The organism is Ensifer sp. NPDC090286 (assembly GCF_044769565.1).
Taxonomy (GTDB): domain Bacteria; phylum Pseudomonadota; class Alphaproteobacteria; order Rhizobiales; family Rhizobiaceae; genus Ensifer.
Map to the genome: position 1 here is coordinate 279697 of NZ_JBIVYF010000005.1, position 57671 is coordinate 337367.

Genomic DNA, 57671 nt, shown 5'->3' on the forward strand with positions numbered 1-57671 from the left:
TGATGCCGGCCTTGATGACGTGGCTGTTGATGTCCTTCTCGCTGGAGCCGGAACTCGTGTGGGTGCGGACATCGGGCGTCGTGATGTAGTTGTATTCGAGCTTGGCGGAGAGGCCGCCGGCAAAGGCCTGCTCCACGCCGGCGCCGAGCAGATAGCCGCCCTTGAAGCCGACGTCGTTACGCACGTCGCCGCCCTTCTTGTAGCTGGTCATGGCATAGCCGGCCGTGCCGTAGACGAGCGTCTGGTCGAAGGTGAGACCCGCCTTCGCCTTGATCGCGCCGCGCCATTTCTCCTTGAGCTTGCCGCCATTGACCTTGTGCTCGGTGTCGCCGAGGTAGGAGCCTTCGATTTCCGCGCCGACGATGCCGGGGCCGGCCTGCATGTTGTAGCCGGCCTGGACGCCGAGTGCGACGCCGTTGCGGTCGGCGAACGGATTGGGGCTGCCGGTAAAGCCAAGCCCGCCATGGGCACCGACATAGGCGCCGCTCCAGCTGAAGGCTGGCGGGTCCTGATAGGTGGGGGCGGAGAAATCAGCCGCCTGGGATGACTGTGCGCCGCAGAGGGCGAGGAGGGTAAGACCCGACCAGATGGAAAGCTTGCTGGACTGCCGCATTTTGTTGCTCCGTGCATAGGAAACGCGCCTTGGTGGCGCTTGCGTCCTCCCATGCGCGCTTCACCTTCGGGGCGAGATGGCCATGTTTGGACGGTACAGCGCCTTAGTCGGCCTCACGGATTGCATCAACATTGCGCAACTTGCCTAAGTTGCTGATTTTGTTGTTAGTTGTCTGTTAACTATAAGCCCCACGGAGACATGGCCTAGCCGATCGGCAAGGTGATCCGGAAGCAGGCGCCGCCGGCGGGATCGTCGACAACGGAGATATGGCCCTTGTGGCGGCCGATGATTTCGCTGACGAGATGCAGGCCGAGGCCGGCGCCGTGGTCCCGCGGCTGCAGGCGATGGAAGGGCTCGAAGATCCGCGCGCGTTCCCGTTCCGGAATGCCCGGGCCTTCGTCGGTAACCTCGATCACGCCGCCGCGTTCGACCCGGATGGTGATCAGGCCGCCGGCATGTTCTATGGCGTTGCGCACGAGATTGGTGACCGCCCGTTCGATGGCGCCGGTATCGCCGCGCACGATGACGCGCTCGATGCCCGGTGCAAAGGAAAGCTCGCAACCGGCCGAAAGCGCCAGCGGAGCAAGGTCGGCCGTCACGTCGCGGCAGAGCGATACCAGGTCGAGCGTTGAGAAGTCCGTGCCGTCGCGATCGATGCGTTCGAGGTCGAGCAACTGTTCGGCAAGGCCGGCAATGCGATTGGAATCGATCAGCAGGCGGTTGCGGAGCGGGCCGGCCTCCATGCTTTCCAGGCGCGTGTGCAGGATCGCGACCGGGGTTCGAAGCTCGTGCGCGGCATCGAGGATGAAGCGCTGGCGGCGCTCGTATCCTTCATCGAGCCGCTGCAGCGCGTCGTTGAAGGCTTCGACGAGCGGCCGCACTTCACCGGGAATGCGATGATCGGGCAGCCGCGCGCCGCGGCGGTCGACATCGATCGTCTTGGCCTGGTCGACCACCTCGGCGAGGCCGGCAAAGGCGCGCCTCACGATGATCGGGATTGCGAAGGCCGGGATCAGCACCACGATCAGGACGATCGGCAGCAGCAGCAGATTGGCCAGTATGAACACCGCGAAGGACGCGCTCCAGAGCCGCCCGCCGCCGGCAAGCACCGTGTAGGTGCCGCTGTCCGTGGTTACCGAGCGCACGATCGACGAGAGCGTATAGGGCTCGACGCTGTCGCGCATATCGCCAAAGGCGATGCGGTCGAGGTGCTCGCCGATGCTGCGATAGGCGTCCGGCACCGGACCGCTGCGGATCATCTCGCCGCGTTCGTTCCGCGCGACGAACCAGAAATCGGCGGACTCGGCCCGCATGGCAAGCAGTTGCGGCGTCTCCACAAGCGTCAATCCACCGGCGGGATCTGGCCGGACCGCTCCGGCCGCGATCGATGCGGCATCGGCATCGAGGAACTTGCCGCCGAGATCGGCCCGCGTCAGCAAGGCCATGAAACCGGCGATGACCGCCATCAGCAGCAGCACCTGAAAGGTCAGGATCTGCCAGATCAGGCGTTTCTTCAGCGAGTTGGTGGAAACGTTTGTCATGGAATGGGTCTCAGAAGGTAGCCGACGCCGCGGATGCTGTGAATTTCGACGCCGGCACCGGTTTCAGAGAGCTTCCGGCGCAACCGCGAAACATGCGCGTCGAGAGAGTTGGACTGGATTTCGTCGTCATAGCCATAGACGGATTCCTCCAGTGTCGAGCGCTGCACCGTGCGCCCCTGCCGGCGCGCCAATGCCTCCAGCACCAGGAGCTCCCGCCGCGGCAGGTCCAGCACTCGGCCGTCGACGCGGGCCTGTCTGCCTTCGAAGTCGAAGATCAGTTGGCCGATGCGGGCGGTGATCGGCGCAATGTCCGGCGAACGCCGCATCAGTGCGCGGATGCGCGCCAGCAGTTCCTCCACGGCAAACGGTTTGGCGAGATAGTCGTCGGCGCCCATGTCGAGCCCCCGGACCCGTTCGTCGATCGCGCTGCGCGCCGTCAGCACGATCACCGGGATACCCGATCGCAGCGCGCGCACCCGCGGGATCAGCGACAGGCCGTCGCCGTCGGGCAGTTGCCGGTCGAGGATGATGCCGTCGTGAACCTGGTTGGCCAGCGCCGCCATTGCATGGTCGATCGACGGTGCGTGGTCGAGGATCATGTCATAGCGGCTGAGTGCGGCGCTGAGCGCGGCCGCCATTTCCAGCTCATCCTCGACAAGGAGCAGGCGCATTGAATATCTCCGAATCCGAAAGGCGTGTCTCGTTCACGTCTGGTGGACGAGGATTGCAACAACGTTGCGGCCTTTCCTGCCTTCTTAGCGGCGAGGGCGGGTGCCCGACAATGCGGCACGGCCAAGGCTTACCGTATTCGGATGGGACGGAGAGAATGCCCGCGCATTCGCGGGGCGGGCGATCGGAGAAGTGCCCGTAACGTAGCCTTGCGCGGCAGCGCCGTGTGGGCTGCCGCGCGAGGTGCAGATCGTCAAACAATGTGCCGCTGCGCAAGGGCACGCAGCGGCACGGACCGGCCATAAGCCGGTCGATGGTGGCGGTCAGGCGACCGCCATGATCCGCTGGAATGCGTCATAGGCCGCGAGCACCGTTTCCTTCTGCGCCTCGTGGCCGGCGATGAAGGCATCGCCGTAGATGGTCTCGTCGGGATATTCGGTGATCAGCGTCAGCGGTGCCGTGTGGCGGTCGTCGACCGAGATCATGCACGGGAAGCCGTTGATGATGCGGAAGCCGGTCTCGCCGGCATGGGTCTCGTAAAGTGCAATCTGGGCGTCGTTATAGGCGATGAGGCCCGGAACGGCGGCGAGCCGCTCGGTGACGTCTGCGATCAGCTGTTCGGCGCGCGCTTCCCATTCGGCGTGGTGGCGCATGATCAGGAAGAAGCCCTTGGGCAGGGTCCACATGGCAAAGCCGCGCGGCACATAGCCTGAAAGCGGTCGCGTCCATTCATGCGAGGGATAGCCGTGCAGGTTGACGTGCAGTTGCGCGCCGGTGAGGCGCTCGGCCTCCTTGCGGATCTCGCGCTCGTTGAGTGCGGCACCCGTGCGGTATTCGAGATCGTCGCCAAGAGCTGTGTAGCGGGCGGCGTGGTGCATGTGCAGCGGGTTGTCCACCCGCAGTCGCTGGTGCACGGCGTAGCCGTCGGGGTTTTCGAGCGGCGAAATGGTGAAGTGGCTGCCGGCGCGGGCGCCAAGCGTCTGGGCGGCGCGGAGCACGCCGACGATGCCGGTCGTCTCGTTCGGGTGCTGACCGCCGCTGATCATCACAGCGGCGTCGGTCCCCTTGTGGTAGCGGGCCTTAACCGGCCGGCCGGCACGCGACTTGGCCTCGAAGGGCTCGCCGTCGATCGCGGCGAGTTCGGCGTGAATCTGCGCTACCGCCAGCGGTGCCACGGCGGTATCAAGCGGCAGGGTTTCGCCGTCGACATCGGTCGCCTGCAGCGGCCGGGCCTTGACAACGACCGTTGGCTTGCCGACGCCGAAGACGATCTCCGGCACGATCTGGCCCGGCTTCAGGCCGCGGTCGCCGAGCGGGCGTCCGGATTTCTTCTGGAAGACTTCGAGCAGCGAGAAATAGAAGTCCTCGTGCAGCGCCTCGCGAAGGCTGATGACCTCTTCGCCGACCGGCAGGCGGAAGTCGGTGATCGGCAGGGTCGCGCGGATGTTGAGCTCTTCGAAATAGGGCTCGCTGTCGCCCCAGGCATGATCGGCAATCGCCTGCATCGTGCCGGCAAACAGCCGCTCGTAATCGGTTTCGAGGTGGCACTCGCGATGTTTGTCGCAGCCCTCGTCGAGGCGAATCCAGCCCGTCGGCGACAGCAGCGTTTCGCCGATGAAATCGGTGTGGATGCGGTTCGGGGCAAAGACCGCGTGGCTCTCCTTCCGTCCGTCACGGAAGGTCAGCGCGACATCATAGGTGAAGGCTTTGGCGCTACCGGCCGCAAAGTGGATCTCGGCATCGCCGAGGAGGGCTGCGAGCGGATAGGCTTCGAGCAGGAAGCGGTTCTGAGGCGCACCTTCATGCTGGGGATAGCGGACGATGACGTTCGCGAGGGCTGCGCGATCCACTTCTTCCAGGAAGAAATGCAGCAGCGGCTTGTAGGCGCTCCTGAGCGCCGCCTTGACGCCAAAGCTTGCGAGCTTCTGTTCGGCCGCCTTGCGGCTCGCGGCATCGTCGAACAACCAGGCTTCGAGCTTGGTGCCGCGGGCGGCTTCCTTGCCGTAGGTGGTCAGGAGCGTGTCGAGCGTGCGCTCGAAGGCGCCTTCGAAAATCGTCGTCATCGTGAGGTTCTACCGGTTGGGTCGAGGCTGTCGCGCAGCCAGTCGCCGAGAAGATTGAGGCCGAGAACGGTGAGCAGGATCGCAAGGCCCGGGAAGACGCTGACCCACCAGGCGTTCTGCAGATAGGTACGACCGTCGGCGAGCATGCCGCCCCAGCTCGGGATCAGCGGATCGACGCCGAGGCCGAGGAAGGTGAGGCTGCTTTCAAGCAGGATGTTGTTGGCGACGTTCAAGGTCATCAGCACGATCACCGGGCCGATCAGGTTGGGCAGCAGGTGCTGGAACAGGATTTTGTAGTCGCGCACGCCGATGGCGCGGGCCGACTGGATGAACTCGCGCTCGCGCAACGACAGCACCGAGCCGCGCACGAGGCGGGCATACTGCACCCATTGCGACACGATCAGCAGGATGATGGTGTTGCCGAGCCCGCCGCCGACGATGGCGATGAAGGTGATCGCGAGCAGGATAAAGGGGAGCGCGAGCTGAACGTCGGCAAAGCGCATGACGATCATGTCCCAGAAGCCGCGATAGTAGCCCGAGACGAGCCCCATGACCACGCCGACGACGACAGCGCCGGCAACCGAGGTCAGGCCGACGAGCAGCGAGATCTTGCCGCCGGCGACGACACGGGCGAGCACGTCACGGCCGAGCGGATCGGTTCCGAGCGGATGCGCCCAGTTGACGAAGGGCGGCGTCAGCCGCGCCATCAGGTCGATCTTGTCGACGCCACCGGGAAAGAGCAAGCCGGAGAAAAGAACGGCGAGGCAGATGCCGCCGGTGAGCAACGCACCGAGGATGAATTCGAGATTGCGGAAACGGGCGAAGCGGGAGTTTGCAGCCTTTGATGTCATCGGCTCACTCCGTCCGGATGCGCGGATCGACGAGGCCATAGGCGATGTCGACCAGAAGGTTGACGAACACGATCATCAGCGAAAGCACGGTGATGACCGCCTGAAGCACGGGATAGTCGCGCGAGGCGACCGCATCGAAGGCGAGCGTGCCCATGCCCGGCCAGTTGAAGACGAGTTCGACGACGACGATGCCGCCAAGCAGGCCGCCGAACTGCAGGCCGAAATAGGTGATCAGCGGGATGGCGCAGTTACGAAGCGCATGCTTGTAGAGCACCTTGCTTTCGCTGAGGCCCTTGGCGCGGGCAACCATGATGTATTGCGACTGCAGGGTTTCGAGCATCGCCGTGCGCACGAGGCGCACATTGGTCGCGGTCAGGATGATGCCCATGGTCAGCGCCGGCATGATGAAGCTCGCAAACCCGTCCATGCCGCTCGGCGGCAGCCATTTGAGGACGATCGAGAACAGCAGCACCAGCATGATCGCCAGCCAGAAATTCGGGAAGGACAGACCGATCAGCGAAAGAATGCGGATCGTCTGGTCGGCCCATTTGCCGCGGGCGACGGCGGCGCGGATGCCGAGCGGAATGGAAATCGCGATCGAGACGATCAGCGAGGCAAAGGCAAGCAGCATGGTTGCCGGCAGCGCCGAGGCGATCAGCTGCGAAACCGGTGTGCCGCCCATGAACGAGCGACCGAAGTCGAGCCTGAACATGCCTGTGATGAAGTCGTAGTACTGCGAAAGGAACGGCTGGTTGAGGCCGAGACCTTCGCGAATGCGCACGAGGTCTTCCTCGGTGACGCTGCCGGCACCCTGGGCCAGCATCAGCGCGGGGTCACCGGTGAACCGGATGGCATAGGAGACGGTCAGTGTCACGACGAACACCACGAAAACCGCCTGCAGAAAACGTTTGATCAGAAATCCGGCCAAGTGACCCGCCCTTTAGGAAAATGGTCCGCCGCCCCGAAGCGGCGGCGGACCGCACTGTTTTTACTCGACCGTCACATCCGTCAGCCGCAGGCGGCTGTCCGGCACCGGCACGAAATTCTTGACGCGCTTGCTCACGCCGAAGATGGCGTTGAGGTTGTAGAGCGGCATCTCGAGCGAGCGGTCGGCGGCGTAGTTGGCGATCTGCTTGAGGATCTCCTCGCGCTTCGCCTGATCGGTGATCGAACGTTGCGACTCGAGCAGCTTGTCGAGTTCCGCGTCCTTGTCGTAGGGGTTCCACTTTTCGCCGGAGTGGTACATCGAGTAGGCGGTGTTGTCGTAGTCGAGCGTCCAGCCGCCCCAGGACTGCTGGAACATTGCGCCGGTCTTACCCGCCGGGATGATGTCGTTCAACAGAACGTTGGTTTCATACGGCTTGATCGTGGCATTGATGCCGATCAGTTGCAGGTAGCTGGCGACCGCCTGCACGACCTCGTTGAAGGTCGCGTCGTTGCCGCGAACGTCGATCTGGACCGTTGCGCCCGGTGCAACACCGGCTTCCTTGAGAAGCGCCTTGGCTTGTTCCGGATCGTAAGGCAGCGGCTTCATCGCCGGGTCGAAGCCGAAGGAGAGCTTGCCCTGGAAACTGGCGATCGGATCCGCCTGGCCGGCGAGGATCGACTGGATGATGGTGTCGCGATCGACGCCGAGGATCAGCGCCTTGCGGACCTTCGGATCCTTGGTGATGCCGTCGCGGGTGTTGAAGCGCAGCGCATAGACCGTCGGGCCGGCGCTGGTGACGATCTCCAGGTTGCTGTCGTCCTGGATCGTCGGGATCATGCCGATCGGAATGGTTGGCGGGATGACGAGATCGACGCGGCCGGCCTGCAGTTCGGCAACGGCGGTCGCCGGCTCCGAGATGAAGCGGTAGTTGAGGTTGGAAAGCTTCGGCGCGCCGCCCCAATGGTCGGCGAAGGCTTCGAGCTTGATGCCGACCTTCGGCTCATAGGAGACAAACTTGAAGGGGCCGGTTCCGACCGGATGGGCGTTGAAGTAGTCCTCGCCCTTTTCCTGGATGTACTTCGGCGGAACGATCATCGCGCCGTAGCCGGCGAGCTTGGTGAGAAGCACCGGATCCGGGGTCTTGAGAACGAGGTCGACGGTCTTTTCGTCGACGATCTCGACCTTCTCGATCACGGCATAGTTGGACTTCTGCGGGCCCTTGGAACCTTCTTCGCCGAGCAGACGGTCGAAGGTGAACTTCACCGCTTCGGCGTTGAAGGGCTCGCCGTTGTGGAACTTGACGCCTTCGCGCAGCGTGAAGCGCAGGCGCTTGCCGCCGTCGAGCTCTTCCCAGGCGGTCGCAAGGCCGGGCACGAGCTTCAAATCCGGGCCGCGATAGGTCAGGCCGTCATAGATGTTGGTCGCAACCGACGCCCAGTTGACGAGGAAGGTGTCGACCGGGTCCCAGCTGCCCGGATCCTGCGGCGACGAGACCGTCATCGTGCCGGCGGCAAAAGCCGGGGCTGCGGTCATGAAACTGCCGGCCATCGCAAGGGCGATGAAAGCGGCGTGGATCCCCTTTTTGTTGATCATTTACTCACTCCTGTTTCGACAGCCTTCTTGAGAAGAGAAAGCGGCTTACGCACCCTTGGCCACAAAGTGGCCAGGGGCGATTTCTTTGCGCGGCAGCACCGCGGGTTCGTCGCCGACACGGCGGATCGGGCTCGGGATTTCGCCCTCCAGCATGGCGCGCTCGCGGCCCTTGCCGGGTTCGGCGACCGGAACGGCGGAAAGCAGCCGGCGCGTATAGGGATGGCCAGGCGTTTCGAACACCTGTTGGCGGCTGCCGAACTCCATCACTTGGCCGAGATAGAGCACGGCGACGCGGTGGCTCATGCGCTCGACCACTGCCATGTCATGGCTGATGAAGAGATAGGCGAGGCCTTCCTGCTCCTGCAGCTCCATGAACAGGTTGATGATCTGCGCCTGGATGGAGACGTCGAGGGCCGAAAGCGCCTCGTCGGCGATGATCAGCTTGGGGCGCGAGGCGAGCGCGCGGGCGATGCAGACGCGCTGACGCTGACCGCCGGAGAACTCGTGCGGATAACGCCTAGCATGCGCTGCCGTCAGGCCGACGCGCTCCAGCAGTTCATGCACCCGCTTTTCGATCTCCTTTTCGCCGAGGATCAGTCCGTGGGTGCGGATCGGTTCGGCAATCGAGAAGCCCACGGTCTTGCGCGGGTCGAGCGAAGCGAAGGGATCCTGGAAGATATATTGGATTTCCTGCTTCAGCCTTTGCCGCTCGGCATAGCTCATGGCCGAGACCGGCCGGCCACCGAAGAGGATCTCGCCGGAGGTTGCGCTCTGCAGCTGCTGGATCGTGCGGCCGATCGTCGACTTGCCGGAACCGCTCTCGCCGACGAGCGCCAGCGTCTCGCCCGGAAAGATCTCGAAGGTGACGTTCTCGATGGCGTGCACGCGATGCGTCGCCTTGCCGAACAGGTTCTTGCGTACGTCGAAGCGTGTGACGAGATCGCGCACCGAAAGGATCGGCGCCGCGTCGTAGCGGGCGGTGCGCTGGATATGGGTTTCGCCGACACGTTTCGGCTCGCCGTCCACCATCATGGTCAGCGGCAGGCGCTTCGGGAATTCCTCGCCGGTCATGCTGCCGAGCTTCGGCACGGCGGAAAGCAGCGTCTGGGTGTAGGGGTGCTTGGGAGCCGAAAAAATCTCGTCGACCGGACCTTCCTCGACCTTGCGGCCCTTCCACATGACGACGACGTCGTCGGCCATTTCGGCAACGACGCCCATGTCATGGGTGATGAAGATCACTGCCATGCCGAGTTCCTTCTGCAGGTCTCGGATGATCGTCAGGATCTGCGCCTGGATGGTGACGTCGAGCGCCGTCGTCGGCTCGTCGGCAATCAGAAGCTTCGGCCGGCAGGCGAGCGCCATGGCGATCATGACGCGCTGGCGCATGCCGCCGGAAAGCTGGTGCGGATAGCGGCTGATCAGCTCGGCGCTATCAGGCAGCCGCACCATGTCGAGCAGGCGGCGCGTCTCGACAAGGGCTTCGGCCTTCGTCATCTTCTCGTGCAGCATCAGCACTTCGGCGACCTGGTCGCCGATGGTGAAGACCGGGTTGAGCGAGGTCATCGGCTCCTGGAAGATCATTGCGATCTCCTTGCCGCGAATGGCGCGCATGGTCTTTTGCGGTGCAGCTGTCAGGTCGATCTCGCCGTCCTTGCCGCGAAACAGGATGCGCCCGGTCGGAAACTGGCCGCCCATCATGTCGGCGAGCCGCATGATCGACAGCGAGGTCACCGATTTGCCGGAGCCGGATTCGCCGACGATTGCCAATGTGCGCCCCGGTGTTACCGTGAAGCTCAGGTCTTCGACGACGGGATTGCCGTTGAAGGCGACGGAAAGCTTCTCAACGGCGAGCAATGGCGCAGGCTTTTCGACGGTCACGCGGTCTTCCTCGTTTAAAGTGTGGTCGCGGCGCGCGCGGACTGTTCATAGGCGCCCGACATGAAACGCAGGACGGCGGCGATTTCGGAGAGTGTCTCTTCGGAAGGGCGCGCCTTTGCAGTCGAGGAGACCAGCAGGCTTTCGCGGATCTTCGCGTAGCGGCTGCAGGCGTCCGACCCCTTGTCGGTGATGAGAATGGTCTTTTCCTTGCCTTCCTTGCCCGTCGTCACCAGGCCGGCGGCCTCGAGCTTGCGGATGGCATAGGTCGCGACATGGGTGTCCTCGATGTCGAGCACGAGACAGATGTCGGCGAGCTTCTTGCCGCGATCGCGATGGCGGATCGTGTGCAGGATCAGGATTTCGATCGGGGAAAGACCAGGAACGCCGGCGGCCGCCATGCAGCGCATCATCCAGCGGTGAAAGGCATGCGATGCGAGGATCAGCCCGTATTCGACTTCGGAGAGACCGGGAGAGCCGCCTTCGGCAAGGTGTGCGGAAGAGACGATCGGGCCGATGGCCGCGACCGGCTTTAGATGTTCGGGCAGGGCATTTTCGGCCCATTCCCGTCCTTCGAAGTTCTCCTCCGACTTCTTCGTCATTCAGCTCTTCCTCATCTTGACGATTTTATGTCATCATTTTATCGACATTTTGTCAACGAACTGCTTTGATGAATTTCCGGGCTTGCACAATGAAGCGGCTCGCGAATGAGAGGGATGGACAATGAGCGCACGCGAAACCGGCAGCTGGGACTTCTGGATCGACCGTGGCGGCACCTTCACCGATGTGATCGGTCGCGATCCGCAAGGGAGCCTGCATGCGCGCAAGGTGCTTTCGGAAAATCCGGAAGCCTATCGCGACGCAGCCGTCCAGGGCATCCGCCTGCATCTCGGCCTTGCGACCGGTGCGCCGATCCCGACCGGGCTCATCGGCGAAGTGCGCATGGGAACCACGGTTGCCACCAACGCGCTGCTCGAGCGCAAGGGCGAGCCCTTAGCGCTGGTGACGACCAAGGGTTTCCGCGACGCGCTGAAGATCGGCTACCAGGAGCGCAAGAAGATCTTCGCGACCGAAATCATCAAGCCGGAAGCGCTCTACCAGGATATCGTCGAACTCGACGAACGCGTGCTGGCCGACGGTTTGGTCGAGCAGCCGCTCGATGAGGCGAAGGCGCGTGTTGCCCTCGAAGACCTGAAGGGCAAGGGCTACAAGGCCGTCGCCATCGTCTTCATGCATGCCTACAAGTATCCGGAGCATGAGGCGACCGTCGCCCGGCTCGCCCGCGAACTCGGCTTCGAGCAGGTCTCGGTCAGCCACGAGGTTTCGCCGCTGATCAAGTATGTCGGCCGCGGCGACACCACCGTCATCGACGCCTATCTCTCCCCGGTTCTGCGCCGTTACGTCGCCCAGGTCTCCGGCGAACTGGATATCGCCCGCACCGGCGCGCGCGTCATGTTCATGATGTCGTCGGGCGGCCTGACGGCGGCGGAGATGTTCCAGGGCAAGGACGCGATCCTCTCCGGCCCGGCCGGCGGTGTCGTCGGCCTTGCCAAGACCGGTGAAGCCGCCGGCTTCGATCGCGTCATCGGCTTTGACATGGGTGGTACCTCGACCGACGTCGCCCATTTCGACGGCGAATACGAGCGCGCGTTCGAGACCGAAGTCGCCGGCGTGCGCGTGCGCGCGCCGATGATGCTGATCCACACGGTTGCTGCCGGCGGCGGCTCGATCCTGCATTTCGACGGCGAGCGTTTCCGCGTCGGCCCGGATTCTGCCGGTGCCAATCCGGGGCCCGCCTGCTACCGCAACGGCGGCCCGCTCGCGGTCACCGACGCCAATGTCATGCTCGGCAAGCTGATTCCGGACTTCTTCCCGGCGCTGTTCGGCCCGAACCAGGATCAGCGTCTCGATGTCGAGACCGTGCGCGACCGCTTCGCGGCCATGGCCGCCGAGATCGGCGACGGCCGCAGCCCGGAGGATGTGGCCGACGGCTTCATCCGCATCGCCGTTGCCAACATGGTCGAGGCGATCAAGAAGATTTCGGTGCAGCGCGGCTATGACGTGACCCGTTATGCACTGAGCTGCTTCGGCGGCGCCGGCGGCCAGCATGCCTGCCTCGTTGCCGACCAGCTCGGCATGAAGAGCATTCTCGTGCATCCGATGTCCGGCCTGCTTTCGGCCTATGGCATGGGGCTTGCCGATATTCGTTCGACCCGCCAGAAGGCGCTCGGCGTTGCGCTCGACGACCAGGCGCCGGCAGCGCTGAGCACGCTCGGCGCCGAGCTGGAAGTCGAATGCCTAGGCGAGCTCGAAGCGCAAGGGATCGCCCGCGAGGAGATCCGCACGCATCTGCGCGCCCATATCCGCTATGCCGGCACCGACACGGTGCTTGCGGTCGACGCGACTTTCCCCGCGCATGACGATATCGCCCGCCTGCGCGCCGAGTTCGAAGAACTGCACAAGCGTCGCTTCGGCTTCGTTGCCGACAACAAGGCGCTGGTCATCGATGCCGTCGAGGTCGAGACGGTTGGCGGCGGTGCCGCCCAGATGGAGCGCGAAGGCGCATCCGTCACCACGGGCATGCCCGACGTTTCACGCCGCACCCGCTTCTATTCACAGGGTCAGTTCCACGATGCGCCGGTTCTGCTGCGCGCCGAACTGAGCCCCGGCCAGCGGCTCGACGGTCCCGCCATCATCATCGAGCCGAACCAGACCGTCGTCGTCGAGGACGGCTGGCAGGCGGAGCTGACGGCCAAGGACCACATCGTGCTCCGCCGCGTGAAGGCGCTGCAGCAGCAGAGCGCGATCGGCACGCATGCCGATCCGGTCATGCTGGAGATCTTCAACAATCTCTTCATGTCGATCGCCGAGCAGATGGGCGTGACGCTGCAGAACACCGCCTATTCCGTCAACATCAAGGAACGGCTCGATTTCTCCTGCGCGGTTTTCGACAACCGTGGCAACCTCGTCGCCAATGCGCCGCATATGCCGGTGCATCTCGGCTCGATGGACGCCTCGGTCGCAACGGCGATCCGCGAGAACCCGGTGATCAAGCCCGGCGACGTGTTCCTGATCAACGCGCCCTATAACGGCGGTACGCACCTGCCTGACCTCACCGTCTGCACGCCGGTCTTCGACGATGCCGGCAAGGAGATCCGCTTCTGGGTCGCCAGCCGTGGCCACCATGCGGATATCGGCGGCATCTCGCCGGGCTCGATGTCGCCGCTTGCCACCAACATCGAGGAGGAAGGCGTCTATATCGACAACTTCAAGCTCATCGATGCCGGCCGTTTCTGCGAAGCGGAGCTCGAAACGCTTCTGAATGGTGCGCGTTATCCGGTGCGCAACATCCTGCAGAACGTCAACGACCTGAAGGCGCAAGTTGCGGCCAACGAAAAGGGCGTCGCCGAACTGAAGAAGATGATCGCCCAGTTCGGTGAGGATGTGGTCGAGGCCTATATGGGCCACGTCCAGGACAATGCCGCCGAAAGCGTGCGCCGCGTGCTGGACCAGTTGCCTGACGGCGAATTCTCCTACGAGATGGATCAGGGCTGCAGCATCGTGGTCAAGATCACCGTCGACCGCGACAAGCGCGAGGCGACGGTCGATTTCACCGGCACGTCCGAGCAGCGTGGCGACAACTTCAATGCGCCGGCGCCTGTCACCCGCGCGGCGGTTCTCTATGTCTTCCGCGTGCTGGTCGAGGCCGACATTCCGATGAATGCCGGTTGCCTGCGTCCGATCCACATCGTCATCCCCGAGGGCACGATGCTGACGCCGCGCTATCCGGCCGCCGTCGTCGCCGGCAACGTCGAGGTCAGCCAGGCCGTCACCAACTGCCTGTTCGGTGCGGTCCAGAGCCAGGCGGGCGCGCAAGGGACGATGAACAATCTGACCTTCGGCAACGACAATTATCAGTATTACGAGACGATCTGCTCCGGTGCGCCGGCCGGTCCCGGCTATAACGGTGCCGATGCGGTTCACACCCACATGACCAACTCGCGCCTCACCGATCCGGAAATCCTCGAAACCCGCTTCCCGGTGGTGCTCGAAGACTTCCACATTCGCCTCGGCTCTGGTGGTCGCGGCCAGTGGCACGCCGGCAACGGCACGAAGCGCACGATCCGGGCGCGCGAAACGCTCGATTTCGCGATCCTCTCCGGCCATCGCCGCGTCGCGCCCTTCGGCATCAAGGGCGGCAGCCCGGGTGAACTCGGCCGCAACATCGTTCGCCGCAATGACGGCCGGACGGAGGAGCTGTCGGGCTGCGCCCACACGGTGCTCGAGGCGGGCGAAGCCTTTACCGTGGTGACGCCGACCGGCGGCGGCTACGGCCGGTCATAAGCCGGAGAGACTGAAATCTCCCAAGACTGCTGCGGTGGTCTGCGGGCGGGCGAGCGATCGTCCGCCCGTTTTTCGTTCCGGGATATGCGCCATTTCTTTTGCTGCATATGCGAAAAGACGTGATCGCTTTTTTAACTCGAATTTAAATTCGAAATTACTAAGTGCTTATTGGTCAGTGCGCGCCCGACCTCCTCCCTCGACGGCGCTCGCAAACATCCGGTCCTCCTCCCGCCGGTTTGGCTGACCATGTCCCTCCCAACAGCGCGATCGCGACATCCAAGGAGTCACGGCAGTGACGTTCAAGAACCTCTCGATTTTGACCAAGGTCGGCCTCGTGGTCGTGGTCATGGGCATTTCCTCCATTCTGATTGCGCTCGCCGGAGCGCGTGGTCTTTCCTCGCTCGGTGCGACGATCGTCGATGTCGGCGCCCGTGAGGAAGCAGCGCGCGAGGCGATGGACCTGCGCGTCGACATCATTGCCGTCAGCCGCATGACCTACCAGCTTGCCGCCGCGCCTGAGAACGCAGCCGACTTTGGCGCGGAAACCGAGAAGCGTGCCGAAGAAATGCTCGGTCGCCTGACCAAGATCGAGGCCGTTGCCGACGATGCCGAAGACAAGCTGCTGAACGACATTCGCCTGACGCTCAACAGCTACTTCGACGAGATTCGCGCCATGGTCGCCGTTGCCGCCGAAAAGGGCGGAGATGCCGGTGCCGTCAAGGCCGCACTCGACAAGGCGCTCGAAGCCCAAAAGACGGTGACGGCAACGGTCAAGACCTACAGCACCTATTCCGGCGATGCGCTGGCGACGGCCCGTAAAGAGGCGCTCAACTCCTCGTCCGTGGCCATGACGATCCTTGCCGCGGCTGCTGCGCTCTGCGTTCTCTTCGGCGTCGGCGTCAGCCTCGTCGTTGCTCGCCGCGGCATCGTCATGCCGGTCCGTGAGCTGACTTCGACGATGAGTGAACTTGCCGACGGCAAACTCGATGGAGATGCGACGGACGTTTCCCGCCGGGACGAGATCGGCGAGATGGCCCGCGCCGTTGAAGTCTTCCGCAAGAACGGCATTGCCATGCGTGCGATGAAGGCGCAGGAGGCCGCTCTCCATGCTCGCAGCAGCGACCTGCAGTCCAACATCAGCGTTGTGGTCGCTTCGGCCGTTGCCGGCGATTTCACCGGCCGCATCAACAAGGACTACGAAAACGACGACCTCAACCGCTTTGCCTCGAGCGTCAACGAGCTGGTGTCGAGCGTCGATCAGACGGTCAACGAGGTTCGCCGCGTCATTGCAGCCCTTGCCGATGCGGACCTGACGCAGACCATGCGCGGCGAATTCCACGGCGCCTTTGCCGAGCTGCAGGTGAACGTCAACCAGACGATGGTGACGTTGCGCTCGACCATGCAGAACGTGCGCAGTGCTGCCAGCACGATCAACGACAACTCGGCCGAACTGAGCTCGGCTGCCAACGATCTGTCGAAGCGCACGGAACAGCAGGCGGCCGCGCTTGAAGAGACCGCTGCGGCACTCGATGAGATCACCTCGACCGTGCGCACCGCCTCCGAGCGGGCGAACGAGGCGCATGAGATGGTGCGCGCCACCAAGGAAAGCGCCGGCCGGTCCGGCGCGATCGTGCGCAGCGCGGTCGACGCGATGGGCCGCATCGAGGATTCGTCGAACCGCATCAACCAGATCATCTCGGTCATCGACGAGATCGCCTTCCAGACGAACCTGCTGGCGCTCAATGCAGGCGTCGAAGCGGCACGCGCCGGCGAGGCCGGCCGTGGTTTTGCCGTCGTCGCCCAGGAAGTGCGCGAACTCGCCCAGCGTTCGGCCAATGCCGCCAAGGAGATCAAGACGCTGATCCACAGCTCGGCATCGGAAGTCGAAACCGGCGTTTCGCTGGTGCGCTCCACCGGCGAGGCGCTGCTGGAGATCGAGACGCTGGTCAACAATGTCAGCGGCCACGTCAACACGATCGCAACTGCCGCCCGCGAGCAGGCGACTGCGCTGCAGGAGATCAACACCTCGGTCAACCACATGGACCAGATGACCCAGCAGAACGCGGCGATGGTCGAAGAGACCACGGCGGCCAGCGGCACGCTCGCCGAAGAAAGCCGCCAGCTGCGCACGATGCTGGCCAAGTTCAAGCTGGAAGGTGCTGCGGCACGCGAAAGCTGGAGCCGCGCGGCCTGATCGAGCGGCGCAATCGCCACGACTTGACTGACATTCTCGCTGCGGCGGCACTGTCGTTTTTGCACCCCGTGTTGACGGGGGCAGGGACGACGGTGCCGCCGCAGCCTATTGAAGCGAGGGGCAGTTTCCCCATCTTTTGCCCCTGAAAAACCAGGCACTCCTGCGCCTTCTTCCTGATTTTCTGGGAAGCATGCCCTTTAGCGGCTATTCTGGAGCCCACGCGTGTGAGTCGTTAATGTGCGGGACAACCGAATGACGCAGCAGTTCGACCTCTTTGCTTCGAGCGAGGCCACCTCCAAAAAGGCAGGCGGTGGCTCAGCGGTCAAAAGAGCATCGCTGAACGAGGAAGATATGGTCCGTCACCTTCAGGCGACGGGTCGTTACCGCCTGTTGCAGCGGCTCGTGCCGCGTTCCGTGGTGCCCGTCGCCCGTCCCGGCTTTCCGCTGCATGGCGTCATTCTCGATACCGAAACTACCGGGCTCAACCACCGCAAGGATGAGATCATCGAGATCGGGCTGGTCGCCTTTACCTTCGATGAGAAGGGGAACCTCGGCGATGTGACCGGTGTTTTCGGCGGCTTGCGCCAGCCGGCCAACCCGATTCCCGCAGAAATCACCCGCCTGACCGGCATCACCAACGAGATGGTTGCGGGAAAGTCGATCGACCTCGACGAGGTGCGGACGCTGATGGAAAAGGCGGACCTTGTGATCGCCCACAATGCCGGCTTCGACCGGCCCTTCTGCGAGGCCTTCTCGCCGGTTTTCGCAGGAAAGGCATGGGCCTGTTCCGTCTCCGAGGTCGATTGGTCCTCTCGCGGCTTCGAAGGCACGAAACTCGGCTACCTGATCGGGCAGGCCGGCTACTTCCACGACGGCCATCGGGCGGTCGACGACTGTTTTGCTCTGCTTGAAGTCCTTGCCAAGGACGGCGGCTCCGGCGAAACACCCTTTGCCGAGCTTTACCAGGCGAGCCTGCGATCGCGCGTCCGCATTTTTGCGGAAAACAGCCCGTTCGATATGAAGGATCACCTCAAAGCCCGCGGCTACCGGTGGTCTGACGGAAGCGACGGGCGCCCGAAAGCCTGGTGGGTCGAGGTCGCCGAAACCGCACTGGAAGGCGAACTCGGCTATCTCCGCTCGGAGATCTATCGCTGGAAGGAAGCCGATCCGCCGATCAAGCGCTTGACCGCTTTCGATCGCTTCCGCGCCTGACAGGCGAGCGAGCCGCTCCGGCGGACTGAGCGGCCCTTCAGCGGATATGGGCGTTGCTCGATAAGGGCATCCTTTTCCCACCGATCTTCGGATGGCCCGGTTTGCGATCGGCCGGCCGGCATTGGAGTGGGTTGTGCCGTGTCCGGCGTGAGATAACGGACCCGCCAGGCCCGATTACCCGTCATTCCGCATCTGGCAGGCAATGTCCGGTTTACCGTTAACCGCTGAATTCACGCACAAAAAGCGTGGACGCCCGGCCGAATCCGACTATACGTGCACAGACTTGACTTAGAAATTCAAGTTTTATGCCGTTGTTATAGTTGATGTTTCAATGCCGATGTTCGCAATGTCGCCCAGTTTTGAGACCGCTCCCAACCATGGGATGCCCCGCGATCGCCGACACTTTGTCGGGCTGCGGGCCTGCATCGGCGTAACCGCACGCGCTGCGACCGAAGGGCCGGTCACGCACCCGCTTTGCCGAAGCGAGCTGCTGCGCACGAGACCCGTCTGTCGGTCGAAATAGCCGCAACCGAACGCAATGTCTGGGGCTCGCCCTGCACCGTTTTTAAACGGGCAAGGCGCGTGCGTCGCGTTCTGAGCGGCGGCTGGGTTCGGCCGGCGACCGTGGCGGATACGGAATTCACGTTAATCGAAGTTACAGGGGTAAGAGAATGGCAAGGGGCAGGTTCAATTCGGTTTCGCGTCGGCGAGGCAAAGTCGTTCTGGCGGGCGTGTCGCTGCTGGCGATGTCCGCCGTGGCGGCGTCGGCGCAGGAGGCGCGCAAGACCAACCGGGTCGAAAGCCCGGCCCAGGCTGAACGCAGTTCGGGCGGCGCGACGCAACTGGCCCCCATCGTGGCCGTCGGGCAAACGGGCGGCCAGCCGCCTGAGACCGGCACCATCGGCCAGCCTTCGGCTCCCTATGCGGGCGGTCAGATGGCGACTGGCGCACGGCTCGGCGCGCTCGGCAACCGCCCTGTCAAGGAAACGCCGTTCAGCATCACCAGTTATACGGACAAGCTGATCCGCGATCAGCAGGCGCGAACGATCTCCGACATCACGCTCAACGATCCGTCCGTGCGCATGGACGCGCCGGCATTCAGCGAGCGCGACTCCTTCTTCATCCGCGGCTTCTCCGTCACCAACCTGGATACGGCCTTTGACGGCCTCTTCTACATCACCAATCCGCGCCGGAGCCCGCTTGAGGGTATCGAGCGGGTAGAGGTCCTGAAGGGGCCGAGCGCGCTGGTCAACGGTGGCGTCGGCCGCGTCGGCGGCACCATCAACCTCGTGCCCAAGCGCGCCACCGACGAGCCGCTGACGCGGCTGACGACGACCTATATGTCGGACTCGCAACTGTGGTCGCACCTCGATGTCGGCCGCCGTTTCGGACCCGAGGGCGAATGGGGCGTCCGTTTCAACGGATCCTATCGCGGCGGCGACACGGCGCTTGATCACAACGAGAACGAGATCGGCGTGCTGTCGCTCGGCCTCGACTATCGCGGCGAACGGGTACGCGCCTCGCTCGACATCAACCACTCCAAGCAGAACATCAATGCGCCGGCCTCGCTGTTCAACGCGGCAGCGCCGGGCATCAAGATCCCGGAAGCGCCGGACGGCCGCATCAACACGTCCAATCCGTTCGAATACCATGACAGCGAACACAACATGGTTGCCGGCCGTATCGAGTTCGACGTTCTCGACAACACCACCGTTTACGCGGCCGGTGGCATCAGCCGTTACCGCGAGGACTTCCTGAGCACCTCCTACACCATTCAAAATCCCAACGGCGATGCGCTGGCCGAATTCGGCTACAACCCGCAGGAGATCCAAGGTGTCTCGGGGGAAATCGGCCTTCGGTCTGAGTTCGATACGGGTCCCGTCGGTCACCAACTGAACGTTTCCGTGAGCCGGGCGCTCAACGAGAACAACCGCGGCTACTTCCATCCCGGTCGGCTCGGCTTCAGAAGCTATATGACGAATATCTACAACCCGATCTATGTGCCGAGCGATTGGGTCAATACGGGCGGACTTCCGCGCTCGAACGACCTACATGCATTTTCTGACCTGCTCGCGACCAGCGTTGCAATCTCCGATACGCTTTCGTTCGCCGAGGATCGGTTCCAGCTGACGGTCGGCGGGCGCTATCAGGAAATGCGTGTGCGGGGCTACAATACGCGTCCCGGTGCCGTGCCGCTTGGTCAGCAGACCTACTACTACGAAGAATCCCGGTTCAGTCCTGCCGTCGCCGCTCTCTTCAACGTTTCCGACAGCCTCTCTGTCTATGCCAACTATGTGGAAGCCCTGACCGAAGGGCCGTCAGCGCCGTCCACCGCTGTGAACAGCAACCAGATATTCCCTCCGGTCGTCAGCAAGCAGAAGGAAATCGGCCTCAAGTACGATCTCGGCGAGGTGATGCTTGGCGCAGCGCTGTTCGAGATCAGACAGCCCAACGGTCTGACGACCGGCGGCGTTTTCGCCGTCGACGGCCTGCAGGTCAACCGTGGTCTCGAGCTCTCGGCCTACGGCGAACCGGTTGATGGTGTTCGCCTGCTCGGCGGGGTCACGTTCATGGACGCCAAGCTCGATAAGGCAGAAAACTCGCGGACAGGGGAACGGTTCGATGGCAATCGCGTTCCCGGCGTTCCGGATGTGGCGGTCAGCCTCTACGGCGAGTATGACACGCCCTGGGTCGAGAACCTGACGCTGACGGGTCGGCTCGTCTACACCGGCAGCACCTACTACGACCAGAAGAACACACAGAAGGTCTCGGACTGGACGCGGGTCGATCTCGGTGCGCGCTATTCCTTCGAGCGCGAAGGCGGCAAGCCGGTGGAAGTCCGCGCGACCGTGCAGAACGTGTTCGACGAGAACTACTGGGCCTCATCCGCCCGCGGTTTCCTCGCCGCCGGCGCACCGCGCACCTTCATGGTGTCGACCGCATTTGAATTCTGAGCTAGCGGAATTCAGTCATAAAAAGAAACGGCCGGCATTCGCCGGCCGTTTCTCCTTTCAGGGATGTCTCGATCAGGCTTCCGGCGAATAGCCGAAGACGACGGCCGGGTTTTCTGCCGTCTCGACCCAGACGCTCTTCGTCTGGGTATAGGCCATGAGTGCGTCGCGGCCCGAGGAGCGGCCGTAGCCCGAGCGGCCGAAGCCGCCGAAGGGCGACATGACGCTGATCGTCTTGTAGCCGTTGATCCAGAAGGTCCCGGCCCGTACCTTCGAAGCGAGCCGGTGTGCGCGGCCGACATCCCGGGTCCAGACGGCGCCGGCAAGGCCATAAGGGTTGTCGTTGGCAAGTGCGATGGCCTCATCCTCGTCGTCGAAGACGGTGACGCCGACGACCGGGCCGAAGACCTCTTCGCGGGCGATCGTCATGTCCGGCTTGACGTTGTCGAGAATGGTCGGCGCAAAATAGAAGCCGCCGGAGGACTGAAGGGCAGCCGGCTTGGCGCCGCCGGTTGCAAGCGTCGCACCTTCGGCCACGCCCTGCTTGACCATTTCCTCGATCTTCGCCCATTGGCGGGCGTTGTTGATCGGACCGATCTGCGTCGTATCCAGATAGGGATCGCCGACCGGAATGCGGGCGGCAGCCTCAGCGTAACGTTCGACGAACTGCTGATGCACCGAGCGATGCACGAGCAGACGCGAGCCGGCAACGCAGCTCTGGCCGGCGCCGGAGAAGATCGCCGACTGGGCGCCGACGATGGCGCGGTCGATATCGGCATCGGCAAAGACGATGTTGCCGGACTTGCCGCCGAGTTCGAGGATGCAGGGCACGACGTTCTTCGCCGCTGCCGCGGCAATCGCCGAACCGGCGAGCGCCGAGCCGACGAAAACGACCAGCGCCGTCTTCGGATGGGCGACCATCGCCTGGCCGGCTGTCACGCCTTGCCCGGCGATGACGTTGACGAGGCCACGCGGCGCACCGCCCGCCTCGCAGAGCGCACCGAGCACGAGGGTGCTCAGCGGCGTCAGTTCCGACGGCTTGATGACGACGCCGTTGCCGGCGCAGATCGCCGGCGCAATCTGCCAGCCGCCGGTAAAGAGCGGTGCGTTCCAGGGGGTGATCTGGGCGACGACTCCGACCGGCTCGTTGCGGGTATAGTTCAGGTGCGAGGTCGGGACCGGGATCACCTCGCCATGCAGCTTGTCGCACCAGCCGGCATAATATTCGAACATCTCGGCGACGCGCACCGCTTCGCCGCGGATGTCGCGGATCGGCCGGCCAGCCGAGCGGCTTTCGAGTTCGGCGATCTCGCCGGCGCGCTCGCGGATCTTGCGGGCGATCTCGTTCATCACCCGGCCGCGGGCGGAAGCCGTCATCGAGATCCATTCGCGCTGGGCGCGCGCTGCCGCCTGCATCGCCGCGTCAACGAGATCAGCGCCGGCATCCTTGAAGGTGGCAAAGATTTCGCCGGTCGCCGGATCGGTCAGCGCCTGCTCGTCGCCGGAGCCGGGCACCAGCGTGCCGTCGACATAGCTGCCGATCTCGCTGCCGGGGATGAGGCCGTGGAACAGCGCCCGGATGCGCTCGGCCTTGGCGGGCATGGTCATGTCGTTCATCGTCGTTCCCTTCAGGTCTCAGTTGTCGTTGGCCACGGGGCGGAAGGCGCCCATGCGGGTGAAGTCTTCGGCGTTATCGAGCGGGCTTTCGGCCCAGAGCTTGGCGACCGCGCTTGCCAGCGGAAGCTCGGCGCCGGTGCGCGCCGCAAGCTCGCTGGCAAGCCGCACATCCTTACGCATCAGGCCCATGGTGAAGCCGCTGTCGAAGCGGCCGTTCATCACCCAGGTCGGGAAATGCACTTCGCTGATCATCGACTTGCCGGAGGCGGCGTTCAGCACTTTCAGCGCCTCTTCGGCATCGAGCCCGGCGGCAAGCGCCAGCTTCAGCCCTTCGCCGGTCGTCACCATATGGGCGGCGGCGAGCAGGTTGTTGACGAGCTTGGCGACGTTGCCGGCGCCGCTCGGGCCGACATGCAGGGCCTTGGCCGACATCGCGTCGATGACCGGACCGGCAAGGGTGACATCCTGATCGCTGCCGCCGATCATCATCGTCAGCTTGCCGCTTGCGGCACCCGCCGGTCCGCCGGAGACGGGCGCGTCGATGAAGCCGTGGCCGAGACCGGCAAGGGCAGCAGCGAGATCACGCGAGACATCCGGCTCGGAGGTCGAGGTGTCGATGATGACGACCCGCCGGCCGGCCTCCTTCAGCGCCTCGATGTTGGCCTCGACGACGGCGGCCACGTCCTTGGCGGTCGGCAGCGAGAAGACGATGAAATCGGTGTCGAAGAAGACCTCAGCGAGTGAGGCGACCGGGGTTACCCCGCCATCGGCGGCAAGCGCGCGGCGTGCGTCGGAAAGGTCGAAGCCCTTGACGGCAAAGCCCTTGCCGGCGAGCGTCGTCGCCATGCCGAGCCCCATGGCTCCCAGTCCCACCACGCCCACTGTCGTTCGTTCCGCCGTCATGATCCGCTTACCCTCGTATGATCAGATTGATCCGGCGAAGGTGACATGCGGGCTGGTGAGCGGGTAGACGGCGCGCCTGGTACAATGCGTTGCTGGCGTGGCAACGTTTGGAGGGCCGCCGACGACGGGGCAGGCGCGCGGGTTCTTAGAGCCGGGGCTGCCTAGGACCGGAAGGACTGCATTTCCTGTGCGAGGTGCTGGCCGAGCTTTTCGACCGACAGCGGCAGGCGGCGGTGCGCCCGCACCATCAGATGCGCGCTCGCCTCGCTCAGCAGCGGGTCGGCGAGATCGATCGCCTGCATGGACCCGCGCGCGATTTCGACAGTGACGGACGTACGCGGCAGGAAGGTGACGCCAAGGCCGGCGGCGACAAAACGCCTGAGCACCTCGATCGAATGGGTTTCGAGCAACGGCGCCAGCGCCAGCCCCGCATCGGCCGCCACGCGCGCCACCAGTTGGGTCACGCCATTGCCCTTGCCGAGCAAGGCGCAGGGGAAGGCGAGGCAATCGGCCAGTTTCAGGTTGCTTCGCTCGCACAGCGGATGGCCCGCCGGCACGATGACGCAGAGCGGCTGGCGCGCAATCGCCAGCGCCCGGATGCGCGGCTCGGTCAGGGGATTGTAGGCGATACCGATATCGGCATCGCTGTTGGCGATGGCGTCGACGACATCTTCGGTGCTGCCGAGCTCGACGATGTAGCGCACATAGGAATGCGCCTTCGAAAACGACGAAAGCCCGTGCTCCACCAGATCGGCCATGAAGCCCTCGCCGCAGCGAATGCGGATGCGGGTCTGCTGGACGCCGCGGATCTGGTCTAGCTGCTCGGCGAGCAGCCCGTTGTCCTCGAGCACCCGTTTGCCGTGTTCGAGCACCAGTTCGCCGGCGTCGGTCAGAACTGTGCCGCGGGCGGTGCGCTCGAAGAGGGATAGGCCGATGTCGCGTTCGGTGTCGGCAATCTGGCGGCTGACGACCGATGGCGCCAGCCCCATATGCTCCGCAGCGCCCCGGATCGAACCGATGCGCGCAACCGCCATAAAGATCCTGAGCGCTTTCGCGTCGAGTACGTCCATGGTGGTCATGGATGCGACGGAATCCCCTTGGGGTCAACGACCAAGCGAGGTCGCAATCAAGCGTGTCCAGAGGTTTACGCCCTGGCCAATGATCGCGTCGTTGAAATCGTAGTGCGGCGAGTGCAGGCCGGGGTTAGGGCCTTCGCGTCTTGCGCCGAGCCAGAGGTAACAGCCGGGGCGTTCGTCGAGCATGAAGGCGAAGTCTTCGGCCGCCATGCTCGGGGCCGCGTCGACGACGGTCAGGGCAGGGTCCGCAGCGGCGACCGAGCGGGCGAGCGCGGCGGCTGCCGGATCGTTGATGGTTGCGGGGTAGCGGCGCTGATAGTCGAGCTCGGCCCTGCAGCCGAGGCCTTCCGCGAGCGCGGTGACGAGCGTGCGCATGCGGCTTTCGAGCGTATCGCCGACCGCCTTGTCGAACCAGCGCGTGGTGCCGCGAATCACGGCTTTCTCCGGGATCACGTTCCAGGCGTCGCCACCGTGGATCTGCGTCACCGAAACGACGGCGGCTTCAAGCGGCGAGACGTTGCGGCTGGCTATCGTCTGCAAGGCCGTGACGATCTGGGCGGCGGCCACCAGCGGGTCGGCACCCTCATGCGGCATCGCTCCATGGGCGCCGCGACCGGTAATGGTGATCTCGAACACCCCGAAGGCGGCCATCATCGCGTCGTCGCGTGCCACCACCGAGCCGACGTCGAGCGCCGGCCAGTTGTGCAGGGCATAAACGGCGTCGGCGGGAAGGTCGCGAAAGAGGCCGTCGGCGACCATGACACGGGCGCCGCCCTCGGCTTCTTCGGCCGGCTGGAAGATGAAGTGCACGGTCCCGTCGAAATCCATCTCGCTTGCCTGGCGGGCGGCGGCGAGCAGCATGGCGACATGGCCGTCGTGGCCGCAGGCGTGCATCTTGCCCGTCGTCTTGGAGGCATAGGCAACGCCGCTCGTCTCGACGATCGGCAGCGCGTCCATGTCGGCGCGAATGGCGATGGAACGGATCGACGTGCCACGCTTGAGTGTGCCGACAAGCCCGGTGCCGCCATAACCGTCCTTCACGGCGATGCCCCATTCGCCAAGCTTGCCGGCGATGAAGGCAGCAGTCTGGCGCTCCTCGAAGGCAAGCTCGGGATGGGTATGCAGGTGATGACGCCAGCGGATCGTTTCCTCAATGCGCTCGGGGCTGATGTCGTGGCGTGTCATGGCGTGCGTCCTGTCATTTGAGGGATGGCCGGCCGCAGAGCGGCCGACCCTTTTCTCTTGCACAGTTCCGGACGGAAAACCGCTTCGCAGTTTTCCTGGAATTGGGCTCCCCGCGTTACTGCCCGAGGCGCAGGAAGAGATCGGCAACGACGACCGAGCCCATATAGGTGCCGACCATCACGCAGATCGCGACGATGACGATCTTCCAGCCCGAACGGCGGGCGATCGCAAACTCGCTCGCGGTCAACGCCAGGCCGCCATAGGCAAGCGCCGGCGTCGCCAGCGCGAGGAAGTTGAGGTGCTCGACCTGCTCACTGACCCAGGCTGCACCCGGAACGCCCGGGATGGTGATGAGGATCGCGATCAGCGAAACCCAGGCGACGCTCGGCAGGTAGAAGGGCACGAAGCGGGCAAGCGCCAGGCCGACGATGCAGGCGGCATATAGCGTTGCCATGCCCGGTAGTGCGGTGAGCGGCGAGGTGCCGGTACCGACCCAGTTGGCGACGAGGCCGATGGCACAGGCGATGATCAGCAGGCCCGCATGGCCGACGACGTCGAGCTTGCGCTCGTCCTCCGGGTTCAGCGGGAGATCATCGGCATAGTTGGCGGAAGTGTTCTGGTTGGTCATGATTCTCTCTCCCGATCAGGCTGCGGTGCGACGCTCGGACGGGCGCGCCTTGTTGTAGAGCCACTCCGTCAAGGGCAGCGCGACGAACATGCCGACATAAAGCCCGGTGGCGTAGGTCAGGATGTTGCTGGCGGCGGCGAGCGCGAGAATGATGTCCTTCTGGTCCGGCACGGCCGCGACAAGACCGCCGGTACAGGCCGCAAGCATCGAGCCGGAGCCGACGCCGCAGGACATGGCGAGCGCGCGCACGTCGAAGATGCCGAGGCCGTGCACGATCGGCGGCATGATGGCGAAGACGAAGGTGCCGATCAGCGTGCCGGTCGCATAGACGCCCATGGCGCCCGCACCTTCCGGCGAGTTGAGGCCGTATTTGTCGGCGATCAGCGCGATGTTCGGCTCGCGGTCGATCGAATAGGTGGCGCCGACGGCTTCGCGACCCATCTTCAGGAGAAACACGGCGACCGGGAAGGCGACGATGATCGTGCCGAGATTGCCGAGTTCCTGCAGCACCAGCGCCGGGCCGGCCTCAATGATCTGCGAAATCTGCGGGCCGACCGTCGTTCCGAACTTGGCGATGAACGGCATGATGGCAACGGTGATCATCGCGCCGGAGAGCTTGACCGCGTCGCGCGACAGGAACTTGCCGGTCGCCTTGAAAATGGCTGGATTGAAGGCGATGCCGAGCGCGAAGGCGTAAAGGATCGGCAGGAAGATGACGGTGCCGATACCGATCGGCAGGCGCTGAATGCCGATCAGCTCGGCGACGATGACGATCGCCAGCACAAGGATATGCAGATAGAGCGCGCCCGAGGCGGCTCCGTTTTTCCCGGTCATGATGTTCTCCTCTGGTTGGGAGCCAGTTGTTGTTCTTTGCCCAGCGTTCAGAGTAGGCGGTGAGGGCAAATTGCGGCTAGCCGGCCGGCGAGCAACGAAGTGTTGCGATTTGAGCAACGGGCGGGCCGCTGTTCGGACGGTCATCGGGACCAATCCCTGAGCGCCTTCATGTCATGGCGTCATTCCTGCAGTTCATTCCAGTTGGCGCAACGACGAATCGTCAACGCCTCTGCCCTTGCTGTCGCACAGCGGGGAGGGGCAGCCAAGCGCTATTGGCTACTTTCGGCGAGAGACTTGCCGAAGTCCATTCCGTCTGCGCCCAACGCTCTCCATCATCTTGATCCTCCCGGCGACGGAGAACGAGAGCCAACAAAATTCCCTGAAAATCCCCATTGAAATCGATTACATTTTCTGGCTTCATGGTTTTCGCAAGATTTGGGAGGATCTGATGAAGAAATTTATCGCCGCAGCGCTGGGCGCTGTCGCAACCATTGCTATTTCCGCTTCTTTCGCCAATGCCGAGACTTTCAAGATCGGCCTGTCCAACGGCTGGGTCGGCAGCGAATGGCGCACGCAGATGATCGACGAGGCCAAGGAGGCCGCGGCGAAGTGGAAGGAGAAGGGCGTCGACGTCGAAGTCTCCGTCCAGAGCGCCAATGTCGATGTGCCCGGCCAGATCGCGCATGTGCGCAACTTCATCGCCGAGGGCGTGAACGCCATCATCATCAACCCCAACAGCCCGACGGCCTTCGATCCGATCTTCGCCCAGGCGAAGGAAGCCGGCATCCTGGTGATCGCGACGGACGCCGAGGTTTCCTCGCCGGATGCGACCTATGTCGGCATCGACCAGACGGCCTGGGGGGCGGCCGGCGCCAAGTGGCTCGCCGATACGCTCGGCGGCAAGGGCAAGGTGGTCGCCATCAACGGCGTCGCCGGCCATCCGGCCAACGAGATGCGCGTTGCCGGCTACAAGAGTGTCTTCAAGGACTATCCGGATCTGCAGGTGGTCAACGAGGTCAACGCCAACTGGGATCAGGCCCAGGGCCAGCAGGCGATGCAGAACATCCTTGCGACCTATCCTGACATCAACGGCGTCGTCGTGCAGGACGGCATGGCGGCCGGCGCCTGGAAGTCGATCATGGATGCGGGCAAGACCAGCCAGATCGCCGCGACCGGCGAAATCCGCAAGGACTTCATCGATCTCTGGAGCAAGGACAAGCTGAACTCCGGCGCGACCGTCAACCCGCCCGGCGTCATGGCAAGCGCGCTCAACGTCGCGGTTCTGATGCTGCAGGGCAAGGAACTGAAGGAGCCGGCAACGGCCGGTCAGTACAAGAACGCCATGTATCTGCCGATCCCGTTCATCGACTCGAAGAACCTTGGCGACGCTGCCAAGCAGCTCGACGGCAAGCCGGGCTACTACTCCTACACCAACGCGCTTTCGATCGACGACGCCACGGCGTTGTTCAAGTAAGCTCGGGTTTCGCCGGGTGGCTCCTGTCTTGAGCCGCCCGGCGACTGGTGCCGCCGATGGCGAACAAGGCCGATCGGCGTGAAAGATCGCTGCAGTGGAGCCCGTCCCGAGACACGGGCATCCCTGATGATGCGGCAAGCAACCAATGGACGACAGCCGATGTCGAAACTGAGACTGAACGGCGTGAGCAAGGCTTACGGCGCAACGCTGGCGCTACGCCGCGGCGATCTCGAGATCGCTGCCGGAGAGGTGCATGTGCTGATGGGCTCCAACGGCTCCGGAAAGAGCACGCTCTGCAAGATCATCGCCGGCAGCGTGCGACCCGACAGCGGCCAGATCCTGATCAACGACAAGCCCGTGACGATCTCCGGGCCGCAAGCCGCACGTGCCGCCGGCATCGGCATCTTCTATCAGGAACTCAGCCTCGCCAGCCACCGGTCGGTAGAGGAGAACATCTGCCTTTCCGCCTTGCCGGTGAAGGCGGGTCTCTTCATCGACTGGGCGGCGTTGAAGGCGCGCGCGGCGCGCTACATCGCACTCTTTTCTGAGGTCGCTGGCGAAGGATTTTATGCGGAGACGCTCGTCGGCAACTTGCGCGCCGACCAGCGGCAACTGGTCGAAATCATGAAGGCGCTCGCCAGCGAAGCGCCGATCCTGATTTTCGACGAACCGACCTCGGCGCTCGACCGCGCGCAGGTCGATCGCTTCTTCGAGATCCTGCGCGATCTGAAGGCGCAAGGGCGCGGCATCATTTTCATCTCACACCGCATGGACGAAATCACCGCGATCGGCGATCGCGTCACGATCATCCGCGATGGCGAAACCATCGAGACGCTCAAGCTCTCCGAGACCGATCCGGCAACGGTCATCCGGCTGATGGTCGGCGGCGCCAGCGACATGCCGGCGGCGCGATCCTCGGCGCCGGCAGCGGTGGAAATCGGGGCACAAGCGGCAATCTCGGTTCGCAACCTCGCGGGCAAAGGCTTTCGCGATGTCAGCTTCGAGGTGGCAAAGGGCGAGATCCTCGGCCTCGGCGGCCTGCACGGCCAGGGGCAATCGGCGCTGCTCCGGGCCATCTTCGGCGCAGGCACCGTCTCCTCCGGTGAAGTGACGATCGGCGGCGAACGCTACGATGCTAGAAGCCCGCGCGATGCGATCCGCCGCGGCTGCGCCTATGTCTCCGGCGACCGCGGCCGCGACGGCGTCATCAGCGGCCGCCCGATCATCGAGAACGTCACGCCGATCCACTATCTGCGCGACCGGCTGATGCTCGCGCGACCGTCGAGCCTCAGGCAAAAGGCAATGCCGGCGCTGGAAGCGATGCACACGAAATTCGCGAGCCTCTTCCATCCGATCAATTCTCTTTCCGGCGGCAACCAGCAGAAGGTGATCATCGCCCGCTGGCTGATCGACCGGCCCGACGTGCTGCTTCTCGACGATCCGACCAAGGGCATCGACCTCCAGGCCAAGGCCGATCTCTTCGCGCTGATCCGGCAGCTTGCGGCCGAGGGTCTCGGCATCCTGCTCTATTCGTCGGAAGATGCCGAACTGCTCGGCAACGCCAACCGCATCCTCGTCTTCAACGGCGGCTCGGTGACGCGTGAACTGACCGGCGACGATCGCACCCGCTACAATCTCTACCAGGCTGCATACGAGGCCGCATGATGACTTCGACCGCGACAGACATTTCTACGCCAGGGAGTGGCGGCCTGCGCTACTGGCTCGAGCGTTACCCGTTCCTGCCGGCGCTGCTCATACTCATCGCGCTGCTGGCGCTGAACGGCCTCTTTTCGCCCAACAGCTTAAGCTTCCGCTCGCTGACGGGCCTGCTCAGCACCTACATGGCGCTGGTCATGCTCGCGATCGCCCAAACCTATGTCGTCTCCGCCGGCGACATCGACCTTTCCGCCGGCGCGACGCTGTCGCTGGTCAATGTCGCGATCGTCGTTCTGATGGAGCGTTGGGGCGGCGGCGCAGGCGCAGTACTGCTTGCGCTGACGCTTGGGCTCCTCATCGGTCTTGCCTGCGGGCTGGTCAACGGACTGGTCGTTGCCGCCCTTCGGCTGCAGGCGATCGTCGCGACCTTTGCGACCAGCATCTTCTTCACCGGCCTGGCGCTCTATGTCATGCCTGTCGCCGGCACGCCGGCGCCGGCGTTGTTCTGGCGCACTTATGGCGGCCGTCTTCTGGGCCTGCCTTTCGTCTTCTACGTGCTCGCGGCGCTGGCCGTGCTGCTTTTCCTCCTGTCGCGCACGCGCATCGTCACTGAGCTTCTGGCCGTCGGCGACGACCAGCAGGCGGCCTATCAGACGGGGCTGCCGGTCGTCGCGGTCCGCATCAAGGGCTACCTGCTCTGCGGCCTGTTCTCTGCCCTCGCCGCCTTCTGCCTGACGGGCGATACGGCGAGCGGCGATCCGCTGGTCGGCGGCAAGATGACGCTCTATAGCGTCGCCGCCGTCGTGCTTGGCGGCAGTGCGCTCGCCGGCGGCTGGACGACGGTGGTCGGCTCGCTCCTCGGCGCGCTGACGATCGGCCTCGTCAATTCGCTGGTCTTCTTCATGGGCACGCCGTCGGAATGGCAGAACTTCGTCCAGGGCCTCGCCATTCTCATCGTCCTGATGGCGGGCGTGCTCGCCGGCCGGAGGGCACGGGCATGAGTTCGGTTTTCGCCTTCTTCAAACAGCCGCTGGTCGTGGCGCTGATCCTCATCGTCGCGCTGCTTGTTCTCGGCCAAAGCCTCTCGCCGGGCTTTGCCTCGGCCGACCAGATCCTGCGGCTCTTGATCGTCGCCTCGCTGCTCGGCATCGTCGCTGCCGGTCAGAATGTCGTCATTCTCGGCGGCCGCGAGGGCATCGATCTCTCCGTCGGCGGCGTCGTGTCGCTCTCGGCAATCATTGCCGGCAATGCTATGAACGGTGCCGATGGCGGCATCCTGCCGGCCGTGCTCGCCTGCCTCGCAGCCGGCGCCTTCTTCGGACTTTTGAACGGGCTCGGCGTCACGCTTCTGCGTATCCCGCCGCTGGTCATGACACTCGGCATGCTCGGTGTGCTGCAGGGCCTGCTGGTCGTCATCCGCCAGGGCATTCCCTCGGGCCGTGCCGCACCGGGGCTCTCCGCCTTCGTGACCCAGCCGCTGGCGCTCGGCATTCCCGGCATCATCTGGCTCTGGATCGCGATCGGCCTGGTCATGGCCTTCATGCTCCATCGAACGGTCTTCGGTCACCGCATCTATGCGATCGGTTCCAATGAGCATGCGGCCTATATGGCCGGCGTGCCGGTCCGGCTCATGCGCATCGGTCTCTTCATGATCTCCGGCATGTTCGCGGCGATTGCGGGGCTCTGCCTGCTCGGCTATTCCGGCTCCTCTTTTGCCAATGTCGGAGAGCAATACATGCTGTCGTCGATCATTGCCGTCGTCTTCGGCGGCACGTCTCTTGCCGGTGGCAAGGGCGGCTACACAGGAACCATGGCGGGCGCGCTGTTGCTCGTCATCCTCCAGGGCATCCTGACGACCGTGAACATCGACGAGTCAGGGCGCCAGATGGTGTTCGGCGCCACCCTGCTGCTGCTCATGCTGTTCTATGGCCGCGGGAGGGCGATGCGGGCATGAGCGAGCGGCCGAAGATCAAGGATATCGCGGAGCGCGCCGGCGTCTCTGTCGCAACCGTGTCGCGGGCGCTGAGCGGCTCGTCGCTGGTGACCGACGAGACACGCAAGCGCGTCAACGCGCTGGCGCGCGAGCTCAACTATCGCCCGAATGTCAGCGCCCGCAACTTGCGTACCCGCCGCTCCATGTCGGTGCTGCTCGTCGTGCGCGACGTCGGCAACCCCTTCTATCTCGAGATCCTCAAGGGCGTGGAGGCGACGGCGCGCGAAGCCGGCTACGCCGTCCTCATGGGCAACACCGAGAACGACCCGGACCGCGAGGTCGAGTATTTCAACATGCTGCGCGACGGCCATGCCGACGGCATGATCCTGATGACCGGCAAGCTGCCGCCGCCGCAGCCGGGCGAAAGTGCCGATCTCTCGCATCTGCCTGTTGTTATTGCACTGGAAATGATCGAGGGATCCGGTTTCCCGCATGTGCAGATCGACAATGTCGCCGCGGCTCAGGCTGCGGTCGAACATCTGATCGCGCTCGGTCATCGCCGCATCGCCCATATCGCCGGTCCGTTGCCGGAGGTCATGGCGCTTCACCGCCGTGACGGCTATCGGGCCGCCATGAAGGCCGCGGGCCTTGATATCCCCGAGGGGTACGAGGTTCGCGGTGACTATCTGCTCGAAAGCGGCGAGGCCCGCGCCGCGGAGCTTTTCGCGCTGCCGGAACCGCCGACGGCGATCTTCGCCGCCAACGACGAGATGGCCTATGGCGCTATCCATGCGCTGCGGCGGCTCGGCCGCGATGTTCCGGGCGACGTCTCGGTCGTCGGGTTCGACGACCTTTATCTCAGCAAAGCCTTCTATCCGCCGCTGACGACCGTCAGCCAGCCGCGCGCCGACATCGGCCGCACGGCGATGTCCCAGCTTCTCAACGTTCTCTCGGATGGCGACGTCGGCGCAGAGCCGGCCATCGTCCTGCCGACGACGCTCAACATCCGTGGCAGCACCGCACCGCCGCGAAAATAGCCGGAGCGGGATGAACGCGCGTGGTTTCCGCACATCCCGCATCCCGCCGTTATCACACTTGATCAATGGGAGAAGAGAATGACACAGCTACCGAAGCAGACGCTGCGCGTGGGTTTCGTCGGATCGGGCTTCATCGCCCATTTCCATCTGAAATCGATGATCGGCGTGCGCAATGTCGAGGTCACCGGCGTCTTCAGCCGCAAGGCGGAAAACCGGGAGAAGTTTGCGAAAGAGGTCGAGGCCCTCGGTCTCGGAACCTGCCGCACACATGAAAGCCTGGAAGCGCTGCTGAGCGCCGACGATGTTGACGCCGTCTGGATCCTCTCGCCCAACTACACCCGCATCGATGTCATGCGTTCGCTGCACAAGGCGGTCAAGGACGGCCGCAGCAAGGTCTTTGCCGTTGCCTGCGAGAAGCCGCTGGCGCGCACGGTGGCCGAAGCCCGCGAGATGCTGTCGCTTGCCGAGGATGCCGGCCTCAACCATGGCTATCTTGAAAACCAGGTTTTCTGCACGCCGGTGTTGCGCGGCAAGGAAATCATCTGGCGGCGTGCGGCGTCCACCACCGGCCGTCCCTATCTGGCGCGGGCGGCCGAGGAACATTCCGGCCCGCACGAGCCCTGGTTCTGGCAGGGGGACAAGCAGGGCGGCGGCGTGCTCTCAGACATGATGTGCCACAGCGTCGAAGTCGCACGCTACCTGCTGACGGCGCCCGGCGCGCCGCGCAACTCGCTGAAGATCAAGGCGGTGAACGGCACGGTCGCCAATCTCAAATGGACGCGGCCGCACTATGCCGAACAGCTGCGCAATCGCTTCGGCAGCGAGGTCGATTATCGCAACCGGCCGTCCGAGGACTTTGCCCGCGCCACGGTGACGCTCGAAGATCAGGACGGCAACGAGCTGATGATCGAGGCGACCACCTCCTGGGCCTATGTCGGCGCTGGACTTCGCATCCAGCTCGAACTGCTCGGGCCGGAATATGCGCTCGAATACAATTCGCTCTCGACCGGCCTGAAGATCTTCATGTCGCGCGAGGTCAAGGGCTCGGAAGGCGAAGATCTCGTCGAGAAGCAGAATGCCGAGCAGGGCCTGATGCCGGTGCTTGAGGATGAGGCCGGCGTCTATGGCTACACGGATGAGAACCGCCATATGGTCGAGTGCTTTCGCAAGGGCGAAAAGCCGCTCGAAACCTTCGAGGACGGTCTTGCCGTGGTCGAGATGCTGATGGGGCTTTACCGGTCGGCAGAAATCAATGCGACGCTCAACTTCCCGGCGCCGGAACTCGAACATTACGTGCCGGTCGTGGCGCGCCGCGGTGCCTGACGATTGATGCTGTGCCCCCCGCGCGCGACTGGGGCGGCAGGGCCGAGTTTGCGGGGCAATTGGGCGGCGGAGGCGATGACCGTCTTCGCCGCTTCGCCCGCAACGAGGGTCGCCGGTGTGTGAGTGCGCGCGTAGAGCCCCCATGATTATACGCTTTCCTCCATGATCCCGGTTGACGGGGATCAATGTCGCCGCGCGCGCATCTGCCTAGGCTGACCCAGTCCTTAGATCCGGTCGCGAGGAGGAAACGCGATGACATACAAGACCATTCTCGCCGTCGTCGGCGTCGATCATTCTGCAGACGATCTGCGTGCCGCCGCACAGGTCTGCGCCTCGGCAAACGCTCACCTCTCCCTGTTGATCGTCAAGCTCGCCGCTTCTCCACCGATCGGCGATTTTGCCGCCGCCATCTCGATTGACTGGCTGAACGAACGTCAGCGCGAAGTCGACAAGCTCGAATCCTGCGTGGCAAGTGCAACCGACATTCTCACCCGGGAAGGCATCTCGTTCAGCGTCGAGACGAAGTACACCGAAGCCGCCTGGGCGGATGACGAGATCGGCGAGCGCGCCCGCTATGCCGACCTGACGCTGGTCGGCGACGGCCTGATGCTGGACCCGGAGCTACGGTCGCGCACCATCGACGGGACGCTGTTCAACTCCGCCCGACCGGTCCTCGTCCTGCCCAAGGGCAAGCCGGCGCGGCTTGATCCGAAGACGGTCGTGCTTGCCTGGAACTCCCGGCTGGAGGCGGCCCGTGCCGTGCGTGAAGCGCTCGACCTTCTAAAGGGGGCCAAAATCGTGCACGTGACGATGGTCGATCCGCGGTCCGCCTCTGGCAAGAACGGCGAGGAACCGGGCGCCGATATTGCCGGTTATCTTGCCCGGCACGGCGTTTCGGTTTCCGTCGAGCGGCTGCCGAGCGGCGGGCATCGGGTCGATGACGTGATCAATCGGTTCGCGTCCGACGTCGCGGCCGATCTGATCGTCATGGGCGCCTATGGCCACTCCAGAATGCGCGAACGCGTCTTTGGCGGGGTCACCCGCTCGATGCTCGAAAACGCCGTTGTTCCCGTGCTCATGGCCCATTGACCGGCAGGGCCGGGCGCGCAGCCATCTGGCTGCGCGCCAACGGCCATCAACCCAAGGACGCTGCCCGTCCGGTTACCTCGTCGATCTCGATTTCGAAGAAGAGATGCGGCGAGGCGCCGGCAATCACCTGGTCGCCAGGCTTCAGGCCGCCCGGTTCCCACCAGTTCACGCGCTGTTCGAGAAGCGCCCAGGCGTTCAAGCGCTCTCGGTGCCATTGTTTCGTATCCGGCAATTCCTGATAGCGGCCATAGATGACGACACTTCGCCAGGCCTGCCGGTCCGTTGCCGTGTCCAGCTGAATGCAGACGCGGGGATTGGCCCGCATCCAGTCGATCTTCTGTCCGGGCATCGAAAACCCGTAGAGCCTGTTGGCGGCAAAAGCATACTGGATGGGGACGACATAGGGCCGGCCATCCCGGGCGCATGCAAGACGAGCGATGTGGTTCTCGGCGACGAGGTCGATGCATTCCTGCCGCGACATTTCCCTGATCAACATGAAACTCTCCTTTTCAAAGAGGTCATCTGGCCACCAGTCTCTGCCGGTCCGGCGAGCCGGCATTGATCTCGCTCAAGTCTGGTCATTGGACGCGAAGTCCGAAAAATCTTCAGGCGCGAGGGAATAAACTTGCCGACACCGCGTTTGCCCTCCCACGAAATCAGCCTGACAGCTTCGTGTGGCGCGGTTGCCGCGTGCGAGCGTCGGGCCAGCAAAAAGGGAGCGTAGCTATGACCATCAGCCCGGTGATCGCTTCGGAAAAAGACCTCGTCACCCTGAACGCGGCGGTGGCCGAACGCATCGACGGCCATATGCCGGTGAGCCAGGTGCGCCTGCTCGTCGGCGCGATGCTCGTCGCCTTTGCGGCCGTCCTGATTTTTCTCGCGGCTGACGGTCTGGCTCTGCCGATGCGGCTTTCGCTGATGGTGTTTGCGACGACGCTGATCTGCTGGACGATCTTCGACCTGCCGGAAACGCCGGTGGCGCTTGCCGGGGCGGCGGCCTTGGCCGTGACCGGTGCCGTCGGCGAGGAGGCGGTTTACGCCGCGCTCGGCAACGACATCGTCTGGCTGATGATGGCGGCATCGGTGATTGCGGCGGTGTTGCAGGCATCCGGCCTCGTCGAGCGGCTCGCCTTCCGGCTTCTCGCCCGTTTCCGCGACGTCAGCCGATTGTTCTGGGTGGTGACGCTGACGATCTTCGTGACCGCTTTCGTCATTCCCTCGACCTCGGCACGGGCGGCCATTTTCATGCCCGTCTTCCTGGGACTCGCCTCGACCATCGGCCGTCCCGGCATCACCCGCGCTTTGGCGCTGCTGTTTCCGTCGGTGATCCTGCTTTCGGCGGCCGCTTCGCTGACCGGTGCCGGCGCCCATCTCGTTGCCGTCGATTTCATTCGCCGCAGCGGTGGCGAAGCACCGGGCTTCCTCGGCTGGGCCTTGTTGGCAGCGCCCTTTGCGCTGCTGACGAGCCTGATTGCCTGCGGCCTGATCCTGCGTTTCTTCCTCGACGATGCCGATCGGAACTGGCGCCTCGAGCTGCCGGCCGCACCGACGGAAAAACGCCCGTTCTCAGCACGCGACAAGGCGATCCTCGCTGTCACCGCGGCGATCGTCGCCGCACTCGCGACCTCGGACCTGCACGGCATCGCGCTGCCGGTGGTGGCACTCGTCGGCGCCCTGATCCTGGCGTCGGAAAAGATCTCCGGCATGCCGTTTCGCAAGGCGCTGAAAGGTGTGGAGTGGAACCTGCTTCTGTTTCTTGCCGGCACGCTCGTCATCGGCGAAGCGCTGCTGTCGACCGGAACGGCGACCGAGCTTGCCGATCGCCTGATCGGCGCCTTCGGCCAGATCGGCAAGCCGCCGGCGTGGCTGGTCGTGCTTCTTGCCATCGCCGTCGCGACCTTTGCCCATATCGTCATTGCCTCGCGAACGGCGCGGGCGACGGTGCTCATTCCGGCCGTGGCGCTGCCGCTGGCGGGCTTCGGGGTCAGCCCCGCCAGCCTCATCATGGTCACAGCTATAGGTAGTGGCTTCTGCCAGACGCTGATGGTTTCGGCCAAACCCGTTGCGCTGTTCGGAGGCATGGAACCGCCGGCTTTCAGCCCTTCCGATCTGCTGCGTCTGGCCTTGATGCTGGCGCTCCCGTTCATCGCGCTGCTTGCCCTTTTCGCCCTTGTGATCTGGCCGGCAATCGGTTTGGCGACGTAACGATAAACAACTGATATATATATACATTTTTTGAGCCGAAGCGTCGTTCGCTTCGGCTCTTTTGTTTTTCTTTCGGCAAAAGAAAGAATTCTGCATTTCGGGCGGAATAAACGTCGCGAGCCGCCGTTTCTCCATTGCATCCGCATTGTCACAAAAGTGCAAGGAGATTGTCACATGTCACTTACCATTCTGGTTGCACCGTCCGGTTTCAAGGAAAGCCTGTCGGCGGAAGAAGCTGCCGATTGCATCGAGAGGGGCGTGCTGCGCGCCTGCCCGAATGCCGAGGTTCTGAAGGTGCCCATGGTCGACGGCGGTGAAGGTTTCACCAAGGCGCTCGTCGCAATTACCGGCGGCAGCCTGCACGAACTTGATGTCACCGGTCCGCTCGGCGAGCCAGTCGCCTCACATTTCGGTTTTCTCGGGGGACAGTCCGAACGCACGGCCGTCATCGAAATGGCGGCGGCCGCCGGTCTGCGGCTGGTGCCGCGCGATCGCCGCAACCCCTGCATCACCACCAGCTACGGTGTCGGTGAACTGATCCGGGCGGCACTCGACGCCGGTGCCCGCCGTATCCTGCTCGGCTGCGGCGACAGCGGCATCAACGATGGCGGCGCCGGCATGGCCGCGGCCTTGGGCGTGAAGCTGCTCGACAGCGATGGCAACCCGCTTGCGCCCGGCGGTGCGGCCCTTGCCGCGCTGGCAAGCATCGATATGTCCGGTCGCGATCCGCGTCTTGCCGAGGTTCGCATCGACGCGGCCGTCAACTGGCATAATGTGCTGCTCGGCGAACGCGGCGTCGCCCGCGTCTTCGGGCCGCAGAAGGGCGCGACGCCGGAGCAGGTGGAGCTGCTCGCGGCAGCGATGGAGACCTATGCCGCGGCCATTCAGGCGACGACCGGTATTGCGGTCGGCGACGCACCGGGAGCGGGCGCGTCCGGCGGGCTCGGCGCGGCGATCATGGGGCTGCTCGGCGGCGCGCTGCATCCGCGCTACGACATCGTCATGCGTTATCTCGATCTCGACAGCATGATCGGCAGGGCCGACCTGGTGATCACCGCCGAAGGCAGCCTCGACGGGCAGACGCCGTTCGGCAAGGTGCCGGCCGAGGTCGGCCACAGGGCCAAGGACGCTGGACGCCCGGTCATCGCGCTCGCCGGCACCATCGGCAAGGGCGTGACCCTCAACTTCGATCACGGCATCGATGCCTTCGCCTCGATCCTGAAGGCGCCGTGCACCCTCGACGACGCCATCAATGCAGCGCCGAAACTGCTGGTGCGTGCCGCGGAAGACGCCGTGCGCATGGTGCGCGTCGGCATGCTCCTGAACGAGCGTGGACTGGCTGCCTGATTGATGCATTGACCGGTCTGGCGGGATGGTGGCGCTGCCGTCTCCCGCCGGAACCGCACGGGTGGCTACCGTCACGCAATCGCCGAGATTGTCCTCTCAGTCTTCGTAAACGCAGGGTGGATCACGAGGACCAAACGTCAAATGTCAAACGGATGGGAAGAGTCGGCGGCGGCCTGGATTTCCGGGCTGGGCGTCGAAGGGGATTTTGCGCGGCGGTTCGTTCTCGATGCGCCCATGCTCGAACGGGCGCGGCAAAGCGGGGCAAGAACGGTCCTCGATGTCGGGTGCGGCGAGGGGCGGTTCTGCCGGCTGCTTACGGCGGAGGGACTGAGCACGGTCGGCATCGATCCCGCCGGGTCGCTCGTTGGTCAGGCGAGACGCCTGCATCCGGATGGTGACTATCGCATCGCACAGGCCGAAGAGTTGCCTTTTGCGGACGAGACCTTCGATCTCGTCGCTGCCTATCTCAGCCTCATCGACATCGCCGACCTGGAGGCGGCGATCGGCGAGATGAACCGGGTTCTGCGCCCGGGCGGTCATCTGCTGATCGCGAACCTGACCAGCTTCTATAGCGCCAGCAACCCGACTGGCTGGCGCGATGGCGCTGACGGCAAGCGCTGTTTCATGATCGACCATTACATGGACGAACGGTCCGATTGGATCGGCTGGGGCGATCTTCTGGTGATGAACTGGCACCGGCCGCTCAGCACCTACATGTCGCTGTTGTTGGGAGCGGGCCTGCAGTTGCGCTATTTCGACGAACCATTGCCGCGGGGCGGCGACCCGGAACAGACGGATCTCTTTCGAAGGGTTCCCTCGTTCCTGGTCATGGACTGGCAAAAGCCGTAGTTCCGTACCGCTCGTTCGCCGCTCCTACGAGCGGCAGAGTTCGCGGGCGTTGAGAACGCCCCAGCCAAACACAGGATCCTTGCCCGGTGCGCCAAGATCCTGCGTCGTCTCGGTGACGAGCTTTGCGACTTCTGCCGCCGAGAGATCAGGATGCGATGCCCGCAGGATGGCGGCGGCAGCCGTGACGAAGGGGGCGGCAAAGGAGGTGCCGGTTCGCGGCGCTGCGCCCTCGATCGACGCCGCCGTCCAGACGCGGGTGCCGAGTGCCGCGACATCGATATGGTCGCCCCGCCCGGCGCGGCGATAGGGCTTGAAATTGCGGTCGACGGCGGTGACCGCAATCATCGCCGGATAGGCGGCAGGATAGACGGGCTTTGCCCTCGGGCCGTCATTGCCGGCCGCCGCCACCTGGATGATGTTCCGCTCGGCCACAAGCGCGACGGTCTTTTCGAGCAGCAGGTTGTGCGGCCCGGAGAGGCTCATGTTGATGACCGTGACCTTGCGCGAGGCCAGGAGGTCGATGGCACGCACGAGATCGTAGGTCTCGGCGATATCGCTTTCGCCGCCCTTGCGCTGGAAGGCGTCGACGGCGATCAGATGGGCATTGCCGAGCAGCCCCGGCGCGCGGCTGTCCCTCCGTCCGGCGATGAGGGCGGCAACCGCGGTCCCGTGCTGGCGCCCGGATTCCGGCGCCTCTTCCTCCGCCAGCCTGACGATGTCGAGCTTGACGTCCTTGAGCGAGGGATGGGCGGGATTGATCGCCGTGTCGATCAGCCCGATCGGGCCGGCGGCCGTGCAAGCCGCGCTGGCGTCCGGCCAGCCGATGGCGGTGCGAACGAGCGCGCAACCACCGTCGGCGCAGGGAGCGGGTGAGGCGGCGCCTTCGTTCGGGTCGAAATAATGGTTGAGATCGGCGATCGCTCCGGGCGTCGCATCCGCGACCTGCTGGCGTGCGTCTTCGAGCGCCGTGCCGCGGGGCGCGCCGAGCTTGATGATCTCTGTCGTCGAAAGCCCGAGCGGCTCTCTTGCGCGCACCGTAAAGCCGCTTTCCGTCAGGCGCTGGACGGCGGCCTCGTCGAGGCCGAGCGCGATGATTTCGCCCGGCACATGGGTCGCCCGGCGGGCCGGCGGACGCTGGCGCACGACACGTCGCTCCGGCGTTCCGCGGAAAAGGTCAAGCAGGTTGCCGCCGCCTCCGCCCCAGCTGCCGCTCGAGCCGCGATCGCTGGAGCTGCGTGACGAGCCGCCACCACTGCCGCCGTCGTCATCGTCGCCCCCATCGTCGTCGTCCGCCTGGGCCTGGCCAACCCAGGAAAAGCGAAGGGCCGACTGGCCGTCGCTGCTGCCAAAGGAGAGGTCCCCCGCGCCCGCAGCCAGGCCACACAACGACAGGACGGACATTCGAAACAGGCGGTTTTTCAAGGTTTTCTCCTTGTGCAACGGCATCCGAAAACGAAAGCTTACCGTGAATGAAAGGACCATAAGTGGTGACTTTCGGGTGTAGTTCCCATAACGCTCAACGGATGAATGGACAAATTATTCCACCGGGAACGAAGGGTTTTACCCAAAGAGGCGCCCGATGACGGACCCGACCATCGCCTTCGGTGAGCGCCTGGTCGCGTTCCTGCCTAACCTGCGCCGCTTTGCCATTTCGCTTTGCCGCTCGCGGGATGTGGCCGACGACCTGGTGCAGGCGGCTTGCGAAAAGGCGCTTGCCGGTTCCGACCGCTTCGAAGAAGGCACGCGTTTCGATGCGTGGATGTTCCGAATCCTGCGCAACCTGTGGATCGACCAGCTGCGCCGGCAGAAGACCGCCGGCCCGACGGAGGAGATCGAGGCGCAGGCCGAGCTCGCCGTCCCCTCCGGCGAAGCCGGGAGCGAGGCGCGCATGGCGCTGAAGAGCGTGGCGGCTGCGATCGACGGCCTGGTGCTTGAACAGCGGGAAGTGCTGATCCTCACCTGCGTCGAGGAGCTTTCCTACAAGGAGGCGGCCGAGGTTCTCGGCATTCCGATCGGAACCGTCATGAGCAGGCTTGCCCGGGCGCGCAAAAATCTTGCGGAGGCAACGGGAATAGAACCGCCGGTCGCGCGTTCACAGGACATGAGAGGCGGGACAAGATGAGCGACACGGAATTCAGCGATGAGATCTTGATGGCGTTCGCCGACGGCGAACTGGACGAGGAGACGACGCGTCGTGTCGAGGCGGCGATGGAAACGGACGACGAACTGATGGCGCGGATCGCGATGTTCATGGAAACGCGCGCCGCCGCAAGCGAGGCCCTGAAGCCGGTGCTCGACGAGCCGGTTCCGGACGAACTGGTCGCCAGGGTGCGGGCCATGGCGGCGGCGGCGAGTGGCACTGAAAGTGCTGCGGACGCGCCGACGGCCGGCGGCGACAATGTCGTGGCCTTCCGGCGCCCTGCGGATCAGCCGGCGTCGCCGAACGTCGGTCCCTCGCGATTTCTGATGGCGATGGCAGCGTCGCTGCTGGTGGTCGTCGGCGGCGCCGGCGGCTACCTGCTTCGCGGCGGCGGATTGGCGGACACCGGCGCGTTACAGGTGGCTGGCACCGTCGGCCCCGCGCTCGCCGCCATCCTCGACAAGGCGGCTTCGGGGGACGAAGTCGCCGTTGGTGAAGGCCAGGGGACGGTCCGTCTGGTATCGGCATTCGAACTCGGCTCGGGGCAGCTCTGCCGCGAATACGAACTTACCCAGCCCGGTGCGCCCGGCCTCGTTTCGGTTGCTTGCCGCAAGGCATCAAGCTGGCAGACGCGGCTCGCCGTCGCCAGACCGGAAGGCGGAGACGGCTATGCACCGGCCTCCTCGCTTGAGACCGTCGATGCTTTTCTGACTTCGATCGGCGCCGGGCAGCCGCTCGATGCGGACGCCGAGAAGAAGGCGCTCGCCGGCACGAAATAGACGGAGAATTCCACGTCGGGCAATCGCTGCGCTGCTTTCGGCCCTAAAGCGGGACCGAAAGCCCGACCTTCACCGGATCCATCGTCACGAAGGTGCGGAAGCGCTTGATGTTCGCGTTGCCGAAGAACATGCGCCGGGTGAAGGCCTCGTAATCGGCCATCGTCGGCACGATGACGACGAGCATGAAATCGACGTCGCCGGTGACGTAGTAGCATTGCTGCACCTCGGACGCGGCGGTAAAGGCTGCCTTTGCCGCATCGAGCAGGGCGATCTGCTCGCTCTCGACCTCCACTTCGACCAGGATCGTCAGCGCCTGGTTGACGCTGACCGGATCGACCAGGGCGACATTGGCGCGGATGACGCCGGTCTCCTCCATGCGCTTGATCCGTCGCTGCACGGCGGGCGCCGACAGATTGACCGCCTCGCCGATCTGGCGCTGCGGCGTCGTGTTGTCCTTCTGCAGGATGGCGAGGATCGCAAGATCGAAGCGATCCAGTTCGACCTGTGGCTTTTTCGACGGGGCCATCCAGTGCCTTTCGGTTCCTGCTCTCCGGCGCCGAAGGTGGAACTCCACGTCACGGCACCCCCTCAGCTTTACAAACTTGCATTCGCGACGGTCATTTAGAGCGCATTTCTCGGCGGCGATGAGATAGATTTTCGTGGTCTACGGAGATTGCACCATGTTTCTCGCCAATACCCATGCCGATTTCGGCCAGCCGCTGCTGCCTGCGGATGCGGACATGCTGTCGCTTGCGGCCGCCGCCCGTGTCGAGCAGCAACTTGCCCGCCGCCCCGACCATCGGGAGACGCCGCTTCATGCCTTGCCCGCCTTGGCGGAAGAGCTCGGTATCGCCGGCGTCTTCGTCAAAGATGAAGGCCACCGTCTGGGGCTTGGCAGCTTCAAGGCGCTTGGCGGCTCCTATGCGGTGATCCGGCTTGTGCTCGATGAGGCGGAACGGCGTCTCGGGCGCAGCGTCGATCTCGACGATCTGGACCGGCCCGAGGTTCGGGCGATCGCCGCCGCCCAGACATTCGGCTGCGCCACCGATGGCAATCACGGCCGCTCGGTCGCCATGGGCGCCCGGCTTGTCGGCGCGAAATCGGTGATCTTCGTTCATGCGGGCGTTAGCGAGAAGCGCATCGAGGCGATTGCGGCCTATGGCGCCGAGATTGTCCGGGTCGCCGGGACCTATGACGATTCCGTCCGCGAGGCCGCGCGGGTCTGTGACGAGAATGGCTGGACGGTGGTCTCGGATACGACCTGGCCTGGCTACGAATACATTCCCGGCCTGGTGATGCAGGGCTATACGGCGCTGCTGAGCGAGGCGCTGCGGCAGATGGAAGAGCCGCCGACCCATGTCTTCGTGCAGGCGGGCGTCGGCGGCATTGCCGCGGCGACCGCGGGGCATCTGGCGTTGCGTTATGGCGCGCAACGTCCACGTTTCGTCGTCGTCGATCCGGCGCGCGCCGCCTGCCTCTACGAAAGCGCCAGGGCCGGCCATCCGGTCAAGGTGGCGCATGGCGAGGCGACGATCATGGCGATGCTCGAATGCTACGAGCCGTCGCTCGTCGCCTGGCGTATCCTGTCCCGTGCAGCCGATGCTTTCATGACCGTCGACGAGGAGGATGCGGTTTCGGTGATGAACCGCTTGGCGCGGCCCGCAGGCTCTGACCCGGCGATCGTGTCCGGTGAAAGCGGCGGCGTCGGCCTGGCCGGATTGCTGTCGGTTGCCCGTGATCCGGCGCTACGGGAGACGCTCGGATTGACGGCCCAATCGCGCGTCTTCGTCATCAATACCGAGGGCGCGACCGACCCCGAGCGTTATGCCGCCCTCGTCGGCTTGTCGCCCGAGGCCGTCGCAAATACATCGAACGAGAGGAGCTGAGCCATGGCGGAAATGGATTTCGAGCGGCTTGTGAAGGACATGACCGCGTGGCGGCGCGACCTGCATGCGCACCCGGAATTCGGCTTCGAGGAACAGCGCACCTCATCCTTCGTCGCGGCCAAGCTCCGGGAGTTCGGGCTCGACGAGGTGGTGGAGGGGGTCGGAGGTACCGGTGTCGTCGGCCGCTTGAAACGCGGCAGCGGCAACCGCGCCGTAGCACTTCGGGCCGATATGGATGCGCTCAGGATACCGGAGCAGGGAGAACTTCCATATCGCTCGACGAAGCCCGGCACCATGCATGCCTGTGGCCATGACGGTCACACGGCCATGCTGCTCGGCGCCGCCAAGATGCTCGTCGAAGATGGCGGCTTCGACGGCACTGCCTGCTTCATTTTCCAGCCGGCCGAGGAGTGGGGCAAGGGCGCGCTCGCGATGCTCGACGACGGGCTGATGGAGCGCTTTCCCTTCGACGAAATCTATGGCCTGCACAATATGCCGGGACTGCCCGTCGGCCGTTTCGAGACCCGCGTCGGCGCGATCATGTCGGCGGAGGACAATTTCGAGATCGTGCTGAAGGGCGTCGGCGGGCACGCGGCGCGGCCGCACTGGGGCAATGAGACGTTGGTTGCTGCCTGCGCCACCGTCGTCAATCTGCAGACGATCGTCTCGCGCCGACTGTCGCCGACCGATATCGGCGTTGTCTCTGTCACCGAGCTTTTGACCGATGGCACCCGTAACGCGTTGCCCGGTCTCGCCCGCATCCTCGGCGATGCCCGCAGCTTCCGCCCGGAGGTCAGCGCCAAGATCGAGGCGGAGATGCGGGTGATCGCCAAGGGAACGGCGGATGCCTATGGCTGCGCGGTCGAGGTCAACTACACCCGCGAGTTCGTTCCGTTGATCAACGACGCGGCCTTGACCGGCCACGCCTTTGCCGCGGCGGAAGCGGTGTTCGGTGCTGCGAATGTCGCAACGGCCGCCGAGCCGATGACCGGCTCGGAGGATTTCGCCCGCTTCCTTGAACACGTGCCGGGCTGCTTCGTCTTCATCGGCAATGGCGAGGCATCGGCGCCGCTGCACAATCCCCTTTACGACTTCAATGACGACGCCCTGATCTTCGGCGCGCGTTATCACGCCGAGATTATCCGCCAGAGGCTGGCGCCGGCCGAAAGCCGGCCGTGAACCGAAATCCGCATGAAAGCAGGACCAAGATGCCATCTTCTTCCATCGATGCTGCGCGCCTGATCGGGCGTATCCAAGAATTCGGCGACATCGGTCGCGATGCGGAGGGGCGATTGACCCGGTTGGCCGGCTCCGACAACGACAAGGCCGGTCGCGATCGCCTCATCGTGTGGATCGAGGCGGCCGGGCTCGACGTTGCCGTCGACCGTATCGGCAACATCTTCGGCATCTGGCGCGACGAGGTAAACGGCGGCGAAGCGCCGGTCATGCTCGGCTCGCACATCGACACCGTTATCAACGCCGGTATCTATGACGGCTGTTACGGCGTGCTTGCCGGATTGGAAGTGATCGAGACGCTGAAGGGCAGTGGTGCGACGCCGGCCCGGCCGATCGTCATTGCCGCCTTCACCAATGAGGAGGGTGTGCGGTTTGCGCCCGACATGCTCGGCTCGCTCGTCTATGCCGGCGGTCTGCCGCTGGAGACGGCGCTCGCGACCATCGGCACGGATGGCTTGTTGCTGGGCGAGGAACTCGAGCGGATTGGCTATGCCGGTACCGCCGAGCCGGGGTTCCTCACTCCCCACGCCTATGTCGAGCTTCATATCGAGCAGGGGCCGGTGCTGCAGCGCGAGGGCTTTGCGATCGGTGCGGTCGAGAATCTGCAGGGCATCTCCTGGCAGCGGGTGACGATCGATGGCGTCGCCAACCACGCCGGCACGACACCGATGGCGATGCGTTCCGACGCCGGTCTCGCCGCCGCGCGGGTTGGCCTGTTCCTGCGCGAACATATTGCCCGGTCGAACGCGCCGAGTGTCGCGACCATCGGCACCATGCGTTTCGAGCCCGACGCGATCAACGTCATCCCGTCGCGTGCCACCTTCACCGTCGATCTGCGCGATCCGGACGAGGAACGGCTGCAGGCGCTCGAAACGGCGCTTGCGGACTTCCTTGTCCGTATCGCCGAGGAAGAGGGGGTGACGATCGCCGTCGAGCGGCTTGCACGCTTCCAGCCTGTGGCTTTCGATCAGGGCATCGTCGCAGCGATCGAGGCTTCGGCCAGCGCGCGGGGCCTCAAGAGCCGGCGCATGACCTCGGGCGCCGGCCATGACGCCCAGATGATCGCCCGCATCGCGCCGACGGCAATGATCTTCGTGCCGAGCCGCGACGGCATCAGCCACAACCCGCGCGAACACACGGAGCCGGACGAGCTCGTCGCCGGCGCCAATGTGTTGCTCGATGTGGTCGAGCGGATGGTGGGGAGTCGCTAGAGGGGTAGGGGTATGCGCGTACGTTGATTAAACGGGATCGATGTCGCGCTTCCCTCTTCCCGACATGCCAGGGCTTGGCCCGAGGATGCAGAGGCAGACGCTCTTATGTCTGCGATAAACAGCGCGCGTCACCCTTCGGCGCGGCGAAGCAGACGGCGCTTCAAGGCTCTTTTTTCGTGTGACCCGCACTTTTATGGGATGCCGCATCGCCCTTCTGCCGGGTGGAGGATTCTGGCCCGCTCCCCTCGGCGGGATCTTCCGGTGTCTGACGGAAAAGATTGAGGAAGCTGCTGCCGCCGTGCCATACGCCGCCGGTCGGTCCGTAGTCCCGCGAATCGTGCGAGGACGAGCGGCTCTCGTTATCGCTGAAACTGCCGTCGATAGGGCCGCCTCCGCCACCTGCGCCTGTCCCGCCGGGCTCTAAACCCTCGACACCGGAGCCTGAGCCATCACCGCCGCCCTCTACGCCGTGGCTTCCGCCACCCACCGTGCCGTCGCCTCCACCGTTCTCGCCGCCGCCGTTCTCGCCACCACCTGGGGCACCTTCACCATTCGAGCCGCCGGTTTCGGTCTCGTCCGCGTGGGCGATGGAAATCCAGGAAAAGCCCGCGGTAAAACGCCCGCCGTCACCAAGGCGCGGCAGATCTCCGGCGAGTGCTGCAAGGCCTCCTATCGAAAGGGCCGTCAGTCTCAGCAGGCGTGTCCTCACGTCATTCTCCTTGGGCAAGCGACATCCTTGCGTTGGTCCGCAAGACCTTCTGCGCGGCAGAAGACGGCAGCTTGGCGCGAATGAATTTCGCCGACAGCGACTTTTGCGCGAGCCTTGCATAACGTTCAATCGATGTGGGGACAAGCTCATCGGCTGCCGGGCGACGTGATGCGCGGGGAGCGGGGCTGCCGTGAGGGGACAGCGGAAAACTGCACAAATGGCGCGCGTGGCAGGGATTGCAGGGGTGGGTTTCGACGCTCAAGCAGGCCAGGAGACGGTGAAGGAGGCCGTCGACGATCACCGATTCGTGACCGCGGTCGGAAGTCGTGAGCGAACGGAAGGGGCCGGTACCGACCCCTTCCGATGCTTGCGACGCCTACTCTGCCGGGCCAGCGGCCCCTTCCACCGGCATATAGAGGTCGCCGCCCTCGCGGTACTTCGCGGCCATCGCCTCCAGCCCTTCCTTCTGCGCCTCGGCCCGGATGTCGTGCGAGATCCGCATGGAGCAGAATTTCGGGCCGCACATGGAGCAGAAATGCGCGACCTTGTGCGCCTCCTTCGGCAGGGTCTCGTCGTGGAAATTGCGGGCTGTTTCCGGGTCGAGCGAGAGGTTGAACTGGTCTTCCCAGCGGAACTCGAAGCGGGCGCGCGACAGCGCGTCGTCGCGCACCTGGGCTGCCGGATGACCCTTGGCGAGATCGGCGGCATGGGCGGCGATCTTGTAGGTGATGACGCCGACCTTCACGTCGTTGCGGTCAGGCAGGCCGAGATGCTCCTTCGGCGTGACGTAGCAGAGCATGGCGGTGCCGAACCAGCCGATCATCGCAGCACCGATCCCCGATGTGATGTGGTCGTAGCCGGGGGCAATGTCCGTCGTTAGCGGTCCGAGCGTGTAGAACGGCGCTTCGCCGCAGACGGCGAGCTGCTTGTCCATATTCTCCTTGATCTTGTGCATCGGCACGTGGCCGGGGCCTTCGATCATGACCTGACAATCCTTGGACCAGGCGATCTTGGTGAGCTCGCCGAGCGTTTCGAGTTCGGCGAATTGCGCGGAGTCATTGGCGTCGGCGATCGAGCCCGGGCGCAGGCCGTCGCCGAGCGAGAAGGAGACGTCATAGGCGCGGCAGATGTCGCAGATCTCCTCGAAATGCTCGTAGAGGAAGCTCTCGCGGTGGTGGTGCAGACACCACTTGGCCATGATCGAGCCGCCGCGCGAGACGATGCCGGTGACGCGGTCGACGGTGAGCGGGATGTAGTGCAGGCGGACGCCTGCATGGATGGTGAAATAATCGACGCCCTGTTCGGCCTGCTCGATCAGCGTGTCGCGATAGACTTTCCAGGTGAGGTCCTCGGCAATGCCGTTGACTTTTTCCAGCGCCTGGTAGAGCGGTACGGTGCCGATCGGAACCGGCGAATTGCGGATGATCCATTCGCGGATGTTGTGGATGTTGCGGCCGGTCGAAAGGTCCATGACCGTGTCGGCGCCCCAGCGCGTCGCCCAGACCATCTTTTCGACTTCCTCGGCCATCGACGAGGTGACGGCGGAGTTGCCGATGTTGGCGTTGATCTTCACCAGGAAGTTCCGGCCGATGATCATCGGTTCGGATTCCGGATGGTTGATGTTGGCGGGCAGGATCGCCCGGCCGCTGGCGATTTCCTGGCGGACGAATTCGGGCGTGACATGATCCGGAACGTGAGCGCCGAAGCTCTCGCCGTCGCGGACCTTTGCGCGCGCCGCGTCGCGGCCGAGGTTCTCGCGGATCGCCACAAACTCCATCTCCGGCGTGATGATGCCGGCGCGGGCATAGGCAAGCTGCGTCACGGCTCGGCCACCCGTGGCCTTCAGCGGCGCATGCTGGAACGGGAAGGTCGGTGTCAGCCGGTCGCCGCTCACGAAGCCGTTGTCTTCGGGACGAACCGTTCGTCCCTCATAGGTCTCGACATCGCCGCGGTCGACGATCCAGTTGCGGCGCAGCCGCGGCAGGCCGTCCTCGATGCGGATCTCGGCACCGTCGGCGGTATAAGCGCCAGAGGAATCATAGACCGTGACCGGTTGCTCGCCCGAGGTCGGGTGCAGAGCAATCTCGCGCATCGGCACGCGAATATCCGGATGAAGAACGCCCGGCTTGTGGATCTTTCGGGAGGCCGGAAGCGGGCCTTGCGTGACCGTGAGGGCTGCGGGTTTGGTGGCAATATTCATGACGAGGCTCCAAGTTGCGATTGGAGACCCAGTTCTGATGCCGGAAAGATGAAAGACGCTCCGCCAGGTGCTCACCGCACGGAATCCTGGCTTCGATATCTGCACCGTCCCTACGCCAGTATGAACTGGATCAGGTTCAACGGGTCACTGCGCTATAGCCGGCAAGCCGGCCATCCAGCAGAATCTCAGCCCCTTGCGGGACCCCCCTGGTGAATGCCTAGATCATAGCCATCGAACGGCCCGGGTCGTCAAGCGTGAATTCGCCTGTCGACAAAGATGCACCTAGTGCGTGTATTTTCGGATTCGGATTTGCCGCTAGCGGCCGGCCTTTTCCGGTGCTGTCCGCTCGGCATAATCGGCGCGGTTGATGCCGTGGCGCTGGAGCTTATCGTAGAAGGTCTTGCGCGGGATGCCGAGCGCCTCGATCGTCGCCTTGACGTCGCCGCGCTGGGCGCGCAGCACCTCCTTCAGGATCTCCGCCTCGTAGCGTTCAAGCCGTTCCGGCAGCGCAAATCCGGGCTGTTCGGCCACCGCAATCGTTTGGCCCAGCGGACCTTCCACACCAAGCGCCACCCGCTCGGCAAAATGCGAGAGTTCACGCACATTGCCCGGCCAGGCATGCGTCATCAGATGCCGTTGTACGGCTGGAGAGATCATCGGCACGTCGCGCTTGAAGCGCTCGGCCGCCCGGGTCAGGAAGTGCGAGAAGAGCAGCGGGATATCGTCACGGCGTTCGCGCAACGGCGGGATCGACAGTGTCACGACATTCAATCGGAAGTAGAGGTCTTCGCGAAAGTCGCCACGCTCCACCGGATTGCCGAGATCGATCTTGGCAGCGGCGATGACGCGGATATCGACCGGACGAACCTGGTTGGTACCAAGCGGCGTGATCTCGCGCGCTTCCAGAACGCGCAGCATCTTCACCTGCGTTGCCGGCGGCATCGCCTCGATTTCGTCGAGGAACAGCGTGCCGCCGCTCGCATGCTCGATCCGTCCGATGCGCTTCTTCAAGGCACCGGTGAAGGCGCCCGGTTCGTGGCCGAAGAGTTCGCTTTCGATGACCGTTTCCGGCAGCGCACCGCAGTTCAGCGCCACCAAATTGCCGGTGCGGCGCCGGCTCCAATTGTGCAGCAGGGTCGCCACCACTTCCTTGCCGCTGCCGGTTTCACCGGCGACGAGCACGTCGACATCGGTATCGGCGATGTGCCGGATCGTCTGGCGCAGGCGCTCCATGACCGGCGTCTGGCCGATCAGCGGCAGGCTGTCGCCGGCCGTCTCGGCGGCCCGCTTCAGCGCGCGGTTTTCCATCACGAGCCGGCGTTTTTCGAGCGCCCGGTGCACGCTCTGCACCAGCCGATCGGCGGCAAAGGGTTTTGGGATGAAGTCGTAGACGCCGTCCTGCAGGGCCTGCACCGCCATCGGGATATCGCCATGACCAGTCACCAGGATCACCGGCAGGTCTGCGTCGAAGGCTTCGATGCGGCGGAAGAACGCGAGGCCGTCGATGCCCGGCATGCGGATATCGCTGACGACGATACCATCGAAATTGGCATCGAGCGTCTTCAACGCTTCGGCGGCGCTGGCAAACGGGATGACGGTGAGGCCGGCGAGTTCCAGCGTCTGCGTCATCGCCTTGCGCAGATGGGTGTCGTCGTCGACGAGATAGACGGTCGGCTGCATCGCTCAGGCCCTCTTCAGGCGAACCGTGAAGACGGTGCCCTTGTCGCTGGTATCGACGGTGATATCGCCGCCATAATCGGCGACGATCTCCTTGGAGATGGCAAGGCCGAGGCCGAGGCCCTCGTCCTTCGAGGTGTTGAACGGCGTGAACAGATCCTCGCGGATATGCGGGGGAATGCCCGGGCCGTTGTCGGCAACGACGAGCGAAACCGTCCCGGAGGGGCTGTCCTCGCAGCGCACGCGGATCTCTGCATCGCCGCGCGCGCCGAGCGCTTCCAGCGCGTTCTGCAGAAGATTGATCAGCACCTGTTCCAGCCGGATGCGACTGCCGAGCACGCGGAGGCCAGTTTCCGGCAGGTCGATGCCGATCGCATCCATGCGGCCGGCAAAGCGGCTGCGCAGCAACAGCATCGCCCCTTCGATCACGTCGCGCATCGGCGTCGGTTCGGCGACGAAGCGGCCCTTGCGGGCAAAGCTTCTGAGTTCGTCGGTAATGGTGCCGACCCGGTCGGTCAGTTCGGCGATGCTGACGAGGTTCTCGACCGCGGTCTGCTGCTGGCCGCGATCGAGGAAGGTGCGGGCGTTGTCGGCATAGGCGCGGATGGTCGCGACCGGCTGGTTGATCTCATGGGCGACGCCGGCCGCCACCTGGCCGAGGATCGCCAGCCGGTTCGCCTGGATCAGTTCCTGTTGCACCGCTTGCAGCTTCTCGCCGGTGCGCCGGTGGTCGGCGATCTCGGTTTCGAGATGATCGCGGGCAAGGCTGAGATCATGGGTGCGCTCCGCCACGCGGGTTTCCAGCTCGTCGCGGGCGGCGCGATCCCGCGCCGATGCGAACGCCAGCGTCTGGCGGCGGCGCAGGAGGAAGGCGGTAAGGGCCAGCAGCGGTGCGAGGAGAGCGAGCGCAATCAGCCGGGCCTCGCGGGTTGCCGCCGAGATCGCGCCATCGAGCGGCGCCAGTTGCTCCAGCCGCCAGCTTGTGGTCGGCACCATGGTTTCGACCCTGAGGAACCGCCGCTCGCTGTCGCCGGGCAGGAGCGCCCGCAACTCGCTGGAACCGTCGCTCGTCGGTTCGATGTCGCGGAAAGGCAACGGCAGCAGCGAGGCATCGCCGAACTGCAGGCTGTCGCGGATGGCGGCGACGCGATCGCGCGGAATGGTCCTCGTCGTCATGAAGCGCCAGGACGGGAAGCTGGTGATCAGCACGATACCGCGCCGGTCGGTGACGTAGACCGGCTTGCCGGACGTGAGCCATTCGGCCTCCACATCGTCGAACTCGAGCTTGGCGACGACGACGCCGATCGGACCGTCGGGACCCTGAACCCGGCGGGAGATATAGAGACCTGGCCGCTTGCTGACGTTGCCCATGGCGAAATGCTCGGCCTTGCCGTCGCGCATCGCCATGCGGAAATACTCGCGGAAGGCATAGTCGTTGCCGACGAAACTCGTCGGCTCGCGCCAGTTGCTGGCAGCGACCGCGACGCCATCGGGGCCGATCACGTAGATGACAGCGGCATCCGTGTTGGCCGCCAGCGCCTGCAGCTTTTCGTCCAGCCGCTGCAGCGCCGCTGGGCTGCGGGTCGAAAGGGCCGCCTTCACCTCGACATCGTCGGCCAGCACCAGCGGCGTCGACCGCTGGCGCTCGAGCACGGCGCGCAGCAGCGAGGCCTTCAGATTGGCATCGATCCGGCTTTGGGCATCGACCGTTTCGAGCGCCTGGCTTCGGCCGTATTCGCCGGCAAGCAGGAGTGCAGCGACAAGCAGGGCGACGGCAAGGCCGGCAAAGACGAGCCAAGTGCGGCGCATCGACTGGTCGAGATCTGCCAGATTGAGGGGGGCGGAGAGGGCATTGAACATGGTCCAATTGTGCATTTTTTCGCTCAGGCTTCCAGATGGGCTGTGCGGAAATCCGCTCAACTCTTTGTGCGCGCCAAGCCGCCCGCACAAAACATTCTCATCAATTCAAAGGGTTGGTTCCTGCCGCCGCGAACTGGCACGGCCGTTGCAAATGACATCCTCATGACAGCCCGCGCTGTCGCGCATCGGAATTTGACCCGGGAGGCCCGGCATGACGCCGGACTGGGTGCAGTGGAGGAACTCATGATTATCGAACAATCCGCGGAACCGCGCGGCAAGACACCTTTCTATCGCCATCTCTATGTCCAGGTGCTGGTGGCGATCGCCGCCGGTATTCTGCTCGGCCATTTCTATCCGTCGCTCGGCACGGAACTGAAGCCCCTCGGCGACGCCTTCATCCGTCTCGTCAAGATGATCATCGCGCCGGTCATCTTCCTGACGGTCGCGACCGGCATCGCCGGCATGACCGATCTTGCCAAGGTCGGCCGCGTCGCCGGTAAGGCGATGATCTACTTCCTGACGTTTTCGACGCTGGCGCTGATCATCGGCCTGATCGTCGCCAATGTCGTGCAGCCGGGCGCCGGCATGCACATCGATCCGGCTTCGCTCGACGTCAAGGCGGTGACCACCTATGCCGAGAAGGCGCATGAGCAGACGATCACCGGCTTCCTGATGGGCATCATCCCGACGACGCTGGTCGGTGCCTTCGCCGATGGCGACATCCTGCAGGTGCTGTTCATTTCCGTGCTCTTCGGTCTGTCGCTCGCCATGGTCGGCAAGAAGGCCGAACCGGTCGTCGACTTCCTGCACGCGCTGACGCTGCCGGTCTTCAAGCTGGTCGGCATCCTGATGAAGGCCGCCCCGATCGGCGCCTTCGGCGCGATGGCCTTCACCATCGGCAAATACGGCGTCGGCTCAATCGCCAACCTCGCGATGCTGATCGGCACCTTCTACATCACGTCCTTCCTCTTCGTGTTCATCGTTCTCGGCGCCGTCGCCCGCTACAACGGCTTCTCGATCGTGGCGCTCATCCGCTACATCAAGGAAGAGCTGCTGCTCGTTCTCGGCACGTCCTCGTCGGAAGCAGCCCTTCCGGGCCTGATGAGCAAGATGGAAAAGGCCGGCTGCAAGCGTTCGGTTGTCGGCCTGGTCATCCCGACCGGCTACTCCTTCAACCTCGACGGCACCAACATCTACATGACGCTGGCCGCACTCTTCATCGCCCAGGCGATGGATATCCCGCTGTCGCTCGGTGATCAGGTGCTGCTGCTGCTCGTCGCGATGCTGAGCTCGAAGGGTGCCGCCGGCATCACCGGCGCCGGTTTCATCACGCTGGCTGCGACGCTCTCGGTCGTGCCGGCCGTACCGGTCGCCGGCATGGCGCTGATCCTCGGCATCGATCGCTTCATGTCGGAATGCCGCGCGCTGACCAATTTCGTCGGCAATGCGGTCGCAACCATCGTCGTTGCGAAGTGGGAAGGGGAACTCGACGAGGCACAGATGGCCGCGGTCCTTGGTGGTCGCACGCCGGAAGCCTTGCCACAGCCGGCCTTGCAGGCCGCGGAATAAGTTTGCCTCCCAAGGCATGACTGCGACAGCAGTCCGGACGCGGCTCGTGGCAACACGGGCCGCGTTTTCGTTTGGGCTACTGGCCGCTCAAGGTCATCTTCGACGTTTCAGGCGCACCGGCGTTCAGATAGGCGACGAAGTCCCGGAGCATCGGCACCCGGCGCGGGCGGAAACTCTCCTCCGTCATCGCGACATCGACGATGCGGTCGACGCGGAACTTGCGGAAATCCTGGCGCAGGCAACACCAGGCAAGCAGCACCAGCATCCGCTCGAGATAGACGATCGCCAGCGGCAGGACCTGTCGGCCCGTCCGCTGCTGGTCGGCGTCGATATAGCCGATCATGACTGCGCGCTCCTGCCAGCAGGCCTCACGCAAAAGAGCGACATCGGCAACCGGCGGATCCCGGCGTTCGAAGCGATAAACCTGGGAAGCGGCATGTAGCGCCTGGCGCTGCAACCGATCGGGCAGCGTCGCCGTTATCTTGGAAAGCACGGCGCCTGCAGCGGCCGCGAGATCCGGCTCGCCCATATGCTGCACTTCGGCCAGGCCGAGCACCAGTGCTTCGATTTCAAGTCGTGTGAAGGTTTGTGGCGGCAAGGCGATGTCCTCCGTCAGCCGGTAGCCGAAGCCGCGCTCGCCATCGATGACGGCGCCGGCGGCGCGCAGGCTGTCGATGTCCCGATAGAGCGAGCGCAACGACACGCCCGTTTCCTCGGCGAGGCGCGCGGCCGTTACCGGGGAGGGGAGTGTGCGAAGCGCCTGGAGCAGGCGGAACAGACGATCACTACGGGCCATGACTTTGGAGGATAGAGGAAGCCTACTGACGAAAACTGGCAGTTGGCCGACTGTATAAGATCCGCATTGCCAAACGCAACCGAGGAACCAGACCATGCTGACACTCTTTCACGCCCCGCGCTCGCGCTCGTCGCGCATCATCACCCTGCTTCGCGAACTCGACGCCGTGGACAAGGTCGCGATCGAGATCGTCGATATCACTCGAGGCGATGGCAGCGGCCGCAAGGATCCGAAGAACCCGCATCCGGAAGGCAAGGTGCCACTGCTCGTCCATGACGGTGTCGAGCTCTGGGAAAGCATCGCAATCATCCAGTATCTGACGGATCTCTTTCCGGAAAAGCAGATGGCGCCGGCCGCAGGCGACGCGCAGCGTGGTCGGTACTTGAGCTGGCTTGCCTGGTATGCCGGCGTGGTCGAGCCGGTCCTGATCGCGCAGGCAGCCGGGCTGTCGCATCCCTATCTGGATGCGACCTTCCGTGGCCCGGCTGAACTCGCAGAGCGGCTCGAAAACGCCTTGAAGGACGGTCCCTATCTGATGGGCGAGCACTACTCGGCGGCCGACCTGCTCTTGCATTCGCCCTTCGCCTGGTACCCCGCGGCAACACCGGATAGCGCCGCCATCAAGGACTGGGTCGAGCGCTGTGGCGCGCGGCCGTCGCTGCAATGGACTGCGGATTTCGATGCCCGGGCGGCGGCGACCGCCTGACGGCGCCGGCAACGCGTCAATTCCGAGCCAGTCAGGAGGGGACGGAGGCCAAGGCTATTTTCGCTTGAGATTGATCTCGCTCGTGACGATCCGCTTGCCGGAAGCGGGATCGACATCGATCGTCTTCAACTGCATCCCGTTGGTGCCGACCTTGCGCAAGGTCAGGTCGGCACTGCGGTCGCCATTGACTTCCTTCGCCCATCGAATGGTGAGGTTGATCGCATCGCCGCGTCGTGTACCGTTGAGCCCGGCGCGGCCGCCGCGGGGGCCGAGATAGGAGCCGCTATAGGTGGACCCGGTAAAACGCAGCTTCGCGTCGATGGATCGCGAGATCAGCAGCATGCCGCGGCAGACGCCCTCCATCGATAGAGCGGCGTCGCTCGCCTTGGAACTGAAGTTGCAGGAAATGTTCATCGGCGACATGTGGGCACGGATGCGCACCGTTCCGGTGCCTGCCCAATTGCCGCCAAGGGTTTTCAGGAACGCGCCCTCGTCTGCCCGTGAGGCACTCGTGGACGGCAAGATGAGTGCGACCATCAGGACCCATCGCCACATGCCTTGCACCTCCCATTGCGTGGATGCTGCAACACCCCGTTGCTGCACTCGATTGTCAACGCAAGATGTGGCGGCGAAGTTCCTCATGGGCCGCTCTATCTGGCTGGACCCGACGATCGATCACGTCGGGCGACGCATCCGGCAGTCATCAAAGTGTAATCCCTGGCGCTGTTTTATCAGATTTGCCTGCACATGCGCTGCTGTTTTCAATTTCCCGTATTAACGTTGATCTCTGAAGCAGCGTCTCGTCGTCCCCATCCGTAAAAAGGGTAAAGACTTCGTTACCTTGTAAGTATAGACCTCGATCTGCGCTGTCTGTCCGATTTAGCTTTTGGCCACCGGAGCGGGAGGGGGACC

At 64.4% G+C, this 57671-nt stretch carries 45 protein-coding genes and 1 riboswitch (1 of these 46 running past the window's edge); of the genes, 21 read left to right on the forward strand and 24 right to left on the reverse strand.

Annotated elements, in window-relative coordinates; translation table 11 throughout:
* From ACIQUG_RS25535 to ACIQUG_RS25575, 9 genes are all read right to left on the reverse strand, one after another.
* On the reverse strand, window positions 1-613 hold the 5' portion of the coding sequence (locus ACIQUG_RS25535) for an outer membrane protein (RefSeq protein ID WP_402324920.1). 14 nt of this gene lie to the left of the window's left edge; 613 of the gene's 627 nt are visible here — the first part of the coding sequence; the start codon lies at window positions 611-613; its stop codon lies off the left edge, out of view.
* 203 nt (window positions 614-816) lie between these two features.
* Window positions 817-2154: a sensor histidine kinase gene (locus ACIQUG_RS25540; protein WP_402324921.1), complete on the reverse strand. Its 1338-nt coding sequence runs from the start codon at window positions 2152-2154 to the stop codon at window positions 817-819.
* Entirely contained in the window at window positions 2151-2825 is a 675-nt protein-coding gene (locus ACIQUG_RS25545) for a response regulator transcription factor (protein WP_402324922.1), read from the reverse strand. Before ACIQUG_RS25545 ends, ACIQUG_RS25540 begins: the two co-directional genes overlap by 4 nt.
* Before the next feature lie 321 nt (window positions 2826-3146).
* Window positions 3147-4886, reverse strand: coding sequence for a M14 family metallopeptidase (locus ACIQUG_RS25550; protein WP_402324923.1), 1740 nt, complete (start codon window positions 4884-4886; stop codon window positions 3147-3149).
* Window positions 4883-5737: an ABC transporter permease gene (locus ACIQUG_RS25555; RefSeq protein ID WP_402324924.1), complete on the reverse strand. Its 855-nt coding sequence runs from the start codon at window positions 5735-5737 to the stop codon at window positions 4883-4885. The genes ACIQUG_RS25550 and ACIQUG_RS25555 overlap by 4 nt, the downstream gene beginning before the upstream one ends.
* Window positions 5738-5741: 4 nt before the next feature.
* Complete coding sequence (locus ACIQUG_RS25560) at window positions 5742-6665, reverse strand: ABC transporter permease (protein WP_192450263.1); 924 nt, start codon at window positions 6663-6665, stop codon at window positions 5742-5744.
* A gap of 60 nt (window positions 6666-6725) precedes the next feature.
* Window positions 6726-8213, reverse strand: a complete 1488-nt coding sequence (locus ACIQUG_RS25565; protein WP_402325203.1) for an ABC transporter substrate-binding protein — start codon at window positions 8211-8213, stop codon at window positions 6726-6728.
* 90 nt (window positions 8214-8303) lie between these two features.
* Window positions 8304-10136 (reverse strand): dipeptide ABC transporter ATP-binding protein, encoded by a 1833-nt coding sequence (locus tag ACIQUG_RS25570; RefSeq protein WP_402324925.1) that lies wholly within the window; start codon window positions 10134-10136, stop codon window positions 8304-8306.
* A gap of 14 nt (window positions 10137-10150) precedes the next feature.
* Window positions 10151-10735 (reverse strand): winged helix DNA-binding protein, encoded by a 585-nt coding sequence (locus tag ACIQUG_RS25575; protein ID WP_402324926.1) that lies wholly within the window; start codon window positions 10733-10735, stop codon window positions 10151-10153.
* A 121-nt stretch (window positions 10736-10856) separates the two neighbouring features.
* Between ACIQUG_RS25575 and ACIQUG_RS25580 the strand changes: the two genes are divergently transcribed.
* The 4 genes from ACIQUG_RS25580 to ACIQUG_RS25595 all read left to right on the forward strand — a co-directional run bounded on the left by ACIQUG_RS25580 (window position 10857) and on the right by ACIQUG_RS25595 (window position 20837).
* The gene (locus tag ACIQUG_RS25580; protein WP_402324927.1) at window positions 10857-14477 is read left to right on the forward strand and encodes a hydantoinase B/oxoprolinase family protein; all 3621 of its coding nucleotides are present in this window, start codon (window positions 10857-10859) and stop codon (window positions 14475-14477) included.
* A 292-nt stretch (window positions 14478-14769) separates the two neighbouring features.
* Window positions 14770-16671, forward strand: coding sequence for a methyl-accepting chemotaxis protein (locus tag ACIQUG_RS25585; protein ID WP_402324928.1), 1902 nt, complete (start codon window positions 14770-14772; stop codon window positions 16669-16671).
* A 252-nt stretch (window positions 16672-16923) separates the two neighbouring features.
* Window positions 16924-17883, forward strand: a complete 960-nt coding sequence (locus tag ACIQUG_RS25590; protein WP_402324929.1) for a 3'-5' exonuclease — start codon at window positions 16924-16926, stop codon at window positions 17881-17883.
* Between the two features lie 671 nt (window positions 17884-18554).
* Complete coding sequence (locus tag ACIQUG_RS25595; protein ID WP_402324930.1) at window positions 18555-20837, forward strand: TonB-dependent receptor; 2283 nt, start codon at window positions 18555-18557, stop codon at window positions 20835-20837.
* Window positions 20838-20909: 72 nt separating this feature from the next.
* Here ACIQUG_RS25595 and ACIQUG_RS25600 read toward each other — a convergent pair whose 3' ends face one another.
* The 6 genes from ACIQUG_RS25600 to ACIQUG_RS25625 all read right to left on the reverse strand — a co-directional run bounded on the left by ACIQUG_RS25600 (window position 20910) and on the right by ACIQUG_RS25625 (window position 27077).
* On the reverse strand, window positions 20910-22451 hold the full coding sequence (locus ACIQUG_RS25600) for an aldehyde dehydrogenase family protein (protein ID WP_402324931.1): 1542 nt from the start codon (window positions 22449-22451) through the stop codon (window positions 20910-20912).
* Window positions 22452-22469: 18 nt separating this feature from the next.
* Complete coding sequence (locus ACIQUG_RS25605; RefSeq protein ID WP_402324932.1) at window positions 22470-23354, reverse strand: NAD(P)-dependent oxidoreductase; 885 nt, start codon at window positions 23352-23354, stop codon at window positions 22470-22472.
* 161 nt (window positions 23355-23515) lie between these two features.
* On the reverse strand, window positions 23516-24433 hold the full coding sequence (locus tag ACIQUG_RS25610) for a LysR family transcriptional regulator (RefSeq protein ID WP_402324933.1): 918 nt from the start codon (window positions 24431-24433) through the stop codon (window positions 23516-23518).
* Window positions 24434-24457: 24 nt separating this feature from the next.
* Window positions 24458-25615, reverse strand: a complete 1158-nt coding sequence (locus ACIQUG_RS25615; RefSeq protein WP_402324934.1) for a M20 aminoacylase family protein — start codon at window positions 25613-25615, stop codon at window positions 24458-24460.
* A 115-nt stretch (window positions 25616-25730) separates the two neighbouring features.
* On the reverse strand, window positions 25731-26243 hold the full coding sequence (locus ACIQUG_RS25620) for a hypothetical protein (RefSeq protein WP_192450285.1): 513 nt from the start codon (window positions 26241-26243) through the stop codon (window positions 25731-25733).
* A 15-nt stretch (window positions 26244-26258) separates the two neighbouring features.
* The gene (locus ACIQUG_RS25625; protein ID WP_402324935.1) at window positions 26259-27077 is read right to left on the reverse strand and encodes a DUF3100 domain-containing protein; all 819 of its coding nucleotides are present in this window, start codon (window positions 27075-27077) and stop codon (window positions 26259-26261) included.
* Between the two features lie 448 nt (window positions 27078-27525).
* Here ACIQUG_RS25625 and ACIQUG_RS25630 point away from each other — a divergent pair, with 448 nt between their 5' ends.
* From ACIQUG_RS25630 to ACIQUG_RS25660, 7 genes are all read left to right on the forward strand, one after another.
* On the forward strand, window positions 27526-28551 hold the full coding sequence (locus ACIQUG_RS25630) for an ABC transporter substrate-binding protein (protein ID WP_043621413.1): 1026 nt from the start codon (window positions 27526-27528) through the stop codon (window positions 28549-28551).
* 159 nt (window positions 28552-28710) lie between these two features.
* Window positions 28711-30216 (forward strand): sugar ABC transporter ATP-binding protein, encoded by a 1506-nt coding sequence (locus tag ACIQUG_RS25635; RefSeq protein WP_402324936.1) that lies wholly within the window; start codon window positions 28711-28713, stop codon window positions 30214-30216.
* Complete coding sequence (locus ACIQUG_RS25640) at window positions 30216-31208, forward strand: ABC transporter permease (RefSeq protein ID WP_402325204.1); 993 nt, start codon at window positions 30216-30218, stop codon at window positions 31206-31208. The genes ACIQUG_RS25635 and ACIQUG_RS25640 overlap by 1 nt, the downstream gene beginning before the upstream one ends.
* The gene (locus tag ACIQUG_RS25645) at window positions 31205-32161 is read left to right on the forward strand and encodes an ABC transporter permease (RefSeq protein WP_402324937.1); all 957 of its coding nucleotides are present in this window, start codon (window positions 31205-31207) and stop codon (window positions 32159-32161) included. The genes ACIQUG_RS25640 and ACIQUG_RS25645 overlap by 4 nt, the downstream gene beginning before the upstream one ends.
* On the forward strand, window positions 32158-33177 hold the full coding sequence (locus tag ACIQUG_RS25650; RefSeq protein WP_402324939.1) for a LacI family DNA-binding transcriptional regulator: 1020 nt from the start codon (window positions 32158-32160) through the stop codon (window positions 33175-33177). Before ACIQUG_RS25645 ends, ACIQUG_RS25650 begins: the two co-directional genes overlap by 4 nt.
* Before the next feature lie 78 nt (window positions 33178-33255).
* Window positions 33256-34500, forward strand: coding sequence for a Gfo/Idh/MocA family protein (locus ACIQUG_RS25655; protein WP_402324941.1), 1245 nt, complete (start codon window positions 33256-33258; stop codon window positions 34498-34500).
* A gap of 252 nt (window positions 34501-34752) precedes the next feature.
* Window positions 34753-35589 (forward strand): universal stress protein, encoded by an 837-nt coding sequence (locus tag ACIQUG_RS25660; protein WP_402324943.1) that lies wholly within the window; start codon window positions 34753-34755, stop codon window positions 35587-35589.
* A 46-nt stretch (window positions 35590-35635) separates the two neighbouring features.
* Here ACIQUG_RS25660 and ACIQUG_RS25665 read toward each other — a convergent pair whose 3' ends face one another.
* Window positions 35636-36085, reverse strand: coding sequence for a pyridoxamine 5'-phosphate oxidase family protein (locus ACIQUG_RS25665; RefSeq protein ID WP_402324945.1), 450 nt, complete (start codon window positions 36083-36085; stop codon window positions 35636-35638).
* Between the two features lie 230 nt (window positions 36086-36315).
* Between ACIQUG_RS25665 and ACIQUG_RS25670 the strand changes: the two genes are divergently transcribed.
* From ACIQUG_RS25670 to ACIQUG_RS25680, 3 genes are all read left to right on the forward strand, one after another.
* The gene (locus tag ACIQUG_RS25670; protein WP_402324947.1) at window positions 36316-37794 is read left to right on the forward strand and encodes an SLC13 family permease; all 1479 of its coding nucleotides are present in this window, start codon (window positions 36316-36318) and stop codon (window positions 37792-37794) included.
* A 174-nt stretch (window positions 37795-37968) separates the two neighbouring features.
* Window positions 37969-39141, forward strand: a complete 1173-nt coding sequence (locus ACIQUG_RS25675) for a glycerate kinase (RefSeq protein ID WP_402324949.1) — start codon at window positions 37969-37971, stop codon at window positions 39139-39141.
* 141 nt (window positions 39142-39282) lie between these two features.
* Entirely contained in the window at window positions 39283-39990 is a 708-nt protein-coding gene (locus ACIQUG_RS25680) for a class I SAM-dependent methyltransferase (RefSeq protein ID WP_402324951.1), read from the forward strand.
* A gap of 24 nt (window positions 39991-40014) precedes the next feature.
* On the opposite strand, the gene ACIQUG_RS25685 is transcribed toward ACIQUG_RS25680, so the two are convergent.
* Window positions 40015-41412 carry a S8 family serine peptidase gene (locus ACIQUG_RS25685; protein WP_402324953.1) on the reverse strand — a complete coding sequence of 466 codons (1398 nt, stop codon included), beginning with the start codon at window positions 41410-41412 and terminating at the stop codon, window positions 40015-40017.
* 157 nt (window positions 41413-41569) lie between these two features.
* Between ACIQUG_RS25685 and ACIQUG_RS25690 the strand changes: the two genes are divergently transcribed.
* Window positions 41570-42112, forward strand: a complete 543-nt coding sequence (locus tag ACIQUG_RS25690; RefSeq protein WP_043621403.1) for an RNA polymerase sigma factor — start codon at window positions 41570-41572, stop codon at window positions 42110-42112.
* Window positions 42109-42909, forward strand: a complete 801-nt coding sequence (locus ACIQUG_RS25695; protein WP_402324955.1) for an anti-sigma factor family protein — start codon at window positions 42109-42111, stop codon at window positions 42907-42909. Before ACIQUG_RS25690 ends, ACIQUG_RS25695 begins: the two co-directional genes overlap by 4 nt.
* Window positions 42910-42952: 43 nt before the next feature.
* On the opposite strand, the gene ACIQUG_RS25700 is transcribed toward ACIQUG_RS25695, so the two are convergent.
* Complete coding sequence (locus ACIQUG_RS25700; protein ID WP_402324957.1) at window positions 42953-43435, reverse strand: Lrp/AsnC family transcriptional regulator; 483 nt, start codon at window positions 43433-43435, stop codon at window positions 42953-42955.
* 154 nt (window positions 43436-43589) lie between these two features.
* On the opposite strand from ACIQUG_RS25700, the gene ACIQUG_RS25705 reads away from it, so the two are divergent.
* Genes ACIQUG_RS25705 through ACIQUG_RS25715 form a run of 3 tightly spaced genes read left to right on the forward strand, consistent with a single transcriptional unit; the run spans window position 43590 to window position 47242 of the window.
* The gene (locus tag ACIQUG_RS25705; RefSeq protein WP_402324959.1) at window positions 43590-44795 is read left to right on the forward strand and encodes a diaminopropionate ammonia-lyase; all 1206 of its coding nucleotides are present in this window, start codon (window positions 43590-43592) and stop codon (window positions 44793-44795) included.
* A 3-nt stretch (window positions 44796-44798) separates the two neighbouring features.
* The gene (locus ACIQUG_RS25710) at window positions 44799-45974 is read left to right on the forward strand and encodes a M20 aminoacylase family protein (RefSeq protein ID WP_402324961.1); all 1176 of its coding nucleotides are present in this window, start codon (window positions 44799-44801) and stop codon (window positions 45972-45974) included.
* A gap of 29 nt (window positions 45975-46003) precedes the next feature.
* Complete coding sequence (locus ACIQUG_RS25715) at window positions 46004-47242, forward strand: Zn-dependent hydrolase (RefSeq protein WP_402324962.1); 1239 nt, start codon at window positions 46004-46006, stop codon at window positions 47240-47242.
* Window positions 47243-47402: 160 nt separating this feature from the next.
* On the opposite strand, the gene ACIQUG_RS25720 is transcribed toward ACIQUG_RS25715, so the two are convergent.
* The 4 genes from ACIQUG_RS25720 to ACIQUG_RS25735 all read right to left on the reverse strand — a co-directional run bounded on the left by ACIQUG_RS25720 (window position 47403) and on the right by ACIQUG_RS25735 (window position 53703).
* On the reverse strand, window positions 47403-47969 hold the full coding sequence (locus ACIQUG_RS25720) for a hypothetical protein (protein WP_402324963.1): 567 nt from the start codon (window positions 47967-47969) through the stop codon (window positions 47403-47405).
* A gap of 358 nt (window positions 47970-48327) precedes the next feature.
* A complete protein-coding gene (gene thiC / locus ACIQUG_RS25725) occupies window positions 48328-50151 on the reverse strand; it encodes a phosphomethylpyrimidine synthase ThiC (RefSeq protein ID WP_402324965.1) in 1824 nt (607 codons plus the stop codon).
* Window positions 50152-50240: 89 nt separating this feature from the next.
* Window positions 50241-50369, reverse strand: a riboswitch (TPP riboswitch).
* A gap of 97 nt (window positions 50370-50466) precedes the next feature.
* Entirely contained in the window at window positions 50467-51831 is a 1365-nt protein-coding gene (locus ACIQUG_RS25730; RefSeq protein WP_402324966.1) for a sigma-54-dependent transcriptional regulator, read from the reverse strand.
* 3 nt (window positions 51832-51834) lie between these two features.
* Window positions 51835-53703, reverse strand: coding sequence for an ATP-binding protein (locus tag ACIQUG_RS25735; protein WP_402324967.1), 1869 nt, complete (start codon window positions 53701-53703; stop codon window positions 51835-51837).
* Between the two features lie 228 nt (window positions 53704-53931).
* Between ACIQUG_RS25735 and ACIQUG_RS25740 the strand changes: the two genes are divergently transcribed.
* On the forward strand, window positions 53932-55257 hold the full coding sequence (locus ACIQUG_RS25740; RefSeq protein WP_402324968.1) for a dicarboxylate/amino acid:cation symporter: 1326 nt from the start codon (window positions 53932-53934) through the stop codon (window positions 55255-55257).
* 76 nt (window positions 55258-55333) lie between these two features.
* Here ACIQUG_RS25740 and ACIQUG_RS25745 read toward each other — a convergent pair whose 3' ends face one another.
* Complete coding sequence (locus ACIQUG_RS25745; RefSeq protein ID WP_402324969.1) at window positions 55334-56053, reverse strand: helix-turn-helix transcriptional regulator; 720 nt, start codon at window positions 56051-56053, stop codon at window positions 55334-55336.
* Window positions 56054-56147: 94 nt separating this feature from the next.
* Between ACIQUG_RS25745 and ACIQUG_RS25750 the strand changes: the two genes are divergently transcribed.
* Entirely contained in the window at window positions 56148-56759 is a 612-nt protein-coding gene (locus tag ACIQUG_RS25750) for a glutathione S-transferase family protein (RefSeq protein ID WP_402324971.1), read from the forward strand.
* 54 nt (window positions 56760-56813) lie between these two features.
* On the opposite strand, the gene ACIQUG_RS25755 is transcribed toward ACIQUG_RS25750, so the two are convergent.
* Window positions 56814-57314, reverse strand: a complete 501-nt coding sequence (locus ACIQUG_RS25755; protein ID WP_402324972.1) for a hypothetical protein — start codon at window positions 57312-57314, stop codon at window positions 56814-56816.
* Window positions 57315-57671: the final 357 nt, after the last annotated feature.

Coding starts and splice junctions, on each gene's coding strand:
- ACIQUG_RS25540 (WP_402324921.1), bottom strand. CDS start 2,154: ATGACAAACGTTTCCACCAACTCGCTGAAGAAACGCCTGATCTGGCAG.
- ACIQUG_RS25545 (WP_402324922.1), bottom strand. CDS start 2,825: ATGCGCCTGCTCCTTGTCGAGGATGAGCTGGAAATGGCGGCCGCGCTC.
- ACIQUG_RS25550 (WP_402324923.1), bottom strand. CDS start 4,886: ATGACGACGATTTTCGAAGGCGCCTTCGAGCGCACGCTCGACACGCTC.
- ACIQUG_RS25555 (WP_402324924.1), bottom strand. CDS start 5,737: ATGACATCAAAGGCTGCAAACTCCCGCTTCGCCCGTTTCCGCAATCTC.
- ACIQUG_RS25565 (WP_402325203.1), bottom strand. CDS start 8,213: ATGGCCGGCAGTTTCATGACCGCAGCCCCGGCTTTTGCCGCCGGCACG.
- ACIQUG_RS25575 (WP_402324926.1), bottom strand. CDS start 10,735: ATGACGAAGAAGTCGGAGGAGAACTTCGAAGGACGGGAATGGGCCGAA.
- ACIQUG_RS25580 (WP_402324927.1), top strand. CDS start 10,857: ATGAGCGCACGCGAAACCGGCAGCTGGGACTTCTGGATCGACCGTGGC.
- ACIQUG_RS25590 (WP_402324929.1), top strand. CDS start 16,924: ATGACGCAGCAGTTCGACCTCTTTGCTTCGAGCGAGGCCACCTCCAAA.
- ACIQUG_RS25595 (WP_402324930.1), top strand. CDS start 18,555: ATGGCAAGGGGCAGGTTCAATTCGGTTTCGCGTCGGCGAGGCAAAGTC.
- ACIQUG_RS25600 (WP_402324931.1), bottom strand. CDS start 22,451: ATGAACGACATGACCATGCCCGCCAAGGCCGAGCGCATCCGGGCGCTG.
- ACIQUG_RS25605 (WP_402324932.1), bottom strand. CDS start 23,354: ATGACGGCGGAACGAACGACAGTGGGCGTGGTGGGACTGGGAGCCATG.
- ACIQUG_RS25610 (WP_402324933.1), bottom strand. CDS start 24,433: ATGACCACCATGGACGTACTCGACGCGAAAGCGCTCAGGATCTTTATG.
- ACIQUG_RS25615 (WP_402324934.1), bottom strand. CDS start 25,615: ATGACACGCCACGACATCAGCCCCGAGCGCATTGAGGAAACGATCCGC.
- ACIQUG_RS25620 (WP_192450285.1), bottom strand. CDS start 26,243: ATGACCAACCAGAACACTTCCGCCAACTATGCCGATGATCTCCCGCTG.
- ACIQUG_RS25625 (WP_402324935.1), bottom strand. CDS start 27,077: ATGACCGGGAAAAACGGAGCCGCCTCGGGCGCGCTCTATCTGCATATC.
- ACIQUG_RS25630 (WP_043621413.1), top strand. CDS start 27,526: ATGAAGAAATTTATCGCCGCAGCGCTGGGCGCTGTCGCAACCATTGCT.
- ACIQUG_RS25635 (WP_402324936.1), top strand. CDS start 28,711: ATGTCGAAACTGAGACTGAACGGCGTGAGCAAGGCTTACGGCGCAACG.
- ACIQUG_RS25640 (WP_402325204.1), top strand. CDS start 30,216: ATGACTTCGACCGCGACAGACATTTCTACGCCAGGGAGTGGCGGCCTG.
- ACIQUG_RS25645 (WP_402324937.1), top strand. CDS start 31,205: ATGAGTTCGGTTTTCGCCTTCTTCAAACAGCCGCTGGTCGTGGCGCTG.
- ACIQUG_RS25650 (WP_402324939.1), top strand. CDS start 32,158: ATGAGCGAGCGGCCGAAGATCAAGGATATCGCGGAGCGCGCCGGCGTC.
- ACIQUG_RS25655 (WP_402324941.1), top strand. CDS start 33,256: ATGACACAGCTACCGAAGCAGACGCTGCGCGTGGGTTTCGTCGGATCG.
- ACIQUG_RS25660 (WP_402324943.1), top strand. CDS start 34,753: ATGACATACAAGACCATTCTCGCCGTCGTCGGCGTCGATCATTCTGCA.
- ACIQUG_RS25665 (WP_402324945.1), bottom strand. CDS start 36,085: ATGTTGATCAGGGAAATGTCGCGGCAGGAATGCATCGACCTCGTCGCC.
- ACIQUG_RS25670 (WP_402324947.1), top strand. CDS start 36,316: ATGACCATCAGCCCGGTGATCGCTTCGGAAAAAGACCTCGTCACCCTG.
- ACIQUG_RS25675 (WP_402324949.1), top strand. CDS start 37,969: ATGTCACTTACCATTCTGGTTGCACCGTCCGGTTTCAAGGAAAGCCTG.
- ACIQUG_RS25680 (WP_402324951.1), top strand. CDS start 39,283: ATGTCAAACGGATGGGAAGAGTCGGCGGCGGCCTGGATTTCCGGGCTG.
- ACIQUG_RS25690 (WP_043621403.1), top strand. CDS start 41,570: ATGACGGACCCGACCATCGCCTTCGGTGAGCGCCTGGTCGCGTTCCTG.
- ACIQUG_RS25695 (WP_402324955.1), top strand. CDS start 42,109: ATGAGCGACACGGAATTCAGCGATGAGATCTTGATGGCGTTCGCCGAC.
- ACIQUG_RS25700 (WP_402324957.1), bottom strand. CDS start 43,435: ATGGCCCCGTCGAAAAAGCCACAGGTCGAACTGGATCGCTTCGATCTT.
- ACIQUG_RS25705 (WP_402324959.1), top strand. CDS start 43,590: ATGTTTCTCGCCAATACCCATGCCGATTTCGGCCAGCCGCTGCTGCCT.
- ACIQUG_RS25710 (WP_402324961.1), top strand. CDS start 44,799: ATGGCGGAAATGGATTTCGAGCGGCTTGTGAAGGACATGACCGCGTGG.
- ACIQUG_RS25715 (WP_402324962.1), top strand. CDS start 46,004: ATGCCATCTTCTTCCATCGATGCTGCGCGCCTGATCGGGCGTATCCAA.
- thiC (WP_402324965.1), bottom strand. CDS start 50,151: ATGAATATTGCCACCAAACCCGCAGCCCTCACGGTCACGCAAGGCCCG.
- ACIQUG_RS25730 (WP_402324966.1), bottom strand. CDS start 51,831: ATGCAGCCGACCGTCTATCTCGTCGACGACGACACCCATCTGCGCAAG.
- ACIQUG_RS25735 (WP_402324967.1), bottom strand. CDS start 53,703: ATGCACAATTGGACCATGTTCAATGCCCTCTCCGCCCCCCTCAATCTG.
- ACIQUG_RS25740 (WP_402324968.1), top strand. CDS start 53,932: ATGATTATCGAACAATCCGCGGAACCGCGCGGCAAGACACCTTTCTAT.
- ACIQUG_RS25745 (WP_402324969.1), bottom strand. CDS start 56,053: ATGGCCCGTAGTGATCGTCTGTTCCGCCTGCTCCAGGCGCTTCGCACA.
- ACIQUG_RS25750 (WP_402324971.1), top strand. CDS start 56,148: ATGCTGACACTCTTTCACGCCCCGCGCTCGCGCTCGTCGCGCATCATC.
- ACIQUG_RS25755 (WP_402324972.1), bottom strand. CDS start 57,314: ATGTGGCGATGGGTCCTGATGGTCGCACTCATCTTGCCGTCCACGAGT.